This is a genomic window from Lactobacillus kitasatonis DSM 16761 = JCM 1039 (assembly GCF_000615285.1).
Classification (GTDB): Bacteria; Bacillota; Bacilli; order Lactobacillales; family Lactobacillaceae; genus Lactobacillus; species Lactobacillus kitasatonis.
The window spans coordinates 1-57,671 of sequence record NZ_BALU01000001.1 but is presented as its reverse complement, the minus strand read 5'-3'; the positions used below and the strand labels follow the sequence as shown (position 1 = coordinate 57,671).

54 protein-coding genes and 16 pseudogenes (1 of these 70 running past the window's edge) are annotated in these 57,671 nt (G+C 38.1%); 59 read left to right on the top strand and 11 right to left on the bottom strand.

The features are described 5' to 3' along the window. From JCM1039_RS00360 to JCM1039_RS10055, 16 genes and pseudogenes are all read left to right on the top strand, one after another. On the top strand, positions 1-126 hold the 3' portion of the coding sequence (locus tag JCM1039_RS00360; RefSeq protein ID WP_155831080.1) for an ABC transporter ATP-binding protein. The gene continues 1,689 nt to the left of window position 1, outside the view; the window shows 126 of its 1,815 coding nt (coding positions 1,690-1,815); its start codon lies off the left edge, out of view; its stop codon occupies positions 124-126. A 181-nt stretch (positions 127-307) separates the two neighbouring features. Further along, complete coding sequence (croR, locus tag JCM1039_RS00355; protein WP_025014172.1) at positions 308-994, top strand: response regulator transcription factor CroR; 687 nt, start codon at positions 308-310, stop codon at positions 992-994. Positions 995-1,000: 6 nt separating this feature from the next. Next, positions 1,001-2,154 (top strand): annotated as a pseudogene (locus JCM1039_RS10075) (sensor histidine kinase). A 48-nt stretch (positions 2,155-2,202) separates the two neighbouring features. After that, a pseudogene (locus JCM1039_RS10070) lies at positions 2,203-3,773 on the top strand (UDP-N-acetylmuramoyl-L-alanyl-D-glutamate--2,6-diaminopimelate ligase). A gap of 11 nt (positions 3,774-3,784) precedes the next feature. Continuing rightward, on the top strand, positions 3,785-4,534 hold the full coding sequence (locus JCM1039_RS00340) for an aspartate/glutamate racemase family protein (RefSeq protein WP_025014171.1): 750 nt from the start codon (positions 3,785-3,787) through the stop codon (positions 4,532-4,534). A gap of 72 nt (positions 4,535-4,606) precedes the next feature. After that, positions 4,607-4,897 (top strand): bacteriocin immunity family protein, encoded by a 291-nt coding sequence (locus JCM1039_RS00335; protein ID WP_025014170.1) that lies wholly within the window; start codon positions 4,607-4,609, stop codon positions 4,895-4,897. 260 nt (positions 4,898-5,157) lie between these two features. After that, the gene (locus JCM1039_RS00330) at positions 5,158-6,387 is read left to right on the top strand and encodes a (S)-2-hydroxy-acid oxidase (RefSeq protein ID WP_025014169.1); all 1,230 of its coding nucleotides are present in this window, start codon (positions 5,158-5,160) and stop codon (positions 6,385-6,387) included. A gap of 80 nt (positions 6,388-6,467) precedes the next feature. Further along, positions 6,468-6,791, top strand: coding sequence for a bacteriocin immunity family protein (locus JCM1039_RS00325; protein WP_025014168.1), 324 nt, complete (start codon positions 6,468-6,470; stop codon positions 6,789-6,791). A 71-nt stretch (positions 6,792-6,862) separates the two neighbouring features. Beyond that, positions 6,863-7,087, top strand: coding sequence for a hypothetical protein (locus JCM1039_RS00320; protein ID WP_025014167.1), 225 nt, complete (start codon positions 6,863-6,865; stop codon positions 7,085-7,087). A gap of 96 nt (positions 7,088-7,183) precedes the next feature. After that, positions 7,184-7,375: a hypothetical protein gene (locus JCM1039_RS00315; RefSeq protein ID WP_025014166.1), complete on the top strand. Its 192-nt coding sequence runs from the start codon at positions 7,184-7,186 to the stop codon at positions 7,373-7,375. A gap of 119 nt (positions 7,376-7,494) precedes the next feature. Continuing rightward, positions 7,495-9,800: pseudogene (locus JCM1039_RS10065) on the top strand (glycoside hydrolase family 31 protein). A gap of 255 nt (positions 9,801-10,055) precedes the next feature. Further along, positions 10,056-10,454 (top strand): annotated as a pseudogene (locus JCM1039_RS10060) (helix-turn-helix domain-containing protein); the annotation flags it as partial. Positions 10,455-10,733: 279 nt separating this feature from the next. Next, positions 10,734-10,898, top strand: coding sequence for a YSIRK-type signal peptide-containing protein (locus JCM1039_RS11795; protein WP_081775122.1), 165 nt, complete (start codon positions 10,734-10,736; stop codon positions 10,896-10,898). A gap of 26 nt (positions 10,899-10,924) precedes the next feature. Next, positions 10,925-13,366 (top strand): SLAP domain-containing protein, encoded by a 2,442-nt coding sequence (locus tag JCM1039_RS00290; protein ID WP_025014164.1) that lies wholly within the window; start codon positions 10,925-10,927, stop codon positions 13,364-13,366. A 345-nt stretch (positions 13,367-13,711) separates the two neighbouring features. Then, positions 13,712-14,059: an IS66 family insertion sequence element accessory protein TnpB gene (gene tnpB, locus JCM1039_RS00280; RefSeq protein WP_025014163.1), complete on the top strand. Its 348-nt coding sequence runs from the start codon at positions 13,712-13,714 to the stop codon at positions 14,057-14,059. A gap of 123 nt (positions 14,060-14,182) precedes the next feature. Then, a pseudogene (locus tag JCM1039_RS10055) lies at positions 14,183-14,626 on the top strand (IS66 family transposase); the annotation flags it as partial. Between the two features lie 71 nt (positions 14,627-14,697). Here JCM1039_RS10055 and JCM1039_RS10050 read toward each other — a convergent pair. Beyond that, positions 14,698-16,243 (bottom strand): annotated as a pseudogene (locus JCM1039_RS10050) (transposase). A gap of 291 nt (positions 16,244-16,534) precedes the next feature. Here JCM1039_RS10050 and JCM1039_RS12480 point away from each other — a divergent pair. The 19 genes and pseudogenes from JCM1039_RS12480 to JCM1039_RS00180 form a co-directional block, all read left to right on the top strand. After that, positions 16,535-17,082, top strand: a pseudogene (locus JCM1039_RS12480) (AAA family ATPase); the annotation flags it as partial. Continuing rightward, positions 17,068-17,931 carry an ATP-binding protein gene (locus JCM1039_RS12905; protein WP_306305423.1) on the top strand — a complete coding sequence of 288 codons (864 nt, stop codon included), beginning with the start codon at positions 17,068-17,070 and terminating at the stop codon, positions 17,929-17,931. The pseudogene JCM1039_RS12480 and the gene JCM1039_RS12905, both read left to right, overlap by 15 nt. Positions 17,932-18,048: 117 nt before the next feature. Next, positions 18,049-18,180 carry a bacteriocin-like peptide, LSEI_2386 family gene (locus JCM1039_RS12805; protein ID WP_005720990.1) on the top strand — a complete coding sequence of 44 codons (132 nt, stop codon included), beginning with the start codon at positions 18,049-18,051 and terminating at the stop codon, positions 18,178-18,180. Then, positions 18,168-19,496: a sensor histidine kinase gene (locus JCM1039_RS00255; RefSeq protein WP_025014162.1), complete on the top strand. Its 1,329-nt coding sequence runs from the start codon at positions 18,168-18,170 to the stop codon at positions 19,494-19,496. The genes JCM1039_RS12805 and JCM1039_RS00255 overlap by 13 nt, the downstream gene beginning before the upstream one ends. Next, positions 19,489-20,291 (top strand): annotated as a pseudogene (locus tag JCM1039_RS10040) (LytR/AlgR family response regulator transcription factor). Before JCM1039_RS00255 ends, JCM1039_RS10040 begins: the two are co-directional and overlap by 8 nt. Before the next feature lie 195 nt (positions 20,292-20,486). Beyond that, positions 20,487-20,702 (top strand): hypothetical protein, encoded by a 216-nt coding sequence (locus JCM1039_RS00245; RefSeq protein WP_025014161.1) that lies wholly within the window; start codon positions 20,487-20,489, stop codon positions 20,700-20,702. Between the two features lie 88 nt (positions 20,703-20,790). Continuing rightward, positions 20,791-21,159, top strand: coding sequence for a hypothetical protein (locus JCM1039_RS00240; protein ID WP_025014160.1), 369 nt, complete (start codon positions 20,791-20,793; stop codon positions 21,157-21,159). 181 nt (positions 21,160-21,340) lie between these two features. Next, positions 21,341-21,523 (top strand): hypothetical protein, encoded by a 183-nt coding sequence (locus JCM1039_RS00235; RefSeq protein ID WP_025014159.1) that lies wholly within the window; start codon positions 21,341-21,343, stop codon positions 21,521-21,523. Positions 21,524-21,527: 4 nt separating this feature from the next. Then, a complete protein-coding gene (locus JCM1039_RS00230) occupies positions 21,528-22,067 on the top strand; it encodes a hypothetical protein (RefSeq protein WP_025014158.1) in 540 nt (179 codons plus the stop codon). Positions 22,068-22,081: 14 nt separating this feature from the next. After that, entirely contained in the window at positions 22,082-22,291 is a 210-nt protein-coding gene (locus JCM1039_RS00225) for a helix-turn-helix domain-containing protein (RefSeq protein WP_003549779.1), read from the top strand. A 132-nt stretch (positions 22,292-22,423) separates the two neighbouring features. Further along, positions 22,424-22,618: a hypothetical protein gene (locus JCM1039_RS00220; protein ID WP_025014157.1), complete on the top strand. Its 195-nt coding sequence runs from the start codon at positions 22,424-22,426 to the stop codon at positions 22,616-22,618. A 26-nt stretch (positions 22,619-22,644) separates the two neighbouring features. After that, complete coding sequence (locus JCM1039_RS12470; protein WP_244438028.1) at positions 22,645-22,815, top strand: hypothetical protein; 171 nt, start codon at positions 22,645-22,647, stop codon at positions 22,813-22,815. Next, positions 22,812-23,066, top strand: coding sequence for a hypothetical protein (locus JCM1039_RS12465; protein ID WP_244438027.1), 255 nt, complete (start codon positions 22,812-22,814; stop codon positions 23,064-23,066). Before JCM1039_RS12470 ends, JCM1039_RS12465 begins: the two co-directional genes overlap by 4 nt. A gap of 19 nt (positions 23,067-23,085) precedes the next feature. Further along, positions 23,086-23,283 carry a hypothetical protein gene (locus JCM1039_RS00210; RefSeq protein WP_025014156.1) on the top strand — a complete coding sequence of 66 codons (198 nt, stop codon included), beginning with the start codon at positions 23,086-23,088 and terminating at the stop codon, positions 23,281-23,283. Between the two features lie 317 nt (positions 23,284-23,600). Further along, complete coding sequence (locus JCM1039_RS00200) at positions 23,601-24,497, top strand: ABC transporter ATP-binding protein (protein WP_025014154.1); 897 nt, start codon at positions 23,601-23,603, stop codon at positions 24,495-24,497. Further along, on the top strand, positions 24,490-25,704 hold the full coding sequence (locus JCM1039_RS00195; protein WP_025014153.1) for an ABC transporter permease: 1,215 nt from the start codon (positions 24,490-24,492) through the stop codon (positions 25,702-25,704). Before JCM1039_RS00200 ends, JCM1039_RS00195 begins: the two co-directional genes overlap by 8 nt. Before the next feature lie 307 nt (positions 25,705-26,011). Further along, positions 26,012-26,766: pseudogene (locus tag JCM1039_RS10030) on the top strand (DeoR/GlpR family DNA-binding transcription regulator). Position 26,767: 1 nt separating this feature from the next. After that, the gene (gene pfkB, locus JCM1039_RS00185; protein WP_025014152.1) at positions 26,768-27,682 is read left to right on the top strand and encodes a 1-phosphofructokinase; all 915 of its coding nucleotides are present in this window, start codon (positions 26,768-26,770) and stop codon (positions 27,680-27,682) included. A gap of 25 nt (positions 27,683-27,707) precedes the next feature. Then, positions 27,708-29,711 carry a PTS fructose transporter subunit IIABC gene (locus JCM1039_RS00180; protein ID WP_025014151.1) on the top strand — a complete coding sequence of 668 codons (2,004 nt, stop codon included), beginning with the start codon at positions 27,708-27,710 and terminating at the stop codon, positions 29,709-29,711. A gap of 203 nt (positions 29,712-29,914) precedes the next feature. Here JCM1039_RS00180 and JCM1039_RS10025 read toward each other — a convergent pair. After that, a pseudogene (locus JCM1039_RS10025) lies at positions 29,915-30,318 on the bottom strand (DUF3021 domain-containing protein). A 1-nt stretch (position 30,319) separates the two neighbouring features. Continuing rightward, entirely contained in the window at positions 30,320-30,757 is a 438-nt protein-coding gene (locus JCM1039_RS00170; protein WP_025014150.1) for a LytTR family DNA-binding domain-containing protein, read from the bottom strand. Between the two features lie 142 nt (positions 30,758-30,899). Here JCM1039_RS00170 and JCM1039_RS00165 point away from each other — a divergent pair, with 142 nt between their 5' ends. The 8 genes and pseudogenes from JCM1039_RS00165 to JCM1039_RS12795 all read left to right on the top strand — a co-directional run bounded on the left by JCM1039_RS00165 (position 30,900) and on the right by JCM1039_RS12795 (position 35,588). After that, the gene (locus tag JCM1039_RS00165; protein WP_013438654.1) at positions 30,900-31,178 is read left to right on the top strand and encodes an ArsR/SmtB family transcription factor; all 279 of its coding nucleotides are present in this window, start codon (positions 30,900-30,902) and stop codon (positions 31,176-31,178) included. Between the two features lie 243 nt (positions 31,179-31,421). Further along, entirely contained in the window at positions 31,422-32,315 is an 894-nt protein-coding gene (locus JCM1039_RS00160) for a metal ABC transporter solute-binding protein, Zn/Mn family (protein ID WP_025014149.1), read from the top strand. Between the two features lie 35 nt (positions 32,316-32,350). Next, a complete protein-coding gene (locus JCM1039_RS00155) occupies positions 32,351-32,998 on the top strand; it encodes a metal ABC transporter ATP-binding protein (protein ID WP_025014148.1) in 648 nt (215 codons plus the stop codon). After that, positions 32,998-33,792, top strand: coding sequence for a metal ABC transporter permease (locus JCM1039_RS00150; RefSeq protein WP_025014147.1), 795 nt, complete (start codon positions 32,998-33,000; stop codon positions 33,790-33,792). Before JCM1039_RS00155 ends, JCM1039_RS00150 begins: the two co-directional genes overlap by 1 nt. 99 nt (positions 33,793-33,891) lie before the next feature. Beyond that, positions 33,892-34,893 (top strand): hypothetical protein, encoded by a 1,002-nt coding sequence (locus tag JCM1039_RS12460; RefSeq protein WP_025014146.1) that lies wholly within the window; start codon positions 33,892-33,894, stop codon positions 34,891-34,893. Between the two features lie 67 nt (positions 34,894-34,960). After that, on the top strand, positions 34,961-35,179 hold the full coding sequence (locus JCM1039_RS00140) for a hypothetical protein (RefSeq protein ID WP_155831074.1): 219 nt from the start codon (positions 34,961-34,963) through the stop codon (positions 35,177-35,179). Between the two features lie 15 nt (positions 35,180-35,194). Next, positions 35,195-35,332: pseudogene (locus JCM1039_RS12800) on the top strand (DUF4767 domain-containing protein); the annotation flags it as partial. Then, a complete protein-coding gene (locus JCM1039_RS12795; RefSeq protein WP_081775120.1) occupies positions 35,322-35,588 on the top strand; it encodes a DUF4767 domain-containing protein in 267 nt (88 codons plus the stop codon). The pseudogene JCM1039_RS12800 and the gene JCM1039_RS12795, both read left to right, overlap by 11 nt. A 62-nt stretch (positions 35,589-35,650) precedes the next feature. Here the strand turns inward: JCM1039_RS12795 and JCM1039_RS00125 are convergent, their stop codons facing one another. Then, complete coding sequence (locus JCM1039_RS00125; protein ID WP_025014143.1) at positions 35,651-36,016, bottom strand: pyridoxamine 5'-phosphate oxidase family protein; 366 nt, start codon at positions 36,014-36,016, stop codon at positions 35,651-35,653. Between the two features lie 354 nt (positions 36,017-36,370). On the opposite strand from JCM1039_RS00125, the gene JCM1039_RS00120 reads away from it, so the two are divergent. From JCM1039_RS00120 to JCM1039_RS00110, 3 genes are all read left to right on the top strand, one after another. Beyond that, positions 36,371-37,885 (top strand): L-lactate permease, encoded by a 1,515-nt coding sequence (locus tag JCM1039_RS00120; RefSeq protein ID WP_025014142.1) that lies wholly within the window; start codon positions 36,371-36,373, stop codon positions 37,883-37,885. A gap of 100 nt (positions 37,886-37,985) precedes the next feature. Further along, positions 37,986-38,786: a CPBP family glutamic-type intramembrane protease gene (locus JCM1039_RS00115; RefSeq protein ID WP_025014141.1), complete on the top strand. Its 801-nt coding sequence runs from the start codon at positions 37,986-37,988 to the stop codon at positions 38,784-38,786. Between the two features lie 165 nt (positions 38,787-38,951). Then, the gene (locus tag JCM1039_RS00110; RefSeq protein WP_025014140.1) at positions 38,952-39,284 is read left to right on the top strand and encodes an ATP-binding protein; all 333 of its coding nucleotides are present in this window, start codon (positions 38,952-38,954) and stop codon (positions 39,282-39,284) included. A gap of 53 nt (positions 39,285-39,337) precedes the next feature. Here the strand turns inward: JCM1039_RS00110 and pepF are convergent, their stop codons facing one another. Beyond that, positions 39,338-41,134, bottom strand: coding sequence for an oligoendopeptidase F (gene pepF / locus JCM1039_RS00105; RefSeq protein ID WP_025014139.1), 1,797 nt, complete (start codon positions 41,132-41,134; stop codon positions 39,338-39,340). Between the two features lie 160 nt (positions 41,135-41,294). On the opposite strand from pepF, the gene JCM1039_RS00100 reads away from it, so the two are divergent. Together JCM1039_RS00100 and JCM1039_RS00095 are read left to right on the top strand one after the other, a co-directional pair. Continuing rightward, entirely contained in the window at positions 41,295-42,527 is a 1,233-nt protein-coding gene (locus JCM1039_RS00100) for an LCP family protein (protein WP_025014138.1), read from the top strand. Between the two features lie 66 nt (positions 42,528-42,593). Further along, entirely contained in the window at positions 42,594-43,283 is a 690-nt protein-coding gene (locus tag JCM1039_RS00095; RefSeq protein WP_025014137.1) for a DUF554 domain-containing protein, read from the top strand. Here the strand turns inward: JCM1039_RS00095 and JCM1039_RS00090 are convergent. Next, positions 43,258-43,836: a GNAT family N-acetyltransferase gene (locus JCM1039_RS00090; RefSeq protein WP_025014136.1), complete on the bottom strand. Its 579-nt coding sequence runs from the start codon at positions 43,834-43,836 to the stop codon at positions 43,258-43,260. The two genes, JCM1039_RS00095 and JCM1039_RS00090, sit on opposite strands and share 26 nt — an antisense overlap. 131 nt (positions 43,837-43,967) lie before the next feature. Here JCM1039_RS00090 and JCM1039_RS00085 point away from each other — a divergent pair, with 131 nt between their 5' ends. The 4 genes and pseudogenes from JCM1039_RS00085 to JCM1039_RS00070 all read left to right on the top strand — a co-directional run bounded on the left by JCM1039_RS00085 (position 43,968) and on the right by JCM1039_RS00070 (position 47,158). After that, a complete protein-coding gene (locus JCM1039_RS00085) occupies positions 43,968-44,342 on the top strand; it encodes a hypothetical protein (protein ID WP_025014135.1) in 375 nt (124 codons plus the stop codon). An 8-nt stretch (positions 44,343-44,350) separates the two neighbouring features. Further along, positions 44,351-45,890, top strand: a pseudogene (locus JCM1039_RS10010) (ABC-F family ATP-binding cassette domain-containing protein). A gap of 10 nt (positions 45,891-45,900) precedes the next feature. Next, a pseudogene (locus JCM1039_RS10005) lies at positions 45,901-46,670 on the top strand (threonine/serine exporter family protein). Positions 46,671-46,672: 2 nt separating this feature from the next. After that, complete coding sequence (locus JCM1039_RS00070) at positions 46,673-47,158, top strand: threonine/serine exporter family protein (protein WP_025014134.1); 486 nt, start codon at positions 46,673-46,675, stop codon at positions 47,156-47,158. A 195-nt stretch (positions 47,159-47,353) separates the two neighbouring features. On the opposite strand, the pseudogene JCM1039_RS10000 reads toward JCM1039_RS00070, so the two are convergent. Next, positions 47,354-48,066: pseudogene (locus JCM1039_RS10000) on the bottom strand (C39 family peptidase). 99 nt (positions 48,067-48,165) lie between these two features. Here JCM1039_RS10000 and JCM1039_RS00060 point away from each other — a divergent pair. Further along, positions 48,166-48,723 (top strand): hypothetical protein, encoded by a 558-nt coding sequence (locus JCM1039_RS00060; RefSeq protein WP_025014133.1) that lies wholly within the window; start codon positions 48,166-48,168, stop codon positions 48,721-48,723. A 36-nt stretch (positions 48,724-48,759) separates the two neighbouring features. Here JCM1039_RS00060 and JCM1039_RS00055 read toward each other — a convergent pair whose 3' ends face one another. After that, positions 48,760-49,692, bottom strand: coding sequence for a ribonucleotide-diphosphate reductase subunit beta (locus JCM1039_RS00055; protein WP_025014132.1), 933 nt, complete (start codon positions 49,690-49,692; stop codon positions 48,760-48,762). Between the two features lie 2 nt (positions 49,693-49,694). Beyond that, complete coding sequence (gene nrdI, locus JCM1039_RS00050) at positions 49,695-50,141, bottom strand: class Ib ribonucleoside-diphosphate reductase assembly flavoprotein NrdI (RefSeq protein ID WP_025014131.1); 447 nt, start codon at positions 50,139-50,141, stop codon at positions 49,695-49,697. Positions 50,142-50,266: 125 nt separating this feature from the next. Between nrdI and JCM1039_RS09995 the strand changes: the two are divergent. Continuing rightward, positions 50,267-50,886 (top strand): annotated as a pseudogene (locus JCM1039_RS09995) (LVIS_2131 family protein). A gap of 45 nt (positions 50,887-50,931) precedes the next feature. Here the strand turns inward: JCM1039_RS09995 and JCM1039_RS00040 are convergent. Both JCM1039_RS00040 and JCM1039_RS00035 read right to left on the bottom strand, forming a co-directional pair. Then, a complete protein-coding gene (locus JCM1039_RS00040; protein WP_025014130.1) occupies positions 50,932-52,437 on the bottom strand; it encodes an O-antigen ligase family protein in 1,506 nt (501 codons plus the stop codon). A gap of 90 nt (positions 52,438-52,527) precedes the next feature. Continuing rightward, complete coding sequence (locus JCM1039_RS00035) at positions 52,528-52,842, bottom strand: DUF2187 family protein (protein WP_025014129.1); 315 nt, start codon at positions 52,840-52,842, stop codon at positions 52,528-52,530. Between the two features lie 96 nt (positions 52,843-52,938). On the opposite strand from JCM1039_RS00035, the gene JCM1039_RS00030 reads away from it, so the two are divergent. From JCM1039_RS00030 to JCM1039_RS00005, 5 genes and pseudogenes are all read left to right on the top strand, one after another. Then, positions 52,939-53,487 carry a guanylate kinase gene (locus tag JCM1039_RS00030; protein WP_025014128.1) on the top strand — a complete coding sequence of 183 codons (549 nt, stop codon included), beginning with the start codon at positions 52,939-52,941 and terminating at the stop codon, positions 53,485-53,487. A 182-nt stretch (positions 53,488-53,669) separates the two neighbouring features. Beyond that, the gene (locus tag JCM1039_RS00025; protein ID WP_025014127.1) at positions 53,670-54,224 is read left to right on the top strand and encodes a C40 family peptidase; all 555 of its coding nucleotides are present in this window, start codon (positions 53,670-53,672) and stop codon (positions 54,222-54,224) included. Between the two features lie 268 nt (positions 54,225-54,492). Beyond that, positions 54,493-55,277, top strand: a pseudogene (locus JCM1039_RS09990) (C40 family peptidase). Between the two features lie 172 nt (positions 55,278-55,449). Continuing rightward, entirely contained in the window at positions 55,450-56,331 is an 882-nt protein-coding gene (locus JCM1039_RS00010; protein ID WP_025014126.1) for a C40 family peptidase, read from the top strand. Positions 56,332-56,577: 246 nt separating this feature from the next. Continuing rightward, positions 56,578-57,671: YSIRK-type signal peptide-containing protein (locus JCM1039_RS00005; protein WP_155831073.1), on the top strand; the 1,094-nt coding region annotated here is incomplete at its 3' end.

Here is a 57,671-nt window from a genome sequence, read left to right as displayed (position 1 = left end):
GTTAACTCAGATTTGATCTTGGTTCTTGATCATGGTCATATCATTGAACGTGGTAATCACGAGGAACTTTTGAAGCAGAAGGGCTACTACTATGAGCTCTACACTGGTAAGAAAGAGATCCAATAATAAGCTAAATAAATTAGAACTTGGAATTTCCAGGTTCTTTTTTTATGAAAAAATAAAGAAAGCCTTGTTCTTAGGCGTTTTGCTTTAAAATTGAGTAAAATAGTCGTAAGGTTTGATAAACTGTATATAGAATAAACAAGAGAGATAAAATAATTAAGAACGAGAAGGGGGAAGTTTCCTCGTGAAAATTTTAGTTGTTGATGATGATAAAGAAATCGTTGAACTTTTAAGCATATATTTGAAAAACGAAGGCTATGAACCTATTGCGGCATACAGCGGCAAGGAAGCCATTACTAAATTAACTACTACACCAGACATTGCATTAATGATCTTAGACGTGATGATGCCTAACATGTCCGGAATCGAAGTAATTAAGGAAGTTAGAAAAGATTCAGATATTCCAATTATCATTGTTTCTGCTAAGACTGGCGATATGGATAAGATTCAAGGTTTGATCACTGGTGCCGACGATTACGTATCTAAGCCATTTAACCCACTTGAAGTTATGGCTAGAGTACGTTCACTTTTACGTCGTAGTCAAAAGCAAGTTAAGGATGAAAAGCCAGATATCTTGGAAGTTGGCCCACTTGTAATCAACCGTGATTCTCATGAAGTAAAGACAATTGATGACAAGGCTATCCAATTGACAGCTTTGGAATTCGGTATTCTTTACCTTTTGGCTAGTCACCCTAACCGCGTATTTTCTGCCGATGAAATCTTTGAACGTGTTTGGCAACAAGAATCAATCGTTTCTGCTAAGACCGTTATGGTGCACGTATCACACCTTCGTGACAAGATTCAAAAGGCAACTGGCGGTGAAGATGTTATTCAAACTGTTTGGGGCGTAGGATACAAAGTCGAGGCGTAGTAGTTAATGAAAAAGGAACGCGTCAAGTTAACTGGCGCTGAAAAGAGCGAATTATTTGCAGAAGGAGTCGTAACGGTCATCCTTCTGCTTTTGTTAAATCTATCAATAATTATTTTGATCCACCTAGCTATTTTGCAGGATGAGAGCTTGGTTAATGGCATCTACTTTTTGAAAAAGACGATGACCTTCGCAGGTGGTTATCATTTATGGTCATGGCAAAATATTTTCATCATTTTGATGGGAATCGGTGATTTGGTCGTTTTGTATTGGCGTTTAATCAGAAGATATCACCAAATGCAGCTGCGTCACGTAATTTTGGAGCTGCATTATATTGCCAATGGCCACTTTGATCACCGAATTAACTTTAGAGTACTTCCTGAATTGCAGCGTGTAGTTGATTCAATTAACTCCTTGGTTGACAGTACCGTGCATTCCATCAATGAGGAACGGGCAATTGAGCAATCTAAGGATGAACTGATTACCAACGTTTCGCACGATATTAGAACGCCACTGACTTCAATTATTGGTTACTTGGGTCTGTTAAAAAATGGAGTTACTTCACCTGAAGACCAACAAAAATATATTAATATTGCGTACACTAAGGCAGAACAAATGAAGTCACTGGCCAATGATTTGTTTGAATATTCAACATTAAAATCAACTAATACGAAGCTGAATTTGGCCAGATTACATATTTATTCAATGCTGGAACAGGTCGCTGCAGGGTTTGAACTTGAAGCTGAGAAAAAAGGTATTGAAATTGAAATCGAAGCCAGACCTAAGGACTTAACAATACAGCTGATGCCGAAAAATTAGTGCGAGTATATAACAATTTAATTTCTAATGCATTCAAGTATGGTACGGGAGCTACCAAGATTAAGTTGGTTGCTAATTTAGTCAATAAGCGCGAAGTGAAATTGCGGGTTGAAAATAATGGTGAGCCAATTCCTAAAGAATCACAGAGCAAGATTTTCGAGCGTTTCTACCGTGTCGAAACTTCCCGTAATACAAAAACTGGTGGTACTGGATTGGGACTTTCAATTACCAAGAGTGTAGTTGATTTGCACCATGGTACAATTCGTTGCCAATCAGATAAAAACTGGACCAGTTTTATAATTCGCTTGCCACTTGATCCTAAGAAAGCGCCAAGTAAGCACTAGCTGTGTTATAATTTTGACTGAATGTATTAGTACAACGAGGAGAAAATGATGAGTATTTCTTTAAATACCTGTATATTAATTTTAAAAGAGCACCACTTGCTCAAATCAAGCGCAGTTCAAGACACTGTAGCTACTAAGATGGATTACGTTTCTTACGACTCACGTGATATCCAAACTAACACACTATTTTTCTGCAAGGGTGCAGGCTTTAGACCAACTTATTTATCAATGGCTAAAGATAATGGTGCTATTTGTTACGTTGCTGAACAACCTTATCCTGAAGGCAAAGGTATGCACGCGTTAATCGTTCGTGATGTATCAAAGGCAATGGCATTGCTCTCAGCCGCATTCTTCCGTTTCCCACAAGATGATTTATACGTTGTAGCCTTCACTGGTACTAAGGGTAAGACTACTTCCGCATACTTCTTGAAGGGGATGCTTGACCAAGCTAACGGCGGCAAGACTGCTTTAATTTCTTCAGTTAATGACGTTGTTGGTCCTAAGCCAGAAGACAGCTTCAAGTCAAGTTTGACCACGCCAGAAAGTTTGGACTTGTTCCGTGACATGCGTACTGCCGTAGATAACGGTATGACTCACTTGGTAATGGAAGTATCTAGCCAAGCTTACAAGAAGAACCGCGTCTTTGGTTTAACTTATGACTTAGGCTTCTTCTTGAACATCAGTCCAGACCACATTGGACCAAACGAACACCCTAACTTTGCAGACTACTTACACTGCAAGCTTCAATTAATGGTTAACTCACGTAAATGTATTATCAATGCGGAAACCGCCCACTTTGATGAAATTTACGCAGCAGCTACAACCACTACTAACCCAGACAGCATCTACTTGTTTGCTAGAGAAGACTTCGAAAATCCAGATTTGAAGGTGCCAATCGACTTTAGATTTGCTTCACAAGAATTGGATATGAAGGAAACTCGCTTCAAGCTTTACTGCGCAAGTGATAAGGCTAAGAAGTTACCTATCAACGGTGATTACACTTTGAAGATGTTAGGTGACTTCAACGAATCAAACGGTACTGCCGCAATTATCGGTGCTGGTCTTGCCGGCCTTAACCATGATCAATGTGCTAAGGGTATCCGCGACGTGACTATCCCAGGTCGTATGCAAACTGAAAGAACTAAGAGTCACGGTATGGTTGTTGTTGACTACGCTCACAACAAGGCTTCAATGATGGCTTTGATGAGCTTTATGCAAAATGAATTCGACAACCCTAAAATTATCGTTGTTGTAGGTGCTCCTGGTGACAAGGGCGTTTCACGTCGTCCGGGTTTCAGTGAAAGTTTGACTGCATATGCAAACAAGGCATTTTTGACCACTGACGACCCAGGCTTTGAAGATCCTAAGTCAATTGCTGAAGAAATCGATTCAGGCATTGACCACTCTAAGTGTGATGTTACTATCGAATTAGACCGTAAGAAGCTATCCACGATGCTATTGCAATGGCTGGCCCAGATGACGTTGTTTTAATCTGCGGTAAGGGTGCAGATGCCTTCCAAAAGATTCGTGGTATAAACACTCCATACCCATCTGATATCGTTGTTGCTCAAAATGTAATCAATGAATTAGAAGGTCAAAAAGAACACTTTAGAAAATAAGAGTTGATACGATGAAGCACTTTTTTAGTATTATTGGTGGCATGGGTACTATTGCCACTGAAAGTTATGTGCGTTTAATTAACCATCGCGTTAAGATTGCACGTGATCAAGACTATTTAAATTATATTTTGGTCAATGATGCACAAGTTCCTGATAGAACTGCCTACATCAAGGATCACAGTAAACCTAACTTCTTTTATGATTTAAAAGATGACGTAGAAGGACAAGACAAATTAGGTACGGACTTTTACGTCATGCCATGCAATACGGCCCACTACTTCTATGATGATCTTGCTGCATTGACTGATCGACCATTCTTGCATATGATGCGTATTGCCGTTCATAATTTTGTTGATAATTATCCTAATGAAGAAAAAATTGGTTTAATTGCAACTGAAGGTTCTATTTACGATCATTTATACGCTGACGAAATTAAGAAAGTTGGTCGTAAAGTTGAAGTGGGTGGACCAGAAATTCAACCGATGGTTAATGAACTGATCTATTCTGATATCAAAGAAAAAGGCATTGTGGATCATGATTTGTACCACAAGATTTTGAAGACAATGCATGATAAATATGGTTGTAATGTAATTTTATTGGGATGCACCGAGTTGTCACTAGCTCAAGAAAAAGCACCTGACCATCCTTACAACGTAATTGATCCACAATCAATTATTGCAGATGTTTCAATTGAATTAGCCCTTAAGATTCGTAATGGAATGGATCCTAAAGAAGCTTGCGCAAAATACATGTATAAGTAAGCAAAAGAGTCATGAAGAGAATTCATGGCTTTTTTCTTGTGCTAAAATCGAAATTAAATCGGAGGCTGAATTATGAAATATCCAAAAATGGAAGGCGTGGTTACGCACCTCAATATTAATCCTAAAGATAATGACTTTATGATTAAGGTGAGAGAGTTAGTTAATAGTGATCCTGAGTTATTAGGTAATAGTAATATTATGAAGTTTGTTAAGCCGGCCTTGTTTAGAGCTAGTGAAGATGAGCCGGTTAATGAAATCGCTAAGGAACTTGATGATGAATTGTCAGGTTACTTAGTTAAGACCGATTTTAAGGTGCCTGCTGGCGTGACGAAGTTGCAGGAAACTTTGAAGTCATATTATTAGAAGTTAAAATAACTGCTAGTCGTTAAAAACTAAGAAGTTATTTTTGTTTTCACAAATAAAATGAAGATAATGACTAAGGAATAGAATAAATAAAAATAACAATATACGCATATATCAAAATCATTTTGTGAAATATAAAATCTCTACTATCCTTGTTATTAAAATGTTTTTTTACTTCTTCCACTAACTTTTGCATCCGCTTTCATTTATAATAAAAGTAATTACTGATATAAAAAGATTAAACGAAAGAAGAATAAATTATGACTTATTATTACAAAGGTTTTCCTCAAAGTGATCGGGATGAAAAGATCTCGATGATCAATGTCGATGAACTAGAAGAGCGGGCCAAGAAAGTTATGCCTGAAGGTGCATATTACTACATCGCTTCAGGTGCTGAAAATGAATGGACTTGGCGTGCCAATACTTCAGCCTTTAACCATTATCAAATTGTGCCACGTGCTTTGACCGATATGGATGATCCACAAACTGATACCGAATTTATGGGGATGAAATTGAAGACACCAATTATGATTTCTCCAATTGCTTGTCACGGTATTGCTCACAAGGATGCTGAAGTGGCTACGCAAAAAGGTGCTGCCGCAGCTGGTGCACTTTTCTCATCAAGCACTTATGCTAACAAGAGCGTAGAAGACATTGCGGCAGCCGCTCCAGAAGCTCCAAGATTTTTCCAATTGTATTTGAGCAAAGATTGGGACTTCAACAAGATGGTCTTTGATGCAATCAAGAAAGCAGGCTACAAAGGCATTTTCTTGACCGTTGATGCCCTTGTGTCAGGTTATCGTGAAGCTAACCTTAGAACACACTTTACTTATCCAGTGCCTTTAGACTTCTTCACCCGTTATCTTGGTGGTAAAGGTGAGGGCCAAAGCGTTGCGCAAATGTACGCTTCTAGTGCTCAAAAGATTAGCCCAGAAGATGTTGCTCGTATCAAGAAGGAATCAGGCTTACCTGTCTTTGTAAAAGGCGTTATGTGCGCTGAAGATGCATATAAGGCAATTGGTGCAGGTGCTGACGGTATCTACGTTACTAACCATGGTGGCCGTGAGGTAGATGGCGCTCCTGCAACGATTGACGTTTTACCAGAAATCGCTAAGGCAGTTAACCACCGCGTGCCAATCGTCTTTGACTCTGGCGTTCGTCGTGGTTCACATGTCTTTAAGGCATTGGCACTCGGTGCTGACATTGTTGGTATTGGTCGTCCATATCTCTACGGTTTGGCCTTGGGTGGTCCTAAGGGTGTAGAAAGTGTTATCGATCAGCTAGACAATGAATTAAAGATTGATATGCAATTGACAGGCTGCAAGACTATTGCAGATGTAAAGCATGCCAAGATCGATCGCATTCACTATGGTCTAGATACTATGCCTTCAAACACTGATCCAAGTCGCATGGAACCATATCCTGTAACGGCTGATAACCAAATTAAGAGTCAAGAACCTGACGCTACATCAGGCGCATCTAAGCATTAATTTTTCTTCAAAAAAGCTATTGATTTCCTCACAACAAGAACTATAATCAAGTCAAAAGTTAAGGAAAAGAGATACATACAATGTATAACGAAGAAAAAGATAATTTAAAGATTTGGCTTTTGAACAACATTACTGATTTGTTAGTTGATGAAAATACTAAGCTAGAGGAGCGTAAGGTTTTACTTAACGCCAAGCATCAACTTGAAAATGGTGAGGCCGCAAATTATGTTTGCAACTTAATTCGTGTTGGTCTTGATCCATTAAGCTGGCAAAGCAAATTATCTAACGGCGTGATGAAGTTCCACCAAGCAATTGTTTCTGATGCACGTCCTGTATCACATCAAGCGGGTGCATTAGGTGGTGCCGCACTTGGCTTAGCTTTCAGTAACATCGGTAGAAGATAATTAATTGATAATAATTCAGCGAGCTATTAAACTTAAATAAGTTTAGTAGCTTTTTTATTTTGAGGGAAAAGATGAGTAACAAAAATTTACAGAATCAATTTTCAGCTTGGCGCTTAATTCTTTCAATGGTCATTGCCTGGGTAATAACATTCTTTGCAATGTGGGCTGCTCGTGGCTTTGGCCAAGACTTTTTTATTATGCCTCGTTTTGCCTTTGTTTTAGTTCTTTCAATAGCTGGAGCAATCGTTATTGGGCCAGTGATTTACGGCTTTTTATATATCGGCAGGAAAAAGTAACTGAGAAAAAAATGATTGACAAATCCTCTATTAGATATTAGTGTATTAGTTAAGTAATACAGAGCAAATGACTAATATAATGACGGAGGTGCAATCATGCTTTATCTTTTATATATTTTTGTCGGTTTGTTAATTATTTTAGGCGTGAATTTAATGATCACGGGCTTATTGGCAGTGCATGATATGTACACCCGTCGCGCAGATGAAGAGCCTACTTTTGACACATTCAAAAAATACTTTGCAGAAAATAACAATATTCCAACAAAAATGTCGGATCTATTTAATTAACTTGTAGCTAGCAAATTTGCTAACTTTTTTCATTGCTTGAAAGATAAATGCTTAAACTTATTGTGTTAAAATTGAAAGCGAATACATAACTCTGATTTGAATAGAGGTAAATTTAAATTATGGTTAACAAACTTATCAATTTTACTCAAGACGGGCAAAAAATTACTGTAAAATACGACAACAAACCATTGGTTTTGACTGTGATCACACCAGAAATCGTGCGTGTCTTTCAAGATCGTGGCAACGCCAGCAACTCCTACGCAATTGACAGTGATAAATCAATCAAGACCGACTTTAAGGTCAAGGAAAAGGACGGCCACGTTGAATTATCAACAGCTAAGCTGACAATTAAGATCTACGATGATGAAAAAATTGATGTCTACGATGAAAAAGGCAATCCATTAATTCTCGATTATCGTAAGAAACGTGCGCCAATCGATCGTCAAATGGACGAGGAACACCTTAAGTTAGCGGAATCTGAAGGCCATGACGTTAAGAAATTACTTGGTGCACATGACAAGGATTACTATGAAATTGTTAAATCACTTGCGGACGATGAGCAATTCTATGGTTTGGGCGACAAGACTGGTTTTATCAACAAGCGTCACTATGCTTACGACAACTGGAATACCGACAATCCAGATCCACAAGTCGAAAGTTTTACGCGTTTGTACAAGTCAATTCCTATTTTGCTTGGCCTGAAGAATAAGCACCCATACGGAATTTTCTTTGACAACACTTATCGCAACCACATCGACTTAGGTAAGGAAAGTAATGACTATTACTACTACTCAGCGGTTGATGGCAATATTGACTACTACATCATCGGTGGTGATTCACTCAAGGAAGTTATTACCAACTACACTTATTTGACGGGCCGTGTGCCAATGCCACAAAAGTGGACTTTAGGCTACCAACAATCACGTTGGGGCTATAGTGTCAGTCAAAAGCAAGTTGAGAAGATTGCGGAAAACTTGCGTAAGTATGACTTGCCATGCGACGTTTTGCACCTGGATATCGACTACATGAATGGCTACCGCGTCTTCACTTGGAGAAAAGATACTTATGAAAAGCCGGCTGATTTTGTTAAAAAGATGCGCAAGCTTGGCTTCAGAATTATCACAATTATCGATCCCGGCGTGAAGAAAGATGATCATGATTATAAGATCTACCAAGAAGGAATTGAGAAGGGCTACTTTGTAAAAGCTCCTGATGGTACGGTTTATGTAAACCAAGTTTGGCCTGGCGATTCTGTCTTCCCAGACTTTGGCCGTAAAGAAGTACGCAAATGGTGGGCTAAGAATTGCAAGTACTTGGTTGACTTGGGTGTTGCTGGTATCTGGGATGATATGAACGAGCCAGCTTCATTTAAGGGCGAAATTCCACAAGACGTTATATTCCATAATGAAGAAGAAGCTTCGACTCATAAGAAGATGCACAATGTTTATGGTCACAATATGGCTAAGGCAACTTATGAAGGTTTGAAGAAATATTCGGGCAAGCGTCCATTTGTCATTACGCGTGCAGCTTATGCTGGAACGCAAAAGTTTTCCACAGTGTGGACAGGTGACAACCAAAGTTTATGGACACATGTGCAGATGATGATTCCGCAATTATGTAACTTAGGGATGAGTGGCTTTAGCTTTGCCGGAACTGACATCGGTGGTTTTGGCGCAGATACAACTCCAGAATTGCTTACCCGTTGGATTGAAGGCGCATTATTTAGCCATTGTACAGAAACCATGCGGCTCTAGGTACCCGCTCACAAGAGCCATGGGTATTTGGCGAACCAACTTTGTCAATTTACCGTAAATACTTGAAGCTTCGTTACCGCTTCATTCCATATCTTTACGATGAATTTTATCGTGAAACTAAGACAGGTTTGCCAATCATGCGTCCACTTGTCTTGAATTATGAAAATGATACACAGGTGTATAACTTGAATGATGAATATATGGTGGGCGAGGACATTTTGGCAGCCCCAGTTGTTCAAGAAGGTCAAACTAAGCGCGCCGTATATTTGCCAAAAGGAAAATGGATTGACTTCTGGAACGGCGTTGAACATGCTGGAAAGACCACGATTTTGGTTGATGCACCAATTGATAAGTTGCCATTGTTTGTCAGAAAAGGTGCAATTTTGCCATGGGGCAAAGAAGTTAGTCACGTTTCTGATGAACCAGATGAGACGATGACCTTTAGAGTCTTTGACGAAAAGGGTAAGTATGTTCACTATCAAGATAACGGTACAGACTTTAAGTATCAAGATGGCGAATACAACTTGTACAAGATTAAAGCCAAGGATGGATCTGCAAAAGTTAAACTTGAAAAGCACGGTTACGGTCCGGTATATCGTAAGATTACGGTAGAATTGCCAGATAGGAAAGTGGTATTCAAGTACAAGAACGGTAAGTATGTAGAGAAGTAGTAAGAATTAAAGATAATAAAATGCCATGCATCTGTTCGCATGGCATTTTTACTACATTACGATATATTACATTACGTTATAGTATATTACGATGTAGTAACCAAATCGGTCCATTTTTATGCCAGATTGGTCTTTTAAGTTCTTAAAAATTAAAATTGCCCGGATTTAAAATTGAAGTGCAACACTAAGTGTTAAACAAAAAGGCCATGAAGAACTAAACTTGAAGTGACCAAAAATCAAGAAAGGAAGATCTTCATGACCAATTCAAATTCTAGCATTTCTAAGCACTATCATCAATTAACCAGCGTACAACGTGGACAAATTCAAGCAATGCTGGATTCCGGCATAACTTCCCGTACTGTTATCGCGCAAGAAGTTGGCTGCCATAAGTCGACAATCAGTCGCGAAATCAAACGTGGTAGCGTCAAGAGATCATAATTATTTGCTCTATGAGCATTACTACGCTGATACTGCACAAATCTATCATGATAAGCGACGCAGAAACTGCTATAAACGGGATCCATTAAAGCATTATGCTGTTTTTCTCAAGATGCTTTCTAAGCGATTCAAAGCTAAATTTGATGCCACCAGCATGGGTTGCTAGATATAAGCAATATTGATCTACCAATGAAGCTTAAAAGACGCAGAAACAAGGACTATCTTGCCTTTCTTGTACTAAGACAAGCAATCTACATACAGGAATATAAGTAGTATGATAACAACTGTAGGAAGACAGAAAATGAAATGAGCACTTTGTTATACAATGTATAACAAAGACAAGCAACTTCACCCATTGCTAAATTAAAAAATTGTCACGCAAAAAAACAGTGAAAATCTCTTTTCAAGCTTTTCATTTTGATATATATTAAGAGCGTAGTTGAAAGCGACCAGTTATGCGTAAAAAATTTAATAACGAAAAGAGAATGTATATTTATGGATGAAAACAAACAGATTTTTTCTTTGCGCAAGCTCTCAGTTGGCTTAGCCAGTGTCGTAATTGGCACGGCTTTCTTTGCCAGTCAGGGGCAAAGCGTGAAGGCAGATGTTTCAGCCAGCACCCCTAAGAGTTCTGTAGTAACGAAATCTTCCACCCTGTAGAATCGACAGTTTCTGCAGAAGCTCGTGTGAATGCAAACCAACCAGGTTCTGCTGAAACAGAGTCAAACCAGAATTTTGATGAAACCAAGGCTAAACTCAATCGTCAACAGAGTTTAAAGCCAGAGAACAGAAGCATTGAGACGTCAAGTTCACCTCAAAGAGGCACCAATCCATCAAATGCAACCACGCTGGATGTGGCTAACAAAAATAGCAAGTTCTTCTTTACTAGTAAAAAACTTGCTACCAATTTAATGAAAAAAGCCAATTCAGCAGATGCTTCAAATGGTGGCTTTGACACATCTTGGGGTAAACTAGATGTTAATAATTGGACGCTTTATGAAGATGGTAAACATTTAAATATTACCGGCTATACTGGATCAGATCATGATCATATAATTGTGCCTAACGGTGCTGATTTTGCTAAAGCTGGTAGAAATAAAAATAAGTTACAAACACAGATTTCAAGTGATGTGACTCAAACATTAAAAGCTAAAACTGTTGCATTTTCTAAAACGGATGGCCAAAAAACTAAATTAACTAACGGTTATCGTGCTTTTGCTGATGATGACATTGAAAAATTTGATGGATCTAATTTAGACGTCTCTAATGTGACTGATATGGACCATATGTTTTACAGCAGTTTTGACAGCAATAATACTAGCCAAACACAGATTAACAGCCATTCAAATCAAAATTCGACTAAAATGGTTTTAGTTAATTCTAAATTAAATATTTCTAGTCAACAGCCAGCGGCTGCTGATTCTGCTGAAAATAAACTAAAAACAGCTGCTTTAAATTCAACTATAGATGAAAAGCTTGATGCAAAAATGCTATCTGAATCAAAGGCAATATCACCGGCTAACGATACTAACGGCGGTTTTGATGAAGCTACATGGGGCAAGCTTAATGTAAATGATTGGCAAGGCAGTGTCCAAGGCGATTACTATCAATTAACTGATTATACTGGCGATGCTAATCATATTATTGTGCCTAACGAAGCCGATTTTGCCAAAGCGGGCATTAGCACATCGGGTAAGCAAGTTGGCGTTACTAGTGATTTTATGCATATAATTTTCCGTGATAAAACTACTGCCCAAGATGCTACGGTAGCCTTTTCTAAAACTAATAATAAACAAGTTAAAGCAATCGGCAGTGATTGGAGTAACACTTGGGGACATAAATTTAATTCGCTTTGGTCTAAAGGCAAATTTACTAAATTTGATGGCTCTAATTTAGATGTTTCTAATGTTTCTAATATGAGCTACATGTTTGAGGAAAATCACATTAGTGATTTAACACCGCTTAAAGATTGGCAAACCAGTAATGTTACTGATATGAGCCACATGTTTCAAAGTAATCAAATTAGCGACTTAACACCGCTTAAAGGCTGGCAAACAGGCCATGTTACTAATATGAGCAGTATGTTTGATGAAAATCACATTAGCAACTTAACACCGCTTAAAGATTGGCAAACCAGTGGGGTTACTGATATGAGCGGTATGTTTGCTGAAAATCACATTAGCGACTTAACACCGCTTAAAGATTGGCAAACCAGTAATGTTACTGATATGAGCTATATGTTTGATAACAATACATCAATTCCGACAAAGACCATTCAGGCTAAACGTGTAATTAATTTTGTTTATCCAGCTGGCTATACAGGTAAAAAGCAAGATTCTGTTACACAAACAGTTAATGTACCTAACCAAAAAGTAAAAGTTGACTTAACTACAAAAGGGTCCAAACCATCTAATAATATTTTAGATTGGGTAACTAAAACAGAAACACCAATTTCTACACCTATAGATCCTGTTTATTTCCGAGATTACACTGTGCCTAAAGTTGATGGTTTAGTACCTAATGTAGCAATTGTGGCTAAAGCACAAGCAGATCCAAATAAGCCAATAATTGTAACAGTAACTTATACTATCGCTCCTGTGCCAGCTGAGTCAGTTAACCCAGAAACCCCTAGTGATACTGATAATGCTGGCTCCATCACTAATACTGGTTCAGCTGATTCATCACAAATTCAAGGCAATGGTGATACTGATAAGCTTTTACCAGCTCTTGATATTGTTTTGACTCATAATGCTTATATCTATCAAAATGATGGAATTACTACTCTTAAAGAAAATGGTAAGAACATTGTCCTTAAATTGGGTAAAACTATTCATGCTATGAACAATGGTCAAATCTTTACCTTCAACGGTAAGAAATTCTACCAAATTGGAGAAAATGAATACGTCAAAGTTAATAATACTTTGAAACGCAAAGTTTTGATCCATAACGCTTTTGTTTACACAAAGAGCGGTAAGGCCATTAAGAAAGGTCACAAGCATATTGTTCTAAAGAAGAAGAACACAATCTTAGCACTGGATAATGATAAGATTGTTACTATCCAAGGTAAAAAGTTCTATCGCATTGGTAACAATAAATATGTCAAAGTTGCTAATGTTAAAAAGGATTAATTGCTATTCATAATTTTTTCTCCACATAATTACAAAGTTCTGAATCTAATTAACCATTTACTTAATATTTAAAATTGTTTTGGAACAAAAAGGTTTAATTCGTAAGCGTAAAAAACTGAAGTATCTTTCTTAGCTTCCATTTTTCGGCTATTCTTAGCTCATAAACTTAAGGAGGCAAAGAACATGCTTGAAAAACAACAGCCTATTGTAGCTCTAGATCATCCACAAAAGTCTAAAAAGACACGTCCACCACGCAATAACTTGATGCTCAGCTTATCTTGAACTCAATCTATATAGTTCCCTTGATCCTGATATCCTGAACAAGATTTTGAGTAAGGTTTTATCATGATTAACCTCTATGACCTAGGACATGTCTATATTGTTTGTGGTCGAACTGACATGAGGCGCGGAATCGATGGCCTGGCTGCCATAGTTAAAGATAAATTTGATTTAGATCCCTTTGCTGGTCAGGTATTTATCTTCTGTGGCGGCAGTCGTGATCGCTTTAAAGCTTTATATTGGGATGGTCAAGGTTATTGGCTCTTATATAAGAGATTCGAAAGTGGCAAGATGAGCTGGCCGAACAATCAGGACGAAGTTAGGGCTTTATCACCAGAACAAGTAGACTGGCTAATGAAAGGCTTCTGTATTGAGCCAAGAATAAAAACAACGAACGCACGCAATTTCTATTGATTTTGCGTGCGTTTCTGGTATGCTTTAAATTATCTAGCGGAAGATCCTAATGAGTAAGACTGAAACCAAATCAGAAGAAAATTTTTCGAAGCCGTTCCGCCTGAAGCCTCAAACAAGTCAATATCTAACCAAGAGCGTCTACAGCTACGTCAGAAGAAACTAGCCCCACTCATGGAAGAGTTCTTTGACTGGTGTCGTAAACATAAAGCAATGACTCTGCCTAATTCCAAGTTGGGAAAAGCCTTTGCTTACTCTTTGAATCATGAAACAACATTCAAGCATGTTTTATTAAATGGCCGACTGGTTTTATCCAACAATTTAGCTGAACGGGCAATCAAGACGCTAGTAATTGGGCGCAAGAACTGGTTATTCTCTCAGAGTTTTAACGGAGCCAAATCTTCTATCATTCTTAGTTTGATGGAAACTGCAAAACGCAATGATTTAGATCCAGAAAAATATCTAAAATATTTGCTCTATAAATTACCCAATGAATCAACTCTGACAGACAAAGAAACACTGTCGGCTTATTTGCCATGGACAAAGCAAGTGCAGGCAAGCTGCAGATAAATTTTGAATATAATTAACTCCATCTTAGCACAAGCCAAGGTGGGGTTTTAAGATACTTCAGTTTTTTACGCTTACGACAAACATATGCAAAAGTCGCATAATAATTTTCTCAACAAAAAAGTGTCTGGGAAATAACTAACCCTTAGATACTGAAAAACGATCAATTCAACTCTTAATTTGAGTTTGATTGATCGTTTTTTCTCCCTATTTTGATTTTTGAACAAAGAAAATTGGCCTTTTGACCATCTTCTGTTCCAATATTTGCTTAAATTCATCATCATGAAGGCTATTCCCACATCAGTTTCAACTTTCTTTTTGCCTCTTAAATGAGTTTGGCTTTTTCTTTTAAATACTGCCAGTTAGGATTGTAGCGTACTTGCCTTTGACGTCCGCTTTTGGTTTTGGCTAGGCGTTCTAATTCTGGCGTTAGTTGGAACTCATCTGCTTCATAAACCTTAAAATTATGAACCTGACCAGTTGAGCAATCTTGGCGCTGACTATAGTACTTAAAGTTGAACCTGACCCCATTTTGATCAAGATAGTAATCATCTTTTTCATCATAGAACCAGTTAGCCAGCTTAGTTGGATCGTTGCGATATTTTCTGGTCTTTTCCTTTTCATACATGGTATAAGGAATGTAGTACTTTTTGTCTGGATATTCTTGCTCGAGCATAGAATAGTTGTACTCGCTGCCATAACCAGCATCGGCGACAATCTTATCGAACTTATCTAGCGTTGGCATCTGCTTTAGAAATGGTTCTAATGTCTTAAAGTCAGTTGGGTTAGGGTACAAGGCAAAGTCGACTACATATTGATCCGTTGTAGCAGCTTGAATATTGTAGCCTGGCTTTAGCTGACCATTCTTCATATGGTCTTCTTTCATATGCATGAAAGTCGCATCATGATCAGTCTTGGAGTAGCTGTTGCGTCCAGCAAAGATTTCTTCTGCTTCTTCGTATTTCTTCATTCGAGGAACGTAGTCTTTTCTTAATTTATGAAGCAGCCTTTTAAGACCACGTCTTTTTGCTTTTCTAGGCGAGCCGCTAGGAATAGCTTTAGGTTCTTGCTCAATTTCTTCAGTCAGCTTTTCAATTTCAGCTTCGGTTTCTTGTGCTAGTTCTGTCAAGCCTTGACTGGTCTGGACTTTTTCTTGAGCCATTGCTTTAACAACTTCTTTGGCAATCAATTCATCATATAATTCAACTGCCTGTCCTTTGAGCTTTTCATGAAACTTTTCAATTGCTTTGCGCCAGACAAAAGTATAGCGATTGGCATCAGCTTCGATCTTAGTACCATCGATAAAGACAGCACCTTCGTTGATTAGACCTTCTGCTTCTAACAAATTAGTAAAGTAGAGAAAGCTTTTCTTGATAAGCTGATTGGCATGTTCACTAGACCTAAAGTTATTGATAGTATAGTATGAAATTCTCTGTTTCTCTGCTAGTACCATCATGGGCAGGTTTTCTTCCAGCATTAATTCAATCTTTCGGCCTGAAAATGCTCTTCTGGAATGGAATCTACAAAGCAGCTGATTGTATTGGCTAAATGATTATTAGGGATAGTAAAGTCCAGATTAAGTGTTAAAGCAGTTTGTCCTGTGATATAATTTTTGTACATGTTAGTTTCCACCTTCTTGTTTTTATTTTGTGGTGATTTAATGATATCAAGGCAGGAGCTAAAAGTATAGAAAAAGAACGATGAAATCCAATAGGAAATCATCGTTCTTTTTTCATACCCAAGAAGTAGTTTTTTCCCAGACACTTTTTACTAAATTTAAGATCTTCGCTATTTCTCTAAGTAACGGCCATTTTTATTACAAAAATAGAATACACCACATTACGTTATACTATATCGTATTATAGTATAATATAATGTAGTATATTACGATGTAGTGAAAAGGAGTGCGCTATGTTTGTAGGTAGACATCAAGAATTAGAGCAATTGAATCAGGCGTATCAAGAAAATGATTTTCAATTTACAGTGATCTATGGTCGAAGGAGAATTGGAAAGACTTCACTGATCAATGAGTTTTTAAAAGATAAAAAGGCAATTTATTATGTAGCACTTGAAGAAAATGCGGAAGATAATCTAAAACGTTTTTCTGATGCAATTAGTATTTTAAAAATACAGATCAGGGTGGAAAAGAAAAATTTGCAAATTTTGAGGAATGCTTTAAAGAAATTACACGTTTAGCCCAAGAACAGCGGGTAATTTTGGTTATTGACGAATTTCCTTATTTGGCTAAAGCTTACCCTACAATTAGTTCAATGTTGCAATCCTACATTGATCATGAATTCAAAGAAACTAACCTATTTTTGATTTTATGTGGTTCGTCGATGTCATTTATGGAGCGACAAGTCCTAGGCTACCAAAGCCCACTATATGGTCGTCGCACTTTAGCCTTAAAGCTTGAACCATTCAAACTATCTGAAGCATGTGAAATGTTGCCAAAACTTAGTAAAGAGGATGCTTTTATCATCAATACGGTTTGTGGCGGTGTGCCCCAATACTTGAGTTATATGTCAGACAGCATGTCAGTTGCGGATAATATTAAGAAAAACTTTTTGACTAAATCAGGTCGCTTATTTGATGAGCCTAATAACTTGTTACAACAGGAATTACGCGATCCAACTAACTATAATTCGATTATCAATGCGATAGCTTCAGGTGCTTCTAAGCATAGTAAAATTGCGCAATCCGCCCACTTGCAAACTGGTCCGCTAACCACGTACCTGAATAATTTGATAGATTTAGGTATTGTTGAGAAAAAGTTACCGGTTACTGAGCAAAAGAAGAGTAAAAGCAAAAATATCGTTTATCGTATCTGTGACGGGATGTTCCGCTTCTGGTATACCTTTGTTGGCAAGCAAACCGATCTAATTGAGCGTGGCTTAACTGATCTTGCTTGGGTAAAAGTACAAAAGGGTCTATCTGATTTCATGGGACCTGAGTTTGAAAAATACAGTCAAGACTTCATGTGGTCTCAGGATATGAATGAAAAAATTGTTCCTAATCCGTTTATCCACTTGGGCAATTGGTGGGGAACCGATAAGAGAACACATCAACAAGTTGAGTTAGATATTGTAGGATTCTCTGACGATGAACGTGATGGATATTTCGGCGAATGTAAATGGAAGAATGAACCGATCTCTCGTAGTGTGTTAGAAAAATTGATTACAAATAGTGAAATCTTTAAGTATCCGATTAAGCATTATTATCTATTTTCCAAATCTGGCTTTACGGATAGCTGTCAGGAATTAGCTGAGAAAATTAATTGTCAGTTGTTTACGTTTGAAAAAATGTAAAACCAGATCGGTACGAAAGTATGACCGAATTGGTATCTTTTTTAATTTACTTAAAAGTACATGATATATTAAAGGTGTAAACAAGTTGAGTATAAAATCATGAAAGGATGAAATATCATGAAGAAGCAAAATGTTAAAAAGACTGTTTTGAAGGAAGAAGAATTGACTAAGGTTGTTGGTGGAAGCACGGCACATGTTGGTTTTAATTTCTTGAGTAAAAAACTTTGGAATAATATATGGAAAAGATAGTCTTATTTCTTTTTCTTAATGTTTTTTCTAGTTTAGCAGATGTATGGTGTTTTTTTAAAATATCAAGAGTAAGATCTAAAAAGAGACAGATTCTATTTTTGTGTATTGCTAATATTTTTTTAGGGTTGTTATTGTCTATAGGTAATATTGGCGTAATCTTCACAAATATACTTGAAACTTTGCTTTTTGTATTATATTTGAGAAAAAATAATACATTAGAAATACTATTTGGTTCAATAATATTAGTATGCACATTAGATTTATTAGTTGATATTGTGTCTGATATGATCACTCAGGTTATGTCATTTACTTTGATAGGCCAATTATCACTACGTTTCTTACTAATACTAATGATGATAGTTGCAATAAAACTAGGTAATGGAAAAATATATAATTATCTAGCAAACCAAAATAATAAAATTTTCGTAGGCATATTAGCTTATACCTATGTTTCTACGGTGAGCATCTCTATCATATATATTCAAAGCAAATCTTTTACACCATTAACTTTGTTCTTTTCTCTCTATATTCTTATCCAAACTATTTTTGCTATATTTATATATCATGAAATTACGATGGTACAAGAAAAACTTTTAAATAAAAAGGATCAAGAAAAATTAAAGCAACAGCAGCATCAGCTTGAAGAATATGCTTCTTATCTTGAAAAAAGTGAAGATGATCTTCGCGCCTTCAGACATGATTACAAAAATATTCTTAATTCTTTAAAGGTAAGTGCGCAAGAAGGTAACGTTCAAGAAGTAATTCAGAAACTAGATAAATATACTGAAACTAACCTAAATTCTAAAGCCTTACTTAAATATAAAGACCTAAATCACATTTACGTTAAATCAATTAAGAGCATTATTATTCCGAAGCTAACAGAATTGTATAATTTGGATATACCATATAATTTTGAATGTCGAAATAATATCCGTAATTTACCAGACCATGTAGATGAACTCGATCTAGTACGTATTATTGGCATTACTTTCGATAATGCAATTGAGGAAAGTAAAGCATTGATTGCCGAAAAGCATGATATTCGAAGTGCTGAAGTCCAAATAATGGTCTATTCTGATGACCCAGATGAATTTGAGTTCGAAATCAGAAATAAAATCCAAAATAAAAATATCTCAACTAGTCAAATTCAACAACGTGGCTTTACTACTAAGAAAGACCATAAAGGGCTTGGATTAGCTAATATTAAGGAAATTGAGAGTAAATATCCTGATATGTCTATTTCTTATACAATTCAAGACGGCTGGTTCGACTTTTATATGACAATTGATACGGAAGATGGTGAAGAGGATGAGTAAGTTCCCAATCATTGTATGCGATGACGATAAAGATTTAGCTAATCAGATGGCTAAGAATATCAATGCATCTATTCAAGACTTAATAGATGATAATGAAGGTTACGCTGAATTAAATGAATCTGTTACGTTTGTTGCTAACGATTTTGCTCAAGCGGTAGGATACATAGTCACAAATGATATTAAGAATGGTATCTACTTCTTAGATATTGAATTAAGTCGAGAGTCTAAAGCTAAGAATGGCGTAGATTTAGCTGAATTCATCAAGAAGAATGACGAAAATGCCCAGATCATCTTCGTAACGGCGTACGATAAGTACGCTCCATTAACGTATCGCCGTCGTATCGGTGCAATTGACTATATTAGTAAGTCTATGTCGTCTGATAAGATTATTCAACGTATCGAAGAAACGTTACGTAACGCCGTCGATAATTTATCTAGTGTGGGTCAATTGAGTAAGCGGACTTCACTTATAAAGTAGGACGCCGAATCCTTAAAGTTAGTGAGAATGAAGTGATTTTTATTGAAAATAGTACTATACAACATAAAGTTCATATGGTTACTAAACATGGAGAGATCGAATTTAAGGGAAATGTTGGGCAGGTAGAAAAAAGAGCACCGTTTCTGACAAAAGTATCTCAATCATATTTGGTAAATCCCATAAACATTAAAGCGATCGATCCCCACTCACAAACTATTACTTTTAACAACAATCTTTCAATCAAGTACTCACGCGGTTATAAGAAAGTTGTTAATGATGAAATTATCGAAAAGTATAATGACATTAATTTAATTTAGGTAATGTTGTTAAGGATCAGGAAATTATAAAAACTAAAATACCAAATCAGTCCGAAAAGAGACAGATTTGGTATTTTTTAATTTCATGGGATAAAAATCAGATAAAATTTAATTGTAAATAAACATAGGGATAGGTAGTTACTTAAAGAAATTAGATTTCCTATTTTTCAACATGATAATAATGGAGTGAGAAAAATGAAGAATAAAATTTTAACCAAGCGCCAAGTTAGAAACAGAAGTATCATTGCTGGTATTTTGGCTCTGTTAATAGGATTGGTATGCGACTATTTTCAGTACAAAACATTAAGCTTTGGAACAGTATTTTGGAATATGGTTGAAAGTGTAGCCTTTGTTATCTTTATGAATATCTTCATGAACTCTTACTATAAGAAAAAGAGTAAGAAGCAGTAGCTTTGAAGATAAAACAGATTATTAATCTGAAGCTTAAGAACGGAAAATTTAATTAGATATTTAAATAAGGGATGCCGAGGTGCGAAAAATGAAAGATGACAAAATTTCCCGCGACAATAAAAAGATATTTATCGGTATGGGAATAGGTGCCGTTATAGGCATCCTAGTCTCAGTGATTCTAAGTGTAGTAGATTCACTACAAATTCTTCCAGTGTTTGTATTAATGATTTTATATGCTCTAATTGGAATATTATTAGGCGGTACATTTGCCGCTGTTATAGCCGCTACTGAAGATAAAACGGTTATGAAGAAACGGCTTATATATTTATTCACTGTATTCATAGCTACGCTAATTATTTCTAGGATATTAATTAACGTAGGACATTCTAAACTTGCACTAATAGTTGGCTGGATAGGAATAGCGATTGCGAATATCTTTGTGAATAGAATCAAGTAGATTAGCTCGTAGATAAGATATGAATAAGACAGAATGCCAAGTTGGTTTAACGACAGACCTGGTATTTTTTATTATCCTAAAAAAATATTTTATTTCTGTATTGCAATTATAAATTATCGTAATACAATAATTATAAAAGACGAGAAAGAGATAGATAGTTTTATGGAAGAGAGGGATAGATATGCTTCCAGATAAGAAAAGACAAATAGGTTCAATCGTTGGAATGCTGATAATGATGGCAATCTTAGTGTTTGCTAACTTAGGTGGAACATGGAGTGTTCTTAGAATTACATTATTAGTAATTGGAGTAACGGGTGTAATTGGCAGTGCTATATACAGAATCATCTATATTTTGAGAGGATAGAAAAATGAAAAAGTTTATTTTGAATTTGCTGACAGTTTTTGCTTGGATCTACCAGATAATCTGTGTAATAGGAATAATTATGTGGATCGTTATGGGCGGTGCTATATTATTTGGCATAAGAAATCCAGATTTTCGTGCTGGTTTTGAAAGTAGTATGTATGTAAAAGGCGTATCAGTTAATAGCTATGTTGAAGTATTAATAGTTATGTTGCTCTTAATGATCCTTATGAGCATTGCGGCCTTTTTAATCTGTCGATATGCCAGATTAATTGTTAAGAATATCAAGCAAGAAGTTTACTTTGCTGATAGTAATTTGAATTTACTCAAGAAGTTACTAATTTCAGTTGCTGGATATACCATCATTTCAATAATAGATTTCATTATGCTCATGACTCACCGCGCTTGGTTCATTAAATATGCGAATAATGTACTTTATCCAAGTGGTGTGACAACCGGTTTGCTTTTCCTAGCAGTATTGTACGTAGTTTACTTGGTATTCAAGTACGGAATGAAGGTTCAGGAGGATGCGGATTCGATTATTTAGAAAGGTTGATATAGATGATTGAAGTGACACTAGATTTTATGCTCTTGAAGCGAAAGATGTCTTCAAAGGAGCTGGCAGAGAAGGTTGGCATCACGCCGGCTAACTTGTCGATTCTGAAGACAGGAAAGGCGCATGGCGTTCGCTTCGACACGTTGAGCAAGATCTGTGAAGTCTTGGATTGTCAACCAGGGGATTTATTAGTTTATAAAAAAGATGAAGAATAAAATGCAAAATCAGTCCGAAAAATGACAGAATTGGACGGTTTTACCTTTTACATGAATGATGGGGATATGATTAATTTAAAAGGATAAAAGATTATTTCCTGGGAGATAATCGCTGAATTAGAGGAAAGAAAAATGCTGTACTTGATTTATATTGTGCTCGGCTTACTGATTGTTTTAGCTGTTAATTATGCCGTTACAGCATTATTAGCTGTTCATGATTTGCTTGAAAATAGAGAAAAAGATCAATTAAGTTTTGGGAGTGCATTCAAGAAATACTTCGCCAAGAACAACAACATTCCGACTAAGTTTTCGGATTTGTTTAATTAGCTGAAAATTTCCTTGAGGTAAGAACAATGAATAATGAAAAATTTGCTCGTGAAAACAAACGAATTATTGAAGGTATGGGAATTGGAGCAATTGCGGGTCCGCTGGTTTTCTTAGGGATAATGTATGTTAAAAATCATGGTCACTTCAGGCTTGGCAGATTATTGCATCTATTGCAATTGGATTCGCTTTTGGCTTGATAATTGGCGGCGTTATTTCTGCTAACTTGGCCGTTAGCAAGACAGTAGATTCAAAGATTCCATGGCAGAAGAAAGTGTTGAAGATAGCTCCTCAACTTATCGGCACAGGCTTATTATTTGCTGCAATCGGGGTAGTGTTTACTTTAGTAACCAGCTGGGGATCAGTCGACATTGTAAAAACTATTTTTTCAACCGATACTCTATGGCAATTCTTTGATGGGGTAGTTCTAGGATTGCTCTTTGTTAGATAAAAAGCCGAGGGGATAGATAATGTTGGAAAAAGCTAAAAAATTTACTGGAGCTGCGATTTTTTCTGTTATTGCACTAATTGTCGCAATTTTTAGTATTACTGGTAATGGAGCAGCTTGGAAATTATGTACTGTTATTGTTATCTTGTTGATCTGGATAGGTTATACAAGTATCGGATATTTTAAGCTTAAAGCAGAAAATGGTAGCGACAATTATTAGTATATGTACCACATAATTCCCATAGCAGAAGTTAAAAAGAAATAAATGCCATGAAAAATACAGTTATTTCTATAATTATGATAATTGTTATAGTAATTGCACTATGTTGGTTAGTTACTATTCCCCAGGTAATGCGGAACAAAACATCAGATGGTTATCAACTAATAAAATTTACCAGGGAATCTACTAAGGTATATCCTCATTTTTGGCAAGTATATTGGCGGCAAGCACTGCTGAATATTTTGGATATGCTTGCATTCTTTGGCGATAATTATTCTTAGATATTCAATCAATATCAAAAAAGTTGAGGAAAAATTATGTTAAAAATAGAACACCTAAATAAAAGCTTCGGGTCAACACAGGTTTTGTTTGATGTTAGCTTCAATGTGTCAGATGGGCGTATTCTTGGACTAGTTGGTAAAAATGGATCGGGTAAGTCGACGATCTTTCATAGTATTTTAAAATTTGTTGATTATGATGGTCAGATTAGCATTGATGGTCATTCTTTTAGTGCTAAAGATTATGACACTATTGGCTATTTGCCTGAAGAGCGAAGCTTGATGCCTAAATTAACCATTGAAGATCAGGTAGTGTTTTTAGCTAGCCTTAAAGGGATGCCAGCTAAAAAGATAAAAGAAGAACTGCCTGATTGGTTATCACGTTTGGCTGTTAAAGGGATTCCAATGGATAAGATTAAGTCTTTGTCTAAAGGTAACCAACAAAAAGTACAGATGATTGCAACTTTAATTCATCAACCTAAATTGATTATTTTAGATGAACCATTCAGTGGACTAGATCCTGTTAATGTTGATCTAATGAAGCAGCTGATTTTGGAAGAAAAAAGAAAAGGCGCTACAATCATTTTTTCTGATCATGATATGCGTAACGTCGAAGAATTGTGCGATGACGTCGTAATGATCAATGATGGGCATATCGTCTTGAATGGCCCAGTAAATGAAATTAAGAACAGCTTTGGTTTAACTCGAATTTTTGTCAGGACAGACAAAAGTGCTGCTGAATTATCAGCCTTGCCAGGTGTAAAAGATGTAATTTTGCAAAACAATGGAATGAAGCTGCTTATTCTTGCAGACGAAAAATATGGTAAGGATATTTTTAATCAGCTTTCGGATGGTCAATATATTCAAACTTTTGACCAGGAACCTCCAACTTTAGACGAGATTTTCAAAATGAAAGCAGGTGCGCGTCATGAATAAGATCTGGCTTGTCGCAAAAGAAACCTATCGTAGAGAAGTGAAAACCTGGTCATATTTGTTGATGATTTTAGCACCGTTTCTACTCGTCTTCTTTTCATTTGTTATCGGAATGGTATCAGCTGGCGGTAGTGATGACAACTATGTTGGGGTAGTTACTTCTAATTCCGTCTTAAAGCAAGCAATTAAAAAGTCAGAAGATTTTGACAACTATAGCACTGAAGCTAAGGCTAAAAAGGCGTATAAAGATGAAGATATCGATGGCTATGTTTTAATTGAACAAAAGAATAATCAATTAGCTGCAACTTACTATAGTGATGAAAAAATGGACAGTGATCTAAAATCAGAGCTGCTAACGAGCCTAAACACCGCCCAGCAACAATTGAATTTAAGTAAGGCCAAGCTAACGACAAAACAGACTCAGTCTTTAGCTACGCGGGCGCAATTTAAGCAACAAGTTAAGCATGTTGAGAAGAAGAGCTTTGACAATGATCCTGTTAAGCAAATTTCCTTCTGGGTTTTGCTGATTATCTTGTACATGCTTGTGATCACTTATACGCAAGTAACAGCACAAGATATCGCTACGGAGAAGGGTACCAAGATAATGGAAGTAATCTTTTCGAGTATGCCAGGTGGCGATTATTTCACTGGGAAGATTTTAGGTATTTTTGGTGAAATTATTACCCAAGTGTTAATTTATGTTGTTGGTTTTGTGGCAGTTTATTGCGCGGCCCCATACATCGATGGCTTTAGCGATTTATTTAGACAGTATAAGCCGATGATTGATCAAGCAATTGGCAATCTGGCTTCTTGGGGATTGGTGTTTACGATAATCGGCTTGGTATTGTTTATTATCTTTGCAGCTTTCTGTGGCGCTTTGGTTGCTAAAAGCGAGAATGCCAACAAAGCGGTGGGACCACTATCTACATTGATGTTGATCGGGTTCTTGTTCACAGTCAATATGCAATCAGGTGGGGATACGATTTTTGCTAAAGTATTATCGTACATCCCGTTTCTATCATCATTTGTAATGCCGGCTAGAGTAATTATGGGTAACGCAACTAATTTAGAGGCAGCTATCTCTGCTTTAATTGCTTTAGCCGCTACAGTAGCGTCATTTATCTGGATTAGAAAAATCTATCCAAACTTGATTTTGCAAACAGATGATGTCGGCCCATGGCAAAACTTTAAGCGTAGCTTGAGAGGCTAGACAAAATATATTTAATAGTAAAACGCGCTGAATCAATAATGATTCGGCGTGTTTTGCTTTTGCAAGGTTAATAGATCTTTGGTTCTCTTTCTTAGTCATCTTTGCAAATTCTTAGTCAAATAGGGTAAAATGACTAAGAATAATTCCAAATGACGAAGAAAAGATGTCGTTTCAATCAAAAAACGGCATCTTTTTTGCATATAAATGAATTTTATTGAACGATAATAAATAAATATGACATTTTTTGAAGAAAAATGATTGATTTTGGAGGAGAAAGCGAATACAATATTTATCGAGGTGAGAAATGATGCTGACACAAGAACGCCAAAGCTTAATTGAAAACTACGTTAATCAGCACGAATTGTGCCGCGTTAGCGAGTTATGCGATTTAACTGATACATCTGAATCAACTATCCGTCGTGATCTGATTCAAATGGAGAAGAATGGCATCCTCAAGCGAGTTCATGGCGGTGCCCAATCAGTAAAGAATTTCTCGCGTGATGTTTCCCAGAACGTCCGCTTTAGTATGAACCATGAATTGAAGATTGCTATTGCTAAATATGCAGCAGAGCACTTCGTTCATCAAGGTGATAACGTCTTTATCGATGCAGGAACAACAACTTATGAAATGGTTCCATTTCTAGCTGATATTCCTAACGTAAAGATCATCACCAACGGAGTTGAAACCGCGTTATGCAGTTTGAATCATGGAATTAAGACCATTTTAATCGGTGGCGAAGTCAAAGATGACACGCATGCCGTGATCGGTCAAACTGCTTTGAGTCAAATTAAGGCGATGAATTTCTCAGCTAGCTTTGTCGGAGCTAACGGAATCGAAGCAACGGCAATTTAACCACGCCAGATCCCGAAGAAGCTGCAGTCAAGACAGCCGAGATTAAGCAAGCTAGACATGCATACGTCTTAACCGATAGCAGTAAGATTGGCGAACGGAACTTTGCCGTGTTCGCTAATACCGCCGACGTTGTTGTGGTAACAAATAAACTTAAACCAAGTCAAAAAAAGGCATTACCTGCCGATATAAATCTAGAGGAGGCAAAATAGGATGATTTACACAGTAACTGTTAACCCAGCTCTTGACTATGTTCTTCAATTGGAAAAAGTTAACCGCGGGGAAGTTAACAGAACTAACAATGATTCATTTTTAGCAGGGGGTAAAGGAATTAACGTTTCTCAAATCCTTAACCAATTAGATGTAGACAACACTGCCTGGGGCTTTGTTGGTGGCTTCACCGGTAAGGAATTGGTTCGTCAATTGAACCAAAAGAGAATCGAAAGTGACTTCGTTACTATTTCAGACAACACTCGTGTGAACGTTAAGATCCACGCAGAAAAGGAAACTGAAATTAACGCAGCTGGTCCTGACATTACTAACCAAGAAATCGTTGCTTTCAAGGATCGTTTGAACGACTTGAAAAAGGGCGACATCGTAGTAATGAGTGGATCACTTACTCCAAGTCTTCCTACTGATTTCTATCAATCACTTCTTCCAACTATTAAGGAAGCTGGCGCTGAATTCGTAGTTGATACTACTGGTCAAGCTCTTCTTGATACTTTGGAATACCATCCATTAGTAATTAAGCCTAACCACCATGAATTAGCTGACTTGTTTGGCGTAACCTTTGACTCAAGCGACGTAATGCTTGAATACGCACAAAAGTTGCTTGAAAAGGGTGCACAAAACGTAATGGTTTCAATGGCTGGTGAAGGTGGCTTCCTCTTGACTCAAGACCACGTATACCATGCTAAGGGTGCTGTTGGTACTGCTGTTAACTCAGTAGGTGCTGGTGACTCAATGATCGCTGGTTTCGTTGGTACTTACTACAAGACTGGTGATCCAAAGGAAGGCTTCAGAATTGGTATGGCTTGTGGTGCTGCTACTGCCTTTACTAAGGACATCGCAGTTAAGAGCCAAATCGATGCAGTATTGCCACAAATTAAGGTTGAACAAATTTCTTAATTTTTAAATACGAGGGGAAAGACATATGAGAATTAAGGACATTTTAAGCCCTGAATCCATGATCATGGAGCTCAAAGCTACTAACAAAGAAGATGCCATTAAGGAAATGACTGACCTTGAAGTTGCAACCGATATCGTTAATGACGAAGATGCATTTATCAAGTCCATTTGGGACCGTGAAAATGAATCAACTACTGGTATCGGTGGCGGAATTGCGATGCCACACGCACGTAACAAGTCAATTAACAAGGCTCGTGTATTGTTTGCCAAGAGTAAGGAAGGTATTGACTACAACTCACTTGATGGTCAACCAGTTCACTTATTCTTCATGATCACTGCACCAGCTGGTGCTGATAATACTCACCTTCAAGCTTTAGCTAAGCTTTCTGGTTTATTGATCGATCCAGATTTAGTTGAAAAACTTAAGGCTACTAAGACTCCTGAAGAAGTTATCGATCTTTTTGAAAAGGCCGAAGCTAAGAAGGATGAAGAAGACAAGAAGGCAGCTGAAGCTAAGAAAGCTAAGGAAGCTGCTAAGGCTGAAGGTAAGAATGATGATGACGATAACAAGCCATTAATTGTCGGTGTTACTGCATGTATTAACGGTATTGCCCACACTTACATGGCTCAAGAAGCCTTGATTAAGGAAGGTAAAAAGCGCGGCATCGAAGTTAGAATCGAAACTAACGGTTCTGAAGGTGTTAAGGATAAGCTTACTCCAGATGAAATCAAGCGTGCTAAGGGTGTAATTATTGCATCTGATAAGAAAGTTGACATGCCACGTTTTGACGGCAAGCCTTTAGTTAACCACCCAGTTGTTGATGGTATCAACAAGCCAGGCGAATTGATCGCTGACATTATGGATGGCAAGGCAGATGTTTACCACGCAAGTGCATCTGACAAGTCAGAAGAATCATCATCAAGTACTGAAAAGCCAGGCGTATGGGCAGGTATTTACAAGAACTTAATGAACGGTATTAGCCACATGCTTCCATTCGTTATCGGTGGTGGTATCTTAATGGCTATCTCCTTCATCGTAGAAAACTACGGTGGTGGTGCAAAGACTCCTGCATTTATTTTCTTGAACAACGCGGGTAACTTAGCCTTCGCATTCATGGTTCCAGTTCTTTCAGCTTACATCGCTGAATCAATCGGTGACTTGCCAGCATTGATGCCAGGTTTCGTTGGTGGTTACATGGCTTCTATCGCTAACGGTCAATTCCAAGTTAACGTTCAAGCTCACGCAACTTCACCAGCTGGATTCTTAGGTGGTATTGCCGCTGGTTTCATTGCTGGTTACTTGATGGTTGGTTTGAAGAAAGCATTTGCTAACTTGCCTCACTCAGTTGAAGGTATGAAGCCAATGTTGTTCTACCCAATTTTGGGCTTGCTCTTCATTGCAGCAATTATGTTCTACATTATTAACCCAATCTTCAGTGGAATCAACTTTGCAATTACCCACTTCTTGAACAGCATGGGTACTGGTAACTTGGTACTTCTTACTACTATCTTGGCAGGTATGATGTCAATCGATATGGGTGGTCCTTTCAACAAGGCTGCATACGTCTTTGCATCAGGTGCATTTGCTAACGACCCACACTCAACTACTGCTGCTATTTTAATGGCTGCCGTAATGGTTGGTGGTATGGTTCCTCCATTTGCTACTGCTATTGGTACTACATTCTTCAAGAACAAGTACACAGTTGAAGAACGTCGTGCCGGTGTTTCTAACTGGGTATTAGGATTCTCATTCATTACTGAAGGTGCAATTCCATTTGCTGCAGCTGACCCAGGTCACGTAATTCCTTCATGTATCATCGGTTCAGCCGTTGGTGGTGCCTTAGTTGGTTTATGGCACGTTGGTGTTCCTGCTCCTCACGGTGGTCTTTGGGTATCACCACTTGCAGGTAATATCGGTGGACCTATGCACATTCTTTACTACTTCTTAGCTACTATCATCGGTTCAATCATAGCCGGTTTGATCATGAGTTTCTGGAAGAAGAATGTTAAGGAAGATCCTAACGAATAATATTATTAGAAAAAATATATAAAATAAATAGTTAAATAATTTAAGTTATAATATGTTTTTTAATAAAAAGTGTAAAAAACGTATTATAATAAAAGCATCTTGATGATCTCTACTTAAATCAAGATACTCTGTTATGTTTTGCGCTGCCCATGAGGGTAGCGTTTTTTTGTACTCAAAAAGCACTCCAGATAGGAGTGCTTCATTTATAGTTTTTGATTAATTTGCTTCACTTGTGATTTAACTTTGCGATAAATAATTGTCCAAATAATTAAATAGCCAATGATATAAATAATTGTGAAAATAAGTAGAGGAATAAATTGGGCTTTAATCCAATTATTGATCAGGTAAATAACTAGGTAGTCAAAATAAATAACATTAAAGTTGGAACGCCTAATGAGATCTGTTCTACGTTGAAAATAGCACTTATTCCCCCGGCAATAAAAGCTAAAATTAAGCTTGAAACAATATTTAAATTTACTTGGGTAACAGGAATACTTGTAATCACGTGAAAGAGCTGTAATCCTAGATAAATTGAAACTAAGATTAATGGGCCAAAGCATGCAGTAATCATTCCGCGAAGAGCAAAGTCTTTAATAAATTTTTTTATGTTAACCCAGTTCCTTTCTGATTTTGGCAAAACATCTGCGTGAAACGTAATCGATTAGACCGTTCTTCACGATGATATTTACGCCAGCTGTTTGTGTTTCTTCGAAACGGCTAATTTGATAACGATTAACGATACTTGATTTATTAATACGCCAAAAATATTTGGGCAACTCTTCCACTAATTGATAAATTCGCTTTTTAATTTGATATTGTTTTTTGTTAGTACAAATAGCGTAAGTTTTATTATCGATAATTGTAATTAGTGCAATTTTGTCAAGTGATAAAGTGATTACATCTTTATCGTCATAGGCAAGCAACTGATTGGAACTGCCGTTGGTCAAGACAAACTTTTTGAGTTCTTGAGTAAAATCATTTTCTTGGTGGACCTGTGCTTGAACTAATTCTTCTTTTTGAGGATTGACCAGTAGTTTGAATTTCATTTATCTCGGCCTCATTTCACTTTGAAGTATACGTTAATTAGTTAGAGATTACTTGTTTTCCGAAGTTATCGGTTGAAAAGGGCAGATAATCGGTAAAATAAAGATTATAATAGATTAAGACTAACGATAGGTGGAAAAGAAATTGAACGATCAGATTATTCGAATTACTAGAGCGCTGAATCATCCAATTCGTATTCAAATTCTTTATTATTTGAATGACCACAAGGAAAGCAGCGTCAATAACTTAGTTAAACAATTCGATGTTAGCCAACCAGCAATTTCACGACATCTAAGAATTTTAGAGGAAGCAAGATTGGTGAAAAGTAAACGTGTCAAACAAGAGAAGTACTATCAATTGTTTGATAACCACATCATCAAAATTCTGGATGTTTTGAGACAACACGCAAATGGCGAGTTTTAGTTTGACAAGCATATAAAAATATGTTTATATAATGATGTAATTCTAGAAAAAGCATTTAAATTATTTCAGCAAATTTTTTAAAGACTTAATTAAAAGCGATAGCATCAGGGTTAATGAACCTTGGTGCTATTTGTCTTTCTATTAAAATGTTGACACCTTATAGAAACTAGCTTATGCTTACTTTAAATCAGAAAAATTGCTGAAATTCTGATTTAAATGCTTTTTTTGTTATGGAGGTTTTTTATGCAAAAATCTAGAATTACACATTATTTTTTTATTTTGAGCTTAATTGGTGCAGTCATGTTGCTGGTTTCGGCTTGTTCTAATAAGCAAAAGTCTACTAGTAGTAATGGCAAAGTGTTAATTGTGGCGTCTACTAACGTTTATGCTGATATTGCTAAGAATGTTGCAGGCAAATACGGCGATGTTCAGGCAATTATTAAAAACAGTGCAACTGATCCGCACGATTTTGAGCCAACTACGGCAGATGCCAAGAATTTAACTAAAGCTAACATTATCGTGGCTAATGGCCTAGGCTATGACAGCTGGATGAATAAATTGGCCAGTTCTGTTAATAAAAAAACAGTGTTAGTGGGTGAAGATCTGATGCACCTGAAGAAGGGCGACAATCCTCACATTTGGTACAATTTAAATATGCCAACTAAGTACGTGAACTATTTAGTTAAGCGCTTGTCAAAGTTGCAACCTAAGCATGCTGTTTATTTTAAGGCTAATGGTCAAAAATATTTAGCTAAAATTGATCAAATTCGAAAGCTTGCTAAAAAGGGCAACAAGACCGACAAACCAGTCTTCGTAAGTGAACCAGTCTTTGACTATGCTTTAGAAGAAGCAGGTTATAAGGTAGGCGACAAGGACTTTGAAAAGGCAGTTCAAAATGGTACTGACCCAAGTCCTAAGACTATCAATAAGATGACTAAAGAAATTGAAGATAAGAAGATTGCTTTCTTCGTTAACAACACCCAAGCAAGCAGCTCAACCGTTAAGACTTTTGTTAAATTAGCAAAGAAAAACGGTGTGCCAGTGCTTAGCGTACGAGAAACAATTCCAAATCATACTACTTACTTGGATTGGATGAAAGAAAATTATCAGAATTTAGCTAATATTAGTAAGAAATAAGCGAAACTAATTTAGCGAGTAAAGGGGATGCTAAATTGATTTTAGATGTGAATGACCTTTCAATGAGATTTGATACAAAGACCGTCTTCAAAGACTTGAATTTTCAACTTGAAGATGGCTCAATGACTGCTCTTCTCGGCCCAAACGGAACGGGAAAAACTACTTTGATTAAGATTCTGATGGGGCTGCTTACACCAACGGGTGGTAGCTATAAATTCTCATCAGATGTGAAGTTAGGCTATGTTCCGCAATTTAGAAATATTGACTCAGAATATCCTCTCTCAATTCGCGCCTTTATTGAATTAAATGCTCCACTTTTTAAAGTTAAAAAAGTAAAGGAGCAAATTGATCGCCAGATAACCGAAATGCATCTAGAACAAATCCAAAATACTCGGATGGGTGAGGCTTCAGGTGGACAAAAGCAGCGTGCCTACTTAGCGCAAGCATTGTTGGATCATCCTAACATGATTATCCTGGATGAAGCCACAGCGAGCCTAGATCCTGCTGCTAAGGAAGAATTAATGGGCCTGATCAAGCACTTGAACCAAGAGCACAAGATTACCGTGTTGTTTGTAACGCACGATATTCCGCTGGCTAAAAAGTACATGAGCGATTATCTGTACTTGAATAAAGAGACGATCAGACAAGGAAAGATGAAAGACTTTAAGGAGGACTTCGAATAATGTTTCAATATGAATTCATGCGTTATGCCTTCTTAGCAAGTACTTTTATTGCAATCACCTGTGGTGTGGTCGGAGTTTATGTTGTAGCACGTAGCTATGCATTCTTGGCTCACACTTTGTCAGAAATCGGCTTTGCTGGTGCTGCTTTTGCGGTGTTCATCGGTATTGCGCCGTTATGGGGGATGCTCTTGTTCACCTTGCTGGGTGCGATCGGTGTTGGTGAACTTTCAATGCACAGCGATCAAAAGGAATCGTCAATTAGTGCGATTTCCGCACTATTTATTGGTTTAGGTGTTTTATTCCTAGCGATCTCAGGCTCAAACAGCCGTTACGCAACGAACATCTTGTTCGGTAGTATCATTGGTGTTGATCGACAAGGCGTAACCCAATTGGTTATCTTGTCCATCATCGTTTTGTTGATGATCCTTTTAGTACAAAGAAGTTTGAATTTCGATTCATTTGACCATATCGGTGCTGCCGCACACGGCATCCACACTGGTTTTGTCGGTATCGTCTTCCTTGTTGCGATGGCCATGTCTGTCGCAATCGGTGCACAAATCGTTGGTTCGTTGCTAGTGTTTATTTTGCTAACATTGCCATCATCAACAGCTCGTTATATCGGTAAAACGATCCCCGCAATGATCGGCTGGTCGATTGGCTTTGCCTTAATCGGTGTTTGGGCCGGACTTTACTTAGGCTTCATCACTAACTGGCCAGTAACCTTCTTCATCGCAGCGATTGAAGTGGTAATTTACTTGGTTGCTTACATGGTTCACGTCATTAAGCACCGTTAAAAAATAAAATAAAATCGGTAAAACGCATTAAGAAGTAATCTTTCTTAATGCGTTTTTTGGTGCTAAAATCCAAACTGTTTGACAAGGGGGAAGATAGGAATGAAGAAGTGGATTGCGATAATTGTAGCAAGTATCGCAGTTATTTTCGTGTGCTTTGGCGTGATTTTTACAAGACAACAAAAGCAAAGCGTTACACCAACTAAAAATAGAAGTGGATTACGAATTCAAAAGCAGAAGACGAGTAATTCGAAAAAAGGGATGCGCAATACTGATAATATTACAGCGCAATTTTCTAATGACGAGTGGATATTAATGGGCTACATGGCTTATGCGCATGATAACTATGTGCAAAGCCGTCACATTAAAAATACTGCTGATTTAGTTAATGATGTAGGCGAAGATTTAACAAATGGCGATCTTAAGGCTACTAAGAGCGGCGATACAAATTATCAACTGGGTAATAAATTTGGCAGCGTCAATGTTGTCGTAGAAGACAGCGATGTAAAAGTCACTGGTGATGGTGATTTTACGACAGCAAAGACAGAATTGAAGAACAAATTTGGCGCATATGCTAGTCAAATTCAAAAGATGACCAAGGCCATAAGTAGTGGTAGTAGCAATTCTTCATCTAGCAAACAAGAAGCAAATTTGAGCGATCAAGAATTGGCAGTAGCTGTCTTTATTGATGACTACAATTCTTCATCAGATATTCCGCAGAAAATTTCAAAGATTGAATCTACTATTAAAAAGCAGCAAGCACCGGACTATGTAACGAGTAGTGGTCAAGACTATTTAAGTGGTCTATATCACGGAACACATAAAGGCCAAGCTTATTACGGCATTGCTGGTAGCTTTAGTACTTCTGCTTACACAAATTACTACATAAACGATACAGATAGAATTGGAGTCCAACCAGGTGGTGCTAACTTAGGTATGGATGGCCCTAAGAAGTATAAATCGAAGGCTGAGATTATTAAAAAGTATTCACCATACAAGAATGACGTTGATCAAATTCTGCAAGGCTTAGAATACAACAAGTCTCAGATGAAGCAGATTAGTAAAAAGTTGAATAAACAAGCAGAAGAGGAAGCTAAGAATTAAAATGAGCAAAGTAAGAAAAGTCTGCCTAATTATAGTTGCCTGTGTCTTAGTTGTAGCGGCAGGAGTTATGGTATATCTCACCGTTCAAAGTGAAAAATCATCTAACTCTGCATCTGAAGTTACTACAAGTAAAACAACTAAAAAAGCCCAACTACGTATTCGTCATGTTTCTCATAACGATTCTGACTCTAATTCTTCATCTACGTCTCAATCATCAAGTAGCGAAGAAAGTAGCAGTGATGATCAAAGTAGTAAATCCAATCAATCAGGTTCGACTATTGCCTAAGAAACACATCTTTACAATTTTATGAATCAATTTGGCACCAAGATGAAGCAGAAATACAAGGAATATAATGGTCAAGAACCAATCACAACTTTGGCTGGAGAAAAGTATCCTGATGATTTAAGTAAGCGTACTTTCAAGCTGTATTCTGATTAATTGCAAAAAGACAGAGACCATTGATATCGGTTGGGATCCATCTTTGAAGAAGGATTACGATTATCACGTAGTTTCTATCTTTAACTGCAACGTCGGTAATCCTGAACAACACGTCACTTATTTGCTCAGCGTTCATGATGGACAGCCGGTTGCCTTAGTTGATCAAACCACTAATGGTTCTGATTGCATGGTGAAGGAAACTGTCAATCAAGAAGTTAGAACGGCGTTTGCGAATATCTATGATGGCAATTATTAATAAATAAAAAATACAAAAAATAACCAGACTGAAAACTCAGCCTGGTTATTTTGATGGAAAAATTATTCGTAGATTTCTTCGATGTCGATGTCTACAACGTAAGCAGCAGGTGCGCCGCCTTCAGTTGCGATCTTCTTTTGGTAATCGTCATCTTCGTGAATATGAGCAGTACCCTTGATACGGACGTTAGTGTGTGATGGAACGTCAGCAACCACAACAGCAACCTTAGAACCGTTCTTTAAGTTCTCGTAAGCGTGTGCTTTAGTCTTTTCAAGGTATTGCAAGTGACCGTTATCACGCACCTTCATTGATTGCTTAGGACCAATTTGTGGTTCACCGTTCTTATCAACGGTTGAAAGGTAAGCTAAGTGGGTCTTGAAGAATTCGATTTGTTCGTCAGTAAGTTTAGTTGAGTCTAATTTTTTCATATTGTGCCTCCTGTATTTGACTTATTGTCTATAGTATAAGAGCAATTTTGACTAAAAGAATTGACATAGATCAAGAAAAGTGATTTTTTTCTATCAATTATCTATATTTTAAAATTAGGCATACAGAAAGTCTATGAAAATGCATAGAAAAAACTGCCCCATTCCGAGGAGCAGTCTTTAAAAATGATGTGAGAAATTTTACTTTCCATTAAATGTTATATAGTTTGTAGGCCAAACTTGCAAGCAAAACTTTTATAAATTGCAATAATTCGTTAAATTGAGTTTCAAATTTTTGTTTTTTGCTCAAAAATGATTAAATATAGTATTAGGGTATTTTTTTGATGGAGATATAAGATGTGGATTAAATTTGCAATGGCATTGATTCCAATTATCTGGCTGATCATCTCACTGGGCGTAATGCGTATGCCTGCAGCTCGTGCTTGTATAGTTGGACTTGTTTTAACTATTTTATTGGCAATTTTCAGCTTTAAATTGTCTGTACCGAATACGCTAACGGCGGCCCTAGAAGGTATTATCATGGGTATTTGGCCGATCATGTTCGTAATTGTTGCAGCGCTATTTGCGTACAACGTGACTACTGAATCGGGTGGTATGAAGACTATTCAGGACATGCTGGCCACAATTTCTACGGATAAACGAATCATCGTTTTAATTATTGCTTGGGGCTTTGGTGGCTTCTTGGAATCAATCGCTGGCTTTGGTACTGCTGTTGCAATTTCCGCAGGGATTTTAATTTCATTTGGATTAGAGCCAATTCAAGCTTCTGTAATCAGTTTGATTGCGAACACGACAGCAACTGCCTACGGTGCAATTGGTTTGCCAATTTTAACATTGGGTGAAGTAACTAATTTGAATCAAGTATCCTTGTCATTCCTTGTTTCATTGCAGTTATGCATCTTGGTAGTACTTGCGCCATTTATCTTAGTAATTTTGACTGGTGGCGGATTAAAAGCAATTAAAGGTGTTGGTTTTATTACCTTGATGTCAGGATTAGGTATGGCTATTCCCCAGGTAATTGCGGCTAGATTCGTTGGTGCGGAACTTCCTGCAATCGCTGGTTCAATCTGCTCTACCGCGGTAACTATTTGGCTGACTAAATGGCATAAAGATGAAAAAGAACCAGAGGTTGAAAGACCTGATAATAAGACATTGCTTAAAGCATGTTCTACTTTTATTTTGATCTTTATCTTCGTAATTTTGACATCTTCACTTGTTCCACCAGTTAACAACTTATTGAACAAGGTAACTACAAACTTGGTTGTTTACACTGGTAAGAATCCTAACACTCTTTCAATTAGCTGGCTTTCATCCCCAGGTACATTGATTTTAATCGCCACTCTTATTGGTGGTACGATTCAAGGTGTCAGCTTCAAGCGTATGATGCAAATCTTAGGTAAATCAATCAAGACCGTGGGCATGACCACAGTTACGGTTTGTGCGATTGTTGGTCTTGCCAAGGTGATGGTTTACGCTGGTATGACTGATGCTTTAGCTGTAGCTTTGGTTAGCTTGCTTGGCCCAGTTTACCCATTGTTTGCGCCACTTATTGGTGCTCTTGGAACATTCCTTACTGGTTCTGCAACTTCTGCCAACGTATTGTTTGGTAACTTGCAACTATCGGCAGCGACTGACTTGGGCGTAAATAAGTACTGGGTTGTTGCTTCAAACATGACTGGTGCGACAGCAGGGATGCTTTCACCACAGAACATTGCGGTAGCGACCGGTGCAATTCACCGCGAAGGTGATGAAGGTGAAATCTTGAAGGAAACTGTCAAATGGGGCAGTTTGTACTTGGTAGTCTGCTGTGTGTTCTTGTACATTACGGGATTACTGACAGGTATGATTTAAAGTTAGAGAAATAAAAAATGAAGGATCTGCTATGATGCAGATTCTTTTTTGATACAATGATTTGGATTTAATTGGAGAAAAAAACAAAAAGAGAGAAGATATGAAAAACGACAACTATTTAGCCTTGGCCGATCAAATTGATTTTAATGATCAAAAACAGACTAAAACTGCTTTAGTTAAAATGATCTGGCTCGAAATTATTTTGCAAATCTGCTATCAAGCTTATCCATTTGTGACCAAATATCTTATTGGAAATAGAGTACTGAAGGATGTATTTGTAGCTATTTACTTAATTGTTTTTACAATGGCTGCATTACATTTTGGACTCACAACTAAGGTATTTGATAAACGAGTAAAAACACATAGGGCAGTTAAAGTTCTGACTGCCGTTTACTTTGTGCTTCTGGGATTAATGGTAGTAATGAATATCTTCACCGATAGCATGGTTTTCAAATTACCAGGACATAAAATTGTATCTATTGCATTGATTGCCTTATCTGCTGCAATTTGTGAAGAATTCTTGTTTAGAGGCATTTTGTTCAACATTTTTGCAGTGGCTTTGCGTAAGAATAAATACAACATTTTTTGGACATCAGTAATTTGTTCAGTGCTATTTGGATTGTTTCATTTGATTAATTTATTCCATCAGCCACTCGCTTCCACAATTGGACAAATAATTTTTGCAATGGCACTTGGCTTTATACTCAGCTATTTACGTATTCTTTCAAATGGAATAATATTCGGTATAATTGTGCACTTCTTGCAGGATTGTTCTCCTCAGGTGGCAAGCTCAAATACGGGAAATTCAAACATTGCTTTTGTTTCAGCAGTGTATATTCCAGTAAGTATTTTTATGATGATTTGTATTTATCTGTTTAATCGTCAATTGAATAAAAAATAAATAAAAGGCTCTTTGTTAATGCTGTAGGCATTTCCAAAGAGTCTTTTTAGTAATCTTCTTTTAACCATTTCTCTATTTTTTGAGGTGTATCTAATTTTTATACGGGTATATTTGATATTAATTTTTGTAACTTTACTTCATCTTTTGCACGTTGAATAGATTCTTTTGAAAAATCAGACATTAGGATCAAATTATCGTGATAATTTAGGTCATCAGATTGAGAACATTGTCTTTATTGAACTTCTTCGCAGAGGCTACAATGTTGACGTAGGCGATTATTCTGGTAAGGAGATCAATTTTGTTGCCCGCAAAGGTAATGAAATTAAGTATTATCAGGTAACAGAACATTTACCAGAAGGGAGTACGCGTGAAACTGATAATTTACGCTATATTCCTGATGGATATCAAAAGACAGTATTATCATTACCACAGTTTGATGAAGAAACGGTTGATGGTATAGCTGTAAAATATTTGATCGATTGGTTATTAGAAGAATAAATAAAAAGATGATAGTTTCACGTGAAACATATCATCTTTTTTGCTATTAATATTTATTTTTCAATCAAGCTTTCAAATTCATTCAAACGCTTTTCAAAAGTCTTAAAGGCGTCTTCTAAGTAGTCAGGCTTAGTCATATCAACACCAGCATGCTTCATGATCTCTGTTGGATAATCACTTGAGCCAGCCTTAAGGAAGCCAAGGTATGCATCCCTATCAGCGTCAGTACCATGAACAACCTTGTTAGCAAGTGCAGTCGCAGCCGCAAAACCAGTCGCATATTGGTAAACGTAGAAGTTGTAGTAGAAGTGTGGAATACGTGACCATTCAAGTGCAATGTCGCCGCCTGGTTCAACGCTGTCACCGTAGTAGTGTTGGTTAAGTTGACCATAAACGTCGTCCAAAGTATCAGCGGTAAGTGGTTCACCCTTAGCGTCAGCTTCGTGAATAAATTGCTCGAACACTGCGAATTGAGTTTGACGGAACAAGGTACCCTTAAATGAATCAAGGTAGTAGTTCAATATGAATGCACGCGTCTTAGGATCAGTGATGTGGTCCAAGAAGTATTCAGTCAAAATATTTTCATTAGTAGTTGAAGCAATCTCAGCTACGAAAATTGGGTAGTCACCATAAACGTAAGGTTGGGTGTTACGAGTGTACCAAGAGTGAACTGAGTGACCAGTTTCGTGCACCAAAGTGTATAAAGAATCAACGTTGTCTTCCCAGTTCAAAAGTTCATATGGATCAGTGTCGTAAGCACCACCAGAGTAGGCACCAGTTACCTTGTTCTTTGATTCCACAACGTCGATGACGCGGTTGTTAAAAATGTAATCGACGTGCTTTAAGTAGTCTTCACCAAGTGGAGCGAGTGCCTTCTTGGCTACTTTCTTTGCTTCTTCGAAGTTGTAAGAAAGAGCAGGCTTACCAGTTAGTGGGACATACATGTCCCACATTTGCAAATCCTTCAAGCCTAAAATCTTCTTACGTAGCGCAACATAACGGTGGAGTAAATCAAGGTGAGAATCAACTTCTTGGATCAAAGTGTCGTAAACCTTGGTAGGTACGTTGTTTTCAGACAATGCGGCTTCACGTGCTGAGTCATACTTGTGCACCTTAGCGTTATAGTTGTGCTTCTTTACAACGCCGGAAAGGGTAGAAGCAAGTGAGTTTTGGAATTGACCATAAGTAGCGTAAAGCGTGTCAAAAGCGCCTTTTCTCACGTCACGGTTTTGTGATTGGATCAAAAGTGAATACAAACCGTCTGACAATTGTTCCATATTGCCTTCGTCGTCTTGAACGTAGCCGTATTCCATGTCGGAGTTGGTCAAAACGTTGAAGGTGTTCTCTGAAACGCCCATTGCGTCGCTAGCGTCAGCAATGATCTTTTCTTCTTCGGCTGGCAAAGTGTGGGGACGCTTGTTAGTGATCGTTTCAAGGTAGTGAGCATAATTCTTTAAACGAGGTTCGTCCTTCTTAAATTGCTCAAATTTGTCTGCAGGGATACTCAAAATTTCAGGACTGATGAAACTAGTAACAGCCTCAAATTGGTTAGCCAAAGTTTGTACACGGCTAACGTAGCCCAAATAGTGAGAATTAGAAGTATCGACGTCGCTGGACATTGTAGCGTAAACGTAGATATTTTCGACATCGCGCTTAACTGCCAAGATCTTGGTTAAACCTTCGTACAAGTCTTTACCAGACTTAGTCAAACTATCTTTCAAAGCACCAAGCTTTTCAACGTCGTCTTTTGCTTTATCAAAAGCTGCTTCCCAGTCTTCATCTGTCTTAAAGATTCTGGTTAAGTCCCATTTCAAATCATCTGGGACTTCGTTTCTTGTTGGAATTGCCATATTTCTTCCTCCGTTGTTTCAATTTGTTTACATATTAACTTGTTGTACAACTGAACACAAAAAATAAGTTATTATTAATTATCGATATTTTTATTTTATCTAGAGATTAAAAGTGATACAAATGAACTTGTATTAATTTTGAAGGGAAACGATAAAAAGAATGGATCCAAATTCCAAACGCCGGGAAGATTACCGCAGTAAGACTACTGCACTTAACCTTCACCGCAACCATGCTATTGCAGCAGATAGCTCTTCATATAAACCGGGTAATATGTTTGCTCGATTCATAGGATTAGTTGCTTTAGTAGCAGTCTGCTTGGGTGTAGCCTGGGCAGCGCATATGTATTTTACGATTCATAGTGCAATTGATGGCAAGGGTGACGGCCCAATCGCTAACTCAGCCAAGATTGTAAATAAACAACCAATTTCAGTTTTAGTGTTAGGGGTTGACCAAGGGATCGAAGGTCGTCATGACCGAGGAAATTCCGATACTTTGATTTTGGCAACGGCTAACCCGCAAAAGAACACAGCTACAATGACCTCAATCCCACGTGATACCTTGACCGATATTGAAGGAGACCCAGGCAATAAGTACTTTATGTTTAGGGTGAATTCGGCCTATGAAATCGGTGGTAGTGCGGCCAGTGTCAAGACCGTTAAGAGTATGTTGAATGTGCCAATTGATTATTATGTTGAAGTTAACATGAAGGCGCTGCGCAGCTTAGTTAATGCGGTTGGTGGTGTTGATGTTAACGTGCCATTTGACTTCTCATACGACTGGTGCGACTTCCATAAGGGTAAGCAACACTTGAACGGCCGTCACGCCGTAGCTTATGTTCGAATGAGAAAAGAGGACCCACGTGGTGACTACGGTAGACAACTTCGTCAACGTCAGGTAATCACAGCGATTGCCCACAAGGCGATGTCAGTGAACACCATTAGTAACTACCGTAAGTTGGTGGATATCTTTAATAAATATGTCAAAACCAACTTGTCGTTCAACGATATGCTTAGCTTAGCGCTGAACTACCGCGGCTGCATGGATAACATGAAGAGTGGCTACATTCAAGGCCATGATGCCTGGATCGATGGTGCCGCAATTCAAGTAGCTTCAACTGAAGAATTGCAAAAGACTTCTAACAAGCTTAGAAGAAATCTAGGCTTGGAAACTCAAACGTTAAACAATGAAGAAACACGTCAAAATGAACTAAATGAACAAAATAACGACATCAAATGGGACGATCCGGTGGCGTTTACTAATTACCGGATTTATGATCGAAATGAAAATAAATCGGCAACTAATTCAAACTCTGGCTATGGTGAAAATAGTAATAGTTCATCGTCATCAAGTTCGTCGAGTTCAAGTAGCAGTACGTGGAAATTTCACTGGTAAAAAATTAACAGCATCCCCAAGGGATGCTGTTTTTTGCGCTAAAATAAAAATAGGGAGTGAAAAAAGATGATAGGAACAATCGTAAATACATGTGCATTACTAGTCGGTACGGCCATTGGCTGCCTGCTCAAGAAAGGGATAAATAAGCGTTTCGAAGACGTTTTATTCATTGCGATGGGACTTGCGGCACTTGGTATCGGCTGGGAGAATGTCACCAACAATATGCCAAAAAGCCACTATCCTGTTTTGTTCATTGTCAGTCTAGCGCTAGGTGGCATTGCTGGTACTGCACTCGATATCGCTGGACATTTTGATCGTTTAGTCGACAGGGTTGGTAAGTCTAACCTAGGCAAAGGTCTAGCTACCGAGATTTTACTGTGCTGTATCGGCGCTTTATCGATCGTTGGCCCCGTTATGGCGGCAGTCAAAGGCGATTACACCATGCTTTACACCAACGCTATGATGGACTTCGTAACGTCGATGGTCTTCGGTGCTAGCTTCGGTTGGGGGATGCTGCTGGTTGCACCGGTACTTTTCTGCTGGCAGGGCAGCATTTATCTCGTTGCTAAATTCCTATCAGCTAACTTTTTTACAGGTCCACTTGTGGCGGAACTTTCTATCGTAGGTGGTTTTCTAATTGCGTGTTCAGGTCTTGCACTATTAAAAATTCGCGACGTCAAAACGTTGAACTTTTTGCCATCGCTACTTGTTCCGATTATCTTTTTTATAATTAAAGATCTGACTGGCTGGTTCTAGTCGGATTTATTTTTCTAAAAATCTGACCATCGTCACTACCATGAATCAGCTTAGGTCGGACGCCTATCAACTTGAAATCAGCGTGTTCAGCAACGCGGCTGCTTGAGCCGTTTTGTACGGCAACAATCAAATCCACATACTGCAAATTTAACTCGTGAAAAGCGTATTGGCATAGTTCCATAACGCTGCGTGTAACAATGCCGCGGCCTTGGAACTTACTGGAGAGCCAGTAGCCAATCTCGCCTTTTTTATTTTTGACTAAATTATGCAAATCGATCATGCCAGCAGGGTGACCGTTGACCAAAATCGTTAAGACGATCATGCGTTGATTAATCATATTTTCTTGGATCTTTTTTATAAAAGTAGCCTCGTCAGATGGAGACTTCATTTGGTAGGCCCAAGGCAGCCACTTGCCAATGCTTGCTCGGTCATCTGCGATTGCCTGATAAAGATCAACTGCCTGCCAAGCCTGCGGCATAGCGAGGCTGATTTTTAAATCATCAATATCAAAGTGAATCAGTGAAAAATAGTAATGTTTTTTTTCTTTAGTCATAGTTTCATCTTTCCGGTTAAAATAATAATGTTACAAAAATTATACTGAAGCGCCCAACGGTTGCAAAGCCTACTAATTTTTGATAAGTTCATAGCAGTTACACAATGTCTCAATATAAGAAGGGAAAAATTATGCAGAAAAAAGAAAGTATCTTTCCAGTCATCTACGGGATAATTTCCGCACTCATTTCTTTTATCGCCGTCGTTTTTATTTGTTTGCGGACCTTTAAATTAAATCTGCAACTTGCAATTATTGTTGCCGGAATTTTTGCAATTTTTTTCTTCGGCCTGTCTTACTTTAGAGGACATGCATCAGTCGAAATTAAGAGAATAGTTTACAAATATAAGCTGACTGACCAGGAATTAGCTAAGATTACGGGGATGAAGGCAAGCGACTTCCCAATTTATCACGATCGTTTGCAATTGATCTTGCCTAAGAGATACTGGCCAAGAGTTCTTGATGCTTTGCAAAAGTATGAAAAAGAACACAAATCAGCTGAGGAATAAGAGGGAAAATGAGTTTATTAACTGTAAAAGACTTAAGTCAAAGTTTTATCGACAAAACTTTATATGAAGATGCCAACTTTGTTCTAAATAAAGAAGACCACATGGGAGTTACTGGTCAAAACGGAGTAGGTAAATCTACTTTGATCAAGATTTTAACTGGCGAGATCATCCCTGATGATGGCCAAGTTAAGTGGCAAAACAAAGTAGACGTAGGTTACTTGGACCAGTATGCAAAATTAGCACCGGGCGTCACCATCCGCGGCTTTTTGCGTACGGCCTTTGATGACCTGTACAAAAAAGAAAAGGAATTGAACGAACTTTATACTAAGTATGCCGAAAATGGCGATGATGCTTTGCTTGAAAAGGCTGGTAAAGTTCAGACCTACCTTGAAGAAAATAATTTCTATGACATTGATACCGAAATCGAACAAGTTGCGGCAGGTCTAGGTTTAGCTGAACTTGGCTATGACCACGATGTTTCAAAATTGTCAGGTGGTCAACGTTCCAAGATTATTTTGGCAAAACTATTGCTTCAAAGTCCAGATGTTTTGGTACTAGACGAACCGACCAACTACCTTGATGTATCTCACATTGATTGGCTGGTTGACTACTTGAACAATTTCTCAGGTGCCTTCATCGTTGTTAGCCACGACTACGACTTTTTAGGGCGAATCACTAACTGCATTATCGACATCGACTTCGGTACGATTACGCGTTATACAGGTACTTTGAAGCAGGCTCTACGTCAAAAGGCAGCTAATCGTGAGACCTACCTTAAAGCTTACGCCAATCAGCAACGTAAGATTGCTAAGACCGAAGCTTACATCCGTAAAAACAAAGCAGGTACGCGTGCAAAGAGTGCCAAGTCTCGTGAAAAGCAATTGGCTAGAATGGACGTCTTGACGCCGCCTAAGAACAACCGTCGTGCTAAATTCGAATTCCCATATGTGGCTACGGCTTCTAATTTGCTGCTCCAAACGCAAGATTTGGTTATTGGTTATGATCATGCTTTGGTTAAATCAGCCTTCAACTTCTCAGTTGGTGGGGATGAAAAAGTAGCCATCACTGGTTTTAACGGAATCGGTAAGACTACTTTGCTTAAGACTCTCTTGGGTCAATTAAAGCCAATCTATGGTTCATACGAATTATCCGTGACAGCTAAACTTGCTTACTTCAAGCAGGATTTGACCTGGCCAAACAACAACATGACGCCACTTCAATACTTGCAAGAAGAATTCGAACGCAAAAAGCAAAAAGAATTGCGTCAAGCTTTAGCTAGAATGGGTCTTACTGCGCAACAAGCCATGAGTCCATTGAAGGAACTCTCTGGTGGGGAACAAGAAAAAGTAAAATTGGCTAAGATGCAATTTGAGCCAGCCAACTTGCTCTTCCTTGATGAACCTACCAACCACTTGGATAATGACACCAAGGACGCACTCCGCAAAGCTATCGTCAACTTCCCAGGTGGCGTAATTATTGTTAGCCACGAACGCGACTTTTTCCGCGGTGATTGTAGATAAAACAATCGATATTGAAAAAATGAATTGAGGATAAGACTATGTCCGACAAAAAGGATACTCAATTTTATCAAGAAGTATTAGACATCTGTCTAACAGCTGGCCGACTCATGATTGAAGGCGGAAGCGAAATGTACCGTGTCGAAGACACGATGATGAGAATTGCCAAAAATGCGGGGTTGATGATCCGCGTGTTTTTGCGACGCCGACCTGTGTGTTCATGAGCCTTGATGGTGGCGATTTATCGCAGATGAAGCAGATTCGCGATCGTAATATCAATTTGGAATTGGTGGACCGGGTTAATAATTTATCGCGTAAATTTGCGGCGAAAAAAATAGATCTGCCGGAATTGCGCCAACAGATCATTCAGGTAGCCAATGCGCCGTCTTTCCCTATGTGGATGCAGGTTGTAGGAGCTGCGGTTCTTAGTGCGACCTTGATGGTACTCTTTATGGATGACTATGACTGGATTGACTTTCCAGGGGCAGCCTTGGTTGGTGCGGTCGGCTTTTGGGCTTACTGCGAGTTTAAAAAATACACTAAAGTCCGCTTTTTGTCGGAATTAATTGCCGCAATGGTCATGGGCCTTCTTGCGCTCGGACTGAATTATCTCGATCACGAAATGATCATCGACAACATTTTGATCGGGGCTTTGATGACCTTGGTGCCGGGCCTAGCTTTAACTAATGCCTTGCGTGACCTCTTTATGGGCGATCTGCTTTCAGGCATCGTGAGAATGTTTGAAGCATCGCTGAGTGCCTTGGCCCTTGGCGGCGGTGTCGGTTTAGTGCTTAAGTTTGTGGGGGCTTAAAAATGCCATTTTGGTTAGAAATAGTAATTAATGTCGTCTTTTCTTATTTGGCCTCTGTGGGCTTTGCCTTAACGATCAACGTACCACACCGCGCTTTGAACTTTTCAGGTATTAGCGGAGTAGTGGGCTGGATGACTTACTGGTTCTGTTTTCGTGCAGGAATGGGCAGAATGGTGTCGAATTTACTCGGAGCATTTTTGATCGGTATCTTGAGTTTGTATTTGGCCCGGATTAAAAAATGCCCAGTAACGGTGTTTAACATTCCAGCATTGGTGCCGTTGGTGCCGGGGATGCCTGCTTATCAAGCAGTTCGTGCTTTCGTAGTAGGCGACTATCGCCATGGTCAAGAATTGATCTTGCGGGTAGCCATCGTCACAGGCGCAATTGGTATTGGCTTTTTACTTTCAACAATGTGTATTGAAGCCTTTTATAAATTAAAATATCGTCGTTTTAAGAAGTGGCAACTGTACATAAAAAAGAAAAGGTAGTATACTTTCCAATTGACGAGTCGATTAATGAACGCGAGATGCGTATATTTATGAGATAGAGGACATCCGCCTTAAGTGGCAGACGCGGGAAGCGTCGATGTTGGGCACACTGATGTGAACAGTTTAAATGCCCACATATGCTTATGCATGTGCCTTGAGTAAAAAGGACCAAGCTTTTGCTTGGTCCTTTTTGTATTATCTAATATATAAAGCTTGCCTTCCTTGCTGGTTGTAGCTAGCTTGCAAGTTCTTCCAATTAACAGGCTGATTCTTATAGCCATAAGGGTTGTTCACGTAGACAACTTTTTTCGGCTTACTATAGCCGGTAATCACGCAAGCGTGCGAAGATGGTGTAACGTTTACTTTGCCCGTATTGGTATCCCACGTTTGCATATCATTAACTCGGTTAAAAGTGGTCGTGGTGATGATCAACACAGGGTGGCCGATTGAAACCAGCTTGAGCAGGCTCAAAAAATCGCTTCCTGTGATGTTTTCGATGTGCGTAGTATATTTACGCGCAACGTTATAAAGCGGGCCGTTATAAACGCACCAGCCGGCGTTGGCGATCGACATATGACCGACAAAGCCTGGTTAGGATTACCGCGATATTTACCACCATCAGTGAAGAAATCGACGTGCTGGATATTTTCGGCCAGCTCATTTTTATTAACCTTGATGCCATAGTAATTCATGAGCATGGACAAACTAGTGACCTCGCAGCCATTAGGTAAATCCGGCATCTGGTTCTCCAGTGGAACGTCCAGCTTCTGTTCCTGCTTCATGGTCATCCAGTCGACTTCATTGTCAATTTTATTTTTGTTAAAAAGATAAATAGAACCTATAATAAGAATTATTGCTGTTGGAATAATCCAAAATAGGTTTTTGAGATTGAATTTTTTCTTATGCATAATCTATAATCCACATTCTAGCAAAATCCATTAAAAAGATGACAAAAAATTTTTTTGTAGTATGTTGTTAGTAAGACTAACAAAAAAGGATAGTTTATTTTGAAGATTAATTTAAAAGATTTAAACGATAAAATTGAAACTCAAGATTACATTCAAGATCTTGAAACAGTAAAATACGCCGACATCAGTAAATCCAAAAGTAAAATCAAGCCTTATGCCGAAAAGATGGTCAAGGAAGTTGTAGCCGCATTTAAGCATGATTCATTAGTGCAAACGCAACTTGCAGTAACTGGTCAACGTCCCGTTACCTTTGCACTTGAGACTAACATCATCAATTTGCCTTATGCCAACTACAAGAAGATTGCCAACTTCTTTGAAGAAGGGCAAGAATATGACTTGAATGTTTACTTTGAAACTCGTTCAGAATACGTCAATGCTTCTCACTTCAGAATCGACCAATTGACCACTGAAGAAGAAATTGAAAAGGATAGTTCAGCCGTAGTTGATAAACTTGTTGATGCCATTATCGAAAAGATCAAGGTAGTCCGCGAATACAAGAAGTCGGAAAAGAAGACCGAAACTAAAGCTAAGACTACCAAGTCTACTACTAAGAAAAAGACGACTACCAAAAAGAAAACTACAACTAAAAAGAAGTAGAGAAAGACCCAGGAAAATTAATTCCTGGGCATTTTTTTATTTGATCTCTTTAAATTTAGTTAGCGAATGGTTGTTGGTGTAGAAGAAGAAGTCTTCAAAGACTGCACTCTTAATTACACCCTTTTCAATAACTGGATTGATTGTGTTGGCAGTATCTGGATAACGAGCAGAAAAACCTAAGTTGAGGTAGGCCTTGTTGACGCTGTAGTAGAGATAGTGCTTAACGTCGTCTGCCCAACCGGTACCTTTGTACGTCAGCTCGATGTGTTTTTCTTCGTTGGCTACTAGCTTGCTGTATAAATCGTCGATCCATTTTCTCAGATCTTTTTGTTCCTGCTTGCCTAACTTGGCATAGCCTAAACGGAACTTATAGCCAGGGTAGATGCCACTAAATGATGTACCACGTAAAGCCAACTTCAAGATTTCAGCGGTTCTGATCATCTTACCCTCACCGAATAAATAAAGCGGAGCATAAAAGCCGCTGTGGTAAAGGGCCGTCTCCAAAATAACGTTTGCTGCCTTCTTTTGAAGAGCATCCCCACTTTGGTAAATCTCATTCAACAGGTGAATCTTCTTTTGCAAATAAGGATTGTTGTCAGCCCACGCTAAAGTCTTCTTAACTTCTTCAGCGTCGCTTAATTCGTACAGTACATAGCTGTAACCCTTGTTAGCAATTGATTCCAAATATTGCAATGCATTCAGCACAGCTACTTCTTCCGGCGTAATAGCGTCAGGCTTTAACTGATCAATCCCGTTTCTCATTTGTAAGCCGGATGAAAATGACAGCGCTCCAAACGCATGAAGCACAGCCTCTTGCACCGGCTTATCCAATTGTAAAAATTCTTTTTTATCTTCTCTTACTGGAACATGCTGCGGTTCCCAAATGATATCATTGAGCCGCGCCCATGCGGACCGATCAACCCGATCCTCCATATCGTTCCAGTTGATTGCTTTATAATATTTTTTCATGCTTAGTCTCTATAATTACTCAAAAAGCTGATATTTCCATGTAATTCTTTAGGCTTTTGTACCTTCTTGGTGCTCTGACCCGAAGAAAGATCATGAACAATCTTGCGTACATTTCTCACATCTTCGTCGGTACCACTGAATTCTAGTAGATACAGTATTGGCACGTTCAAAGTTGCTGCGATCTTCTTAGCGGTTTGAGCGAAAAGGTCGTTGAAGTTACGGTTGCCACAACCAATAATTCCTATAATGTTCTTTTTATTGTCTTTATATGTTAAAAAATTAACGACAGAATCCATCATGAAGTCCTGATATGCGGGAACAACAAGTATGTAATGCTCTCCCATATCGTACTTAGGACTGGCATCGCTGATTTGATGGGCATCTAATCCCGTTTTATCAATAAAACGTTTCGTTTGCCCGGTTATTGAATAAAATGCAATTGCTACCATATTTTTACCTAATAAATCTAATGTACTTATGAATATCATCTCACCTGTAAGCAAAGTATTCAATATATCTGCTATTCAAATTTTTAATAAATTCACCTATAATTAAAAGCAAGGAGGACGACGCAATGTTTAGTTGGAACATTATTGGGATCTTGATTTGGGTCGCAATTATTCTTTATTTAGTTTTTATCGTCCAGAATATCCGTCAACGGCGGATCAAGATGATTATCAAACAGCATAAACGCTTTACTTGGCCAAACTTTTTAATTAACGTAGTTGAAGTTGTTGTATTGCTAGTGACAGCTGGCTGGATGTTCAATCAGACTTTTATGGACAATCCGGATTTGGAGGATGCTAACCGCATTACTTCAACCATTAAGTATGAACCATTGATTATGAGAACTGGTTCGGGCAATTCAAGCTACGTAACCATCAACTCTGATAAGAGAAAGAACGGTTCACAGACATATACTTTCTATCGTGCAGGAAGCAAGATTACGGCATCAAGTGACTATGCTTCAATTGCATACGGCAACACTGCACTTGATGTGGATGCCGAGAAGATCCCTTACGTTAAGAAGGATCTGACGAAGATGGATAAGGAATACCAACGTGCTTATGTTGCTATTTATACGGCATTTTATAAGAAAAACTGGCAAAACGGGATAGGGATGCACGCAGGCATTTAGCTACGCGCTACTACTTGATCCGTGTACCAGATCAGAGCTTTATTAAGCAAAAATAGGCAAAAAAAAACTAGATCAGTTAGTTGCTGATCTAGTTTATTTTTTTAGTCTTCTTTTTTAATCTCACCGAGCATCCCGCCTTCGACAAAGGCCAAGATAAAGCTGGCGGTTAAGAAGTCCATCACGTTGCCTGAAAGAAATGCCGCCAAGAGCATGAAGGCAATGGACAAAAGCATCGAACTAATGAGGTATGTCTGCAGTTGTTTATTCATTAGCCACTTGATCAAAGCATAGAGCATGATCACGACGTAAGGACCGATAAACAGTAGCATGCCGACCCAACCAAGGGAATAGACCTGACTGGTAAAATCACGCTCTAGATTGAAGATATTGGTTTCTCTGGTGTAAGAAATGCCGAATACCTTGTCGAGCTTATTATTGTTGGTTTTAATCACCTGATCCAGCATCGCCTTTTCGACGTGGCGGTTTTGCATCCGTGAAGTGCCTGGTTCGTTCATGATCTTGAGCCAGAATTCTGGATCGTATTTATATGGATAGCTCTTGGTGACAAACTTTTTGTTTAAAGCATAATCTTGATAGTGCTCGCCAATGAAGTTGGTCAAAAATTCCTTGCGCTTTTGACCACTAGGATACTTCTTAAGACCTTCAGCCAATTCTTCTTTATCTTGGGTCAAACTGTTGTCGGATTGTTGAGCCAAGTATTTTTCGTAGTTGTAACGTTGAATGGCTGGGCCAAAGGGGATGATTGCTAGCGTTCCCACTTCAATGGCCAGAGCTACGATAATTGCCTTCCAATTTTTCTTAACGTCTTTAACGATAAATAAATGGAAAACGTAGAGCAAAATGCCTGCGCCAATCCCGCCGATCAAACCAATTAGTGCAACTTTTGTACCAAGTTCGATCATGGCTAAAGCTTGCACCACGTTTAATGTCACAGTCTTCCAATTAAAGTGGCTGAACATGAAGTAGAGCATGAGTGGCACTAACATGAAGAGCACAGCTGAAACCATGTTGGCGAAGTTGAAGAAACCTTTGGAAGCCATGTGTGAATAGCCGATGTTGGGGTTAACGAACCACTCGAAGATATTAGCACTGATGAAGCCGGTCTCATAACTTCTCAGCGAGATTACGAAGAGGTTGCTAATGACAATCGTGAATGAGAAAAGTCCGCTGATGCCCTCGATTATGTGTCTAAACTGCTCTCTGGTGAATTCAAGCTCTCTAGTAAAGAAGATCACCAATAATGGCAAAACCATTCTAATTAGATAGAAGATTTCGCTGACAGTTGAGTAATTGTAATCGTTAGGGTTCACGCTGTTGAAGTGGCGCACGTGAGTCAAGTGCAAAACCGAGTAGACGATTAATAATGCTAGATAAACGATCAACCATTTTTCTTTTCCCAGTTTTTGCCAGTTTTGTTTTTGACTAAAAAACATGCAGAAGATGACAAAAACAGCCAGGATTCTAATAATTGTTGGCAAAGTGAATGGCAAGACGTCAGCCAGTTTGCCGTTATAGAACCAGTACAAGTCCAAAAATGGTTGAATCAGAATGAACCAAAAAAGGACGGTTCTTGTTTTTTCTTTCATTTTTTCTCCTTGTAAATTAAATTTCTTTTTAATTTTAGGCAAAAAAATAAACCACGTAAACAAGTACGTGGCTTATTTTACAAATTTGAATTATTTCTTGTCTTTAGAAGACTTCTCGTCGTCCTTCTCATCGTCCTTCTTGGCAATCTTTTCTACCTTAACTTCGTTAGTTGAAGCAATCTTGCTGTTCTTGGCAGCACGAGCAGCCTTTAAGTTTTTGAAGTTGACTACGATCTTGTTGTTCAAGTCGCTGACTGAAGTTGCGTCAATGGGATCGTATGAAGTGATAGCTAAGAGTGCAGAATTTTCGTAAATTTTTTCAACTTTGCCTTGGAATGGCTTCTTAAGTTCTTCTTCTGACTTAGCGCCAACGATTGCGCCAACTTTTACGTCTGCTTTTTTCATTATTTATATTTTCCTTTCCAAATGAAAAGTCTTAGTCTTTTTTGACAGTAGAATGTTAATATATAAAAGCAACATTTTCAAGTGGGGGATATTCTTTTGAAAAAAATAATTTTAATTGCGGGACCAAGTGGTGCTGGCAAGACGACCATTTCCGATTATTTAAATGAAAAATATGACATTCCGCGCGTGTTAACGCACACTACGCGGCCAATGCGTTCAGGTGAAAAGCAGAATGTGTCATATCACTTTGAAACAGATGATTCATTTAAGAAATTACACTTCTTTGAACATGTAAAATATGGTTCATATCAATACGGTTCAAGTCGTGAAGCATTAAACCTCGCTTGGGAAAAACACGACCTTGTGTCATTAATTGTCGATATTCAAGGCGTGTATTCTTACATTAAACAATTAGGTGACAAAGTTTATTTCTTATATGTCACAACTACAACCAAAGATGAGCTGAAAGAACGTTTGCTCAAGCGTGGCGACGATCCTGAAAAAATCAGGGAACGCCTCAGCGGGAGCGAATTAAACCTATTACCAGCTGATTTAAAGCAGTACGCTCATGTAATTGTTAACGATGATCTTAACAAAACGAAAAGCACGCTAAACTCAATCGTATCAAGGCTTCAGGAAGATTAGCTGCTCCTTTTTTACAGATTATTTCTTATTCTGCAATGTTTCTTAACGCGATGGTAGTTTTTTTGAAACATTCATGTAACATTCGAACGTTATTATATAAAACGTCAGCTGATCCGAGAGATCACTAAATAAAAGAATTTAAAAACTAAGAATAAAAAATGATTTTTAAGGAGAAATAAATTTTGAGTTTTAAACGTACTTTGGTTAAATACACAGCAGCTTTATCAATTTTCTTTACAGGTCTTGCAACTGTTAATGTTCCTGCAGCAACTGTTCACGCTGACGACATTAACACTACTACTGTAGATACTGACAATTCTACTTCTGATATCGAAACAACTACTCCAGCAGATTCTTCAGTTAAGAAGACTTCAGCAGCTGACCAAAAGCGTAATGCAGTTGTTAAGCTTGCTAAGAAGCAAGTTGGTAAGCCTTACATCTGGGGTGCAACTGGTCCTTCAGGTTTCGATTGCTCAGGTTTAACTACCTACGTTTTCAAGAACGCAATTAACAAGACTTTGCCAAGAACTACCTACGGTCAAATCACTTTAGGTAAGTCAGTAGCACTTTCAACTAAGAAGCTTAAGAAGGGTGACTTGTTATTCTGGGGTAACTCACACGTAGCTATCTACATTGGTAATGGTAAGTACGTTCACGCTCCAGCTCCTGGTCAAAACGTTAGGATCCAAACTTTGGGTTCATTCATGCCTTCATCAGCTAAGCGTGTTATCGACTAAAACCAAATAAAATTATATTTCTCAAAAATCTATTCAAGAAAAGAGTTGGATAAAAAATCCAGCTCTTTTTTTAGTCAAATTTACGAAAGCGCTTTTTTATTAAGTTAGTATTACTTTTGTAACGGTTCTGTAACATGAGGATATTATCATGGACGTTGTAAATACATTAAATAAGTTTAAAGATTTTCCGAAAAAACGCATTTTCGTTACCAAATTTAAAAAATCTGACAACTTGATTAAAACTAACAGACATATATAGGAGCATTTGATGAATATTAAGAGCAATTTTGTAAAAGTTACTGCAGCTGCTGCTTTAACTCTGACCGGTGTAGCTACAGTAAGTGCTGTTAAGCCAGATTCAACTACTGCTAAAGTTCAAGCTGCTACTACTAAAGTAAAGATCAACTACGTTCCAGGTTACGGTGTAAACATCTGGGACAACTACAACCGTGGTCACTTCACAGGTCAACGTGCACAACACGGCACCACCTGGAATGTCCTTGATCAAAAGACCGACAAGAAGGGTCGTGTTTGGTACCAAGTTGGTGAAAACCAATGGATCATGCTCAATACACCACTCCAGAAGGTAACTCAGTAGCAACTAAGATGACTACTACTAAGGCAGTTACAATTCAAACAACTGCAACTGCTGCTAAGCCAAAGAAGGCTAAGAAGTCAGTTCAAGCAACTGGGGATGCATCAGCTATTGTTACTTTAGCTGAAGCACAACTTGGTAAGAACTACGTATGGGGCGGTACCGGTGCCAACGGTTTTGACTGTTCAGGTCTTACTTCATACGTTTACTCAAAGGCTGCTGGTGTGAACATCGGTAGAACTACTTACGACCAAGTTAAGCAAGGTACTTCAGTTTCAATGAAGAACTTGCAACCAGGTGACTTACTTTTCTGGGGCTCAGTAAGTGCTCCATACCACGTAGGTATTTATATTGGTAACAATCAATACATCCACGCTGCAACTCCAGGTCAAGGCGTTATCAAGCAAAGCTTGAGCAGCTACTTCTATCCAAGTGCAGCTAAGCGTATTTTGAACTAATCGAAAATTGAATATAAGAATTAAGCGAATCACACAATTTGTGGTTCGCTTTTTTTGCGTTTATAAGACTATTTGAATAGTTACGTTTGCGATTTTTAATTACACATGTGATAATGAAGACGTTATCAAGTAGTAAAAGTGGGATAGTTTTCGCTACCAAGGGGATTGAATTATGTCGAAACATAAATTGTTTAAGTTGGGAGCGGCTGCGGCACTATCTGTTACAGGCGTTTCTGCGATTACATCACTGAAAACCGTTCGAGCAGCCAATTTTACTGCTGTTAAACGTGTCAAAATTAGTTACTTGCCGGGCAAGAGTCTGAATATTTGGACAAATTATGAAAATGGTAAGTTCATGGGCTATCGTGCAAAAGACGGTTCCGTTTGGAATGTGGCTGAGACCGCGGTCGATAGCAAGGGTAGCTTGTGGTACAAAGTTGGTACGCGTGAATGGATTGAAGCGCGTTACACTGTTGACGTTAATGAAGAAACGCCAGTTAAGACTGCGGCTAAAACTACCAAGAAAAAGTCGGCAGTTGTTAACTTAGCTAATAAAGTTAAGCAGGCTACGCAAAAGAAAAAGACTACTAAGGCAGACAAAGTCAAAAAGGCTAACCAAATCGTTAATGAAACGGTTAAAAAGACCATAGCTAAGAAGAAAACTGATAATAAGATTTCATCAGTTCAAGCTTCAAGTAGAGCTGCAGCTGTTGTTGCGCTCGCTAAGGAGCAAGTTGGTAAGCCTTACGTCTGGGGTGCTACCGGACCAGATAAGTTTGACTGCTCTGGTTTAGTACAGTACGTTTATCAACATGCGGCCGGAATTAACTTGCCACGTACGACCTACGATCAAGTTAAGGTCGGTCAAACTGTTCCTCTCGACCAATTGCAAGCGGGCGACTTGGTCTTCTGGGGTTCTGAAACGGTTCCATATCACGTTGCGATTTATATTGGCAATAATCAATATGTTAATTCCGCAACGCCAGATCAAGGTACGATTTTGCAAAATATGTCGAGTTATTATACTCCTACGATTGCTAAGAGAATTTTATAGAAATGTAAAGCCATCCTAGTTAAAGGATGGCTTTTGTTATTGCATAAATTTATTAATAATTGCTTATGATTCTAAGAATTGGATGATAACTGCTAAATCAGTTATCGTTTTTTATGCTAAAAAATAACAATTTTTGCAAATTTTAAATTGCTTTAAAAGGCGCTAATATAAGCAATTGCTTAATAAATAACTTTTGATTTTATAAAATAAAGCATCTACAATAGAGGTAGGACAGTAATAAGGAGGATGAGTAAGATGCTATCTAAGAACAACTTCAACGAAAAACTTAGACAAATGGATAATCAGAGGGATCACTTCTCAATTCGTAAGTTGACCATTGGTGCCGCTTCAGTATTGATCGGAATCAGCTTCATGGGATTCGGCGGCCAAGCGGTACACGCTGACGAGGTAACAAATACTCAACCTGCAGTAGAACAAGTTTCTAAGGAAACTACTACAGATTCTACACAACAAAATAATGACGCACAAAAAGATGCTGCCACTGCTCAAAAGACAGAAGTAGCAACTGATTCACAAGCTAATAATACTAAAGAAAGTGCTCAACTAGTAAAGCCTATAACTGAAGCTGATGTTAAGGCAACTACAGAAAGTCAAAAGGCTGAGATAGCTGATAAAACTAATGAAGTAAAACCTTCTGATACTCAAGTTCAAGAGAAGCAAAAGGAGCAAACTTCAGAAGTAAAAACTCCTGACACTACTTCAGATAAGGATGAGCAAAAGTCAGATCAAACTCAAAGTTTAGTTGTTGATAAAAAGGCTACAGAAAATACACAAGCTGCTACAGATATAGCTGCAGAAAAGGTGAAAAAGACTGTTCAACTTCAAGCAAAGATTCAAGCACTCATTGCTCTTCCTGCAGAAAGTGAGAGTCAATTCAACGTTGACGATTGGAATGGCAGTCTCAATAACACAACTCATGAGTACACTTTGGACAACTACCACGGCGATAATAAAAATATCTACATTCCAAACACCCAGGACTTTATTAATGCCGGCAGAATTTCAAGTGATGACAAGGTTTATATCACTAAGGATTTAATGAAATCCATCACTAGCAATGGTGCAGTTAACATCACAGTTGATGATCAAGGTGAAAAGAATAAGGTCTATGCTAAGGGCGATTGGAATCATGCATTTAGTGGCTACACAACTCATTTACAGCATGTAGATTTGAGCCATGTTGATACTAGTGGCGTAACTAATATGAATAATTTGTTCTCGGGAAGCCACGATCTACAGAGTGTAAACTTCAGGGGCTGTGATTTAAGCAACGTAACTGATACAAGCTATATGTTTGCTTATGTTGGTGGAAAGATAGA

Excerpts from the sequence above, each read along its gene's own strand:
- JCM1039_RS00340 (WP_025014171.1), top strand. The coding sequence starts at position 3,785 with ATGAAGCACTTTTTTAGTATTATTGGTGGCATGGGTACTATTGCCACT.
- JCM1039_RS00335 (WP_025014170.1), top strand. The coding sequence starts at position 4,607 with ATGAAATATCCAAAAATGGAAGGCGTGGTTACGCACCTCAATATTAAT.
- JCM1039_RS00330 (WP_025014169.1), top strand. The coding sequence starts at position 5,158 with ATGACTTATTATTACAAAGGTTTTCCTCAAAGTGATCGGGATGAAAAG.
- JCM1039_RS00325 (WP_025014168.1), top strand. The coding sequence starts at position 6,468 with ATGTATAACGAAGAAAAAGATAATTTAAAGATTTGGCTTTTGAACAAC.
- JCM1039_RS00320 (WP_025014167.1), top strand. The coding sequence starts at position 6,863 with ATGAGTAACAAAAATTTACAGAATCAATTTTCAGCTTGGCGCTTAATT.
- JCM1039_RS00315 (WP_025014166.1), top strand. The coding sequence starts at position 7,184 with ATGCTTTATCTTTTATATATTTTTGTCGGTTTGTTAATTATTTTAGGC.
- JCM1039_RS11795 (WP_081775122.1), top strand. The coding sequence starts at position 10,734 with ATGGATGAAAACAAACAGATTTTTTCTTTGCGCAAGCTCTCAGTTGGC.
- tnpB (WP_025014163.1), top strand. The coding sequence starts at position 13,712 with ATGATTAACCTCTATGACCTAGGACATGTCTATATTGTTTGTGGTCGA.
- JCM1039_RS12905 (WP_306305423.1), top strand. The coding sequence starts at position 17,068 with ATGTTGCCAAAACTTAGTAAAGAGGATGCTTTTATCATCAATACGGTT.
- JCM1039_RS12805 (WP_005720990.1), top strand. The coding sequence starts at position 18,049 with ATGAAGAAGCAAAATGTTAAAAAGACTGTTTTGAAGGAAGAAGAATTG.
- JCM1039_RS00255 (WP_025014162.1), top strand. The coding sequence starts at position 18,168 with ATGGAAAAGATAGTCTTATTTCTTTTTCTTAATGTTTTTTCTAGTTTA.
- JCM1039_RS00245 (WP_025014161.1), top strand. The coding sequence starts at position 20,487 with ATGAAGAATAAAATTTTAACCAAGCGCCAAGTTAGAAACAGAAGTATC.
- JCM1039_RS00240 (WP_025014160.1), top strand. The coding sequence starts at position 20,791 with ATGAAAGATGACAAAATTTCCCGCGACAATAAAAAGATATTTATCGGT.
- JCM1039_RS00235 (WP_025014159.1), top strand. The coding sequence starts at position 21,341 with ATGCTTCCAGATAAGAAAAGACAAATAGGTTCAATCGTTGGAATGCTG.
- JCM1039_RS00230 (WP_025014158.1), top strand. The coding sequence starts at position 21,528 with ATGAAAAAGTTTATTTTGAATTTGCTGACAGTTTTTGCTTGGATCTAC.
- JCM1039_RS00225 (WP_003549779.1), top strand. The coding sequence starts at position 22,082 with ATGATTGAAGTGACACTAGATTTTATGCTCTTGAAGCGAAAGATGTCT.
- JCM1039_RS00220 (WP_025014157.1), top strand. The coding sequence starts at position 22,424 with ATGCTGTACTTGATTTATATTGTGCTCGGCTTACTGATTGTTTTAGCT.
- JCM1039_RS12470 (WP_244438028.1), top strand. The coding sequence starts at position 22,645 with ATGAATAATGAAAAATTTGCTCGTGAAAACAAACGAATTATTGAAGGT.
- JCM1039_RS00210 (WP_025014156.1), top strand. The coding sequence starts at position 23,086 with ATGTTGGAAAAAGCTAAAAAATTTACTGGAGCTGCGATTTTTTCTGTT.
- JCM1039_RS00200 (WP_025014154.1), top strand. The coding sequence starts at position 23,601 with ATGTTAAAAATAGAACACCTAAATAAAAGCTTCGGGTCAACACAGGTT.
- JCM1039_RS00195 (WP_025014153.1), top strand. The coding sequence starts at position 24,490 with ATGAATAAGATCTGGCTTGTCGCAAAAGAAACCTATCGTAGAGAAGTG.
- pfkB (WP_025014152.1), top strand. The coding sequence starts at position 26,768 with ATGATTTACACAGTAACTGTTAACCCAGCTCTTGACTATGTTCTTCAA.
- JCM1039_RS00180 (WP_025014151.1), top strand. The coding sequence starts at position 27,708 with ATGAGAATTAAGGACATTTTAAGCCCTGAATCCATGATCATGGAGCTC.
- JCM1039_RS00170 (WP_025014150.1), bottom strand. The coding sequence starts at position 30,757 with ATGAAATTCAAACTACTGGTCAATCCTCAAAAAGAAGAATTAGTTCAA.
- JCM1039_RS00160 (WP_025014149.1), top strand. The coding sequence starts at position 31,422 with ATGCAAAAATCTAGAATTACACATTATTTTTTTATTTTGAGCTTAATT.
- JCM1039_RS00150 (WP_025014147.1), top strand. The coding sequence starts at position 32,998 with ATGTTTCAATATGAATTCATGCGTTATGCCTTCTTAGCAAGTACTTTT.
- JCM1039_RS12460 (WP_025014146.1), top strand. The coding sequence starts at position 33,892 with ATGAAGAAGTGGATTGCGATAATTGTAGCAAGTATCGCAGTTATTTTC.
- JCM1039_RS00140 (WP_155831074.1), top strand. The coding sequence starts at position 34,961 with ATGGTATATCTCACCGTTCAAAGTGAAAAATCATCTAACTCTGCATCT.
- JCM1039_RS00125 (WP_025014143.1), bottom strand. The coding sequence starts at position 36,016 with ATGAAAAAATTAGACTCAACTAAACTTACTGACGAACAAATCGAATTC.
- JCM1039_RS00120 (WP_025014142.1), top strand. The coding sequence starts at position 36,371 with ATGTGGATTAAATTTGCAATGGCATTGATTCCAATTATCTGGCTGATC.
- JCM1039_RS00115 (WP_025014141.1), top strand. The coding sequence starts at position 37,986 with ATGAAAAACGACAACTATTTAGCCTTGGCCGATCAAATTGATTTTAAT.
- pepF (WP_025014139.1), bottom strand. The coding sequence starts at position 41,134 with ATGGCAATTCCAACAAGAAACGAAGTCCCAGATGATTTGAAATGGGAC.
- JCM1039_RS00100 (WP_025014138.1), top strand. The coding sequence starts at position 41,295 with ATGGATCCAAATTCCAAACGCCGGGAAGATTACCGCAGTAAGACTACT.
- JCM1039_RS00095 (WP_025014137.1), top strand. The coding sequence starts at position 42,594 with ATGATAGGAACAATCGTAAATACATGTGCATTACTAGTCGGTACGGCC.
- JCM1039_RS00090 (WP_025014136.1), bottom strand. The coding sequence starts at position 43,836 with ATGACTAAAGAAAAAAAACATTACTATTTTTCACTGATTCACTTTGAT.
- JCM1039_RS00085 (WP_025014135.1), top strand. The coding sequence starts at position 43,968 with ATGCAGAAAAAAGAAAGTATCTTTCCAGTCATCTACGGGATAATTTCC.
- JCM1039_RS00070 (WP_025014134.1), top strand. The coding sequence starts at position 46,673 with ATGCCATTTTGGTTAGAAATAGTAATTAATGTCGTCTTTTCTTATTTG.
- JCM1039_RS00055 (WP_025014132.1), bottom strand. The coding sequence starts at position 49,692 with ATGAAAAAATATTATAAAGCAATCAACTGGAACGATATGGAGGATCGG.
- nrdI (WP_025014131.1), bottom strand. The coding sequence starts at position 50,141 with ATGGTAGCAATTGCATTTTATTCAATAACCGGGCAAACGAAACGTTTT.
- JCM1039_RS00040 (WP_025014130.1), bottom strand. The coding sequence starts at position 52,437 with ATGAAAGAAAAAACAAGAACCGTCCTTTTTTGGTTCATTCTGATTCAA.
- JCM1039_RS00035 (WP_025014129.1), bottom strand. The coding sequence starts at position 52,842 with ATGAAAAAAGCAGACGTAAAAGTTGGCGCAATCGTTGGCGCTAAGTCA.
- JCM1039_RS00010 (WP_025014126.1), top strand. The coding sequence starts at position 55,450 with ATGTCGAAACATAAATTGTTTAAGTTGGGAGCGGCTGCGGCACTATCT.